The organism is Colwellia sp. C2M11, from assembly GCF_018860915.1.
Taxonomy (GTDB): domain Bacteria; phylum Pseudomonadota; class Gammaproteobacteria; order Enterobacterales; family Alteromonadaceae; genus Colwellia.
In genome coordinates this window covers 57,672-115,342 of the sequence record NZ_JAHKQD010000037.1, presented here as the reverse complement: position 1 = coordinate 115,342, position 57,671 = coordinate 57,672, and the positions used below count along the sequence as shown (strand labels likewise).

Annotated in this window: 62 protein-coding genes (2 of these 62 cut by a window edge); 32 read left to right on the top strand and 30 right to left on the bottom strand. The window is 36.9% G+C overall.

The window, feature by feature from the left end:
- Nucleotides 1–154 carry the beginning of a UDP-N-acetylmuramate:L-alanyl-gamma-D-glutamyl-meso-diaminopimelate ligase gene (gene mpl, locus KO509_RS10185; RefSeq protein ID WP_215973167.1) on the bottom strand. 1,229 nt of this gene lie to the left of the window's left edge, so the window shows 154 of its 1,383 coding nt (coding positions 1–154); its start codon is at nt 152–154; the stop codon falls past the left edge of the window.
- 97 nt (nt 155–251) lie between these two features.
- Here mpl and KO509_RS10180 point away from each other — a divergent pair, with 97 nt between their 5' ends.
- The 8 genes from KO509_RS10180 to KO509_RS10145 all read left to right on the top strand — a co-directional run bounded on the left by KO509_RS10180 (nt 252) and on the right by KO509_RS10145 (nt 9,235).
- Nucleotides 252–1,490, top strand: a complete 1,239-nt coding sequence (locus KO509_RS10180; RefSeq protein WP_215973166.1) for a YcbX family protein — start codon at nt 252–254, stop codon at nt 1,488–1,490.
- Nucleotides 1,491–1,682: 192 nt separating this feature from the next.
- Nucleotides 1,683–2,276 carry an aminodeoxychorismate/anthranilate synthase component II gene (locus KO509_RS10175; protein WP_215973165.1) on the top strand — a complete coding sequence of 198 codons (594 nt, stop codon included), beginning with the start codon at nt 1,683–1,685 and terminating at the stop codon, nt 2,274–2,276.
- 132 nt (nt 2,277–2,408) lie between these two features.
- Nucleotides 2,409–3,554, top strand: coding sequence for an HDOD domain-containing protein (locus tag KO509_RS10170; RefSeq protein WP_215973164.1), 1,146 nt, complete (start codon nt 2,409–2,411; stop codon nt 3,552–3,554).
- Nucleotides 3,555–3,888: 334 nt separating this feature from the next.
- Entirely contained in the window at nt 3,889–5,103 is a 1,215-nt protein-coding gene (locus tag KO509_RS10165) for an aspartate aminotransferase family protein (RefSeq protein ID WP_215973163.1), read from the top strand.
- Between the two features lie 76 nt (nt 5,104–5,179).
- Entirely contained in the window at nt 5,180–6,205 is a 1,026-nt protein-coding gene (astA, locus tag KO509_RS10160) for an arginine N-succinyltransferase (protein WP_215973162.1), read from the top strand.
- A gap of 26 nt (nt 6,206–6,231) precedes the next feature.
- Nucleotides 6,232–7,701: a succinylglutamate-semialdehyde dehydrogenase gene (gene astD / locus KO509_RS10155; protein ID WP_215973161.1), complete on the top strand. Its 1,470-nt coding sequence runs from the start codon at nt 6,232–6,234 to the stop codon at nt 7,699–7,701.
- A gap of 212 nt (nt 7,702–7,913) precedes the next feature.
- Nucleotides 7,914–8,711: a DUF1338 domain-containing protein gene (locus tag KO509_RS10150; RefSeq protein ID WP_215973160.1), complete on the top strand. Its 798-nt coding sequence runs from the start codon at nt 7,914–7,916 to the stop codon at nt 8,709–8,711.
- Nucleotides 8,712–8,884: 173 nt separating this feature from the next.
- On the top strand, nt 8,885–9,235 hold the full coding sequence (locus tag KO509_RS10145) for a DUF3802 family protein (protein WP_215973159.1): 351 nt from the start codon (nt 8,885–8,887) through the stop codon (nt 9,233–9,235).
- Nucleotides 9,236–9,343: 108 nt separating this feature from the next.
- On the opposite strand, the gene KO509_RS10140 is transcribed toward KO509_RS10145, so the two are convergent.
- The 18 genes from KO509_RS10140 to rplN all read right to left on the bottom strand — a co-directional run bounded on the left by KO509_RS10140 (nt 9,344) and on the right by rplN (nt 19,000).
- Entirely contained in the window at nt 9,344–10,243 is a 900-nt protein-coding gene (locus KO509_RS10140) for a phosphoribulokinase (RefSeq protein WP_215973158.1), read from the bottom strand.
- 171 nt (nt 10,244–10,414) lie between these two features.
- The gene (rplQ, locus tag KO509_RS10135; RefSeq protein ID WP_159817725.1) at nt 10,415–10,819 is read right to left on the bottom strand and encodes a 50S ribosomal protein L17; all 405 of its coding nucleotides are present in this window, start codon (nt 10,817–10,819) and stop codon (nt 10,415–10,417) included.
- 44 nt (nt 10,820–10,863) lie between these two features.
- A complete protein-coding gene (gene rpoA, locus KO509_RS10130; protein WP_159817723.1) occupies nt 10,864–11,853 on the bottom strand; it encodes a DNA-directed RNA polymerase subunit alpha in 990 nt (329 codons plus the stop codon).
- A gap of 28 nt (nt 11,854–11,881) precedes the next feature.
- A complete protein-coding gene (rpsD, locus tag KO509_RS10125) occupies nt 11,882–12,502 on the bottom strand; it encodes a 30S ribosomal protein S4 (protein ID WP_159817721.1) in 621 nt (206 codons plus the stop codon).
- A gap of 30 nt (nt 12,503–12,532) precedes the next feature.
- The gene (gene rpsK, locus KO509_RS10120) at nt 12,533–12,922 is read right to left on the bottom strand and encodes a 30S ribosomal protein S11 (protein ID WP_159817719.1); all 390 of its coding nucleotides are present in this window, start codon (nt 12,920–12,922) and stop codon (nt 12,533–12,535) included.
- Nucleotides 12,923–12,935: 13 nt separating this feature from the next.
- Complete coding sequence (gene rpsM / locus KO509_RS10115; protein WP_159817717.1) at nt 12,936–13,292, bottom strand: 30S ribosomal protein S13; 357 nt, start codon at nt 13,290–13,292, stop codon at nt 12,936–12,938.
- Nucleotides 13,293–13,485: 193 nt separating this feature from the next.
- The gene (gene rpmJ, locus KO509_RS10110; RefSeq protein ID WP_130603190.1) at nt 13,486–13,599 is read right to left on the bottom strand and encodes a 50S ribosomal protein L36; all 114 of its coding nucleotides are present in this window, start codon (nt 13,597–13,599) and stop codon (nt 13,486–13,488) included.
- A 30-nt stretch (nt 13,600–13,629) separates the two neighbouring features.
- Entirely contained in the window at nt 13,630–14,970 is a 1,341-nt protein-coding gene (gene secY, locus KO509_RS10105; protein WP_215973157.1) for a preprotein translocase subunit SecY, read from the bottom strand.
- A gap of 8 nt (nt 14,971–14,978) precedes the next feature.
- On the bottom strand, nt 14,979–15,413 hold the full coding sequence (gene rplO / locus KO509_RS10100; RefSeq protein ID WP_215973156.1) for a 50S ribosomal protein L15: 435 nt from the start codon (nt 15,411–15,413) through the stop codon (nt 14,979–14,981).
- 2 nt (nt 15,414–15,415) lie between these two features.
- On the bottom strand, nt 15,416–15,595 hold the full coding sequence (rpmD, locus tag KO509_RS10095; protein WP_215973155.1) for a 50S ribosomal protein L30: 180 nt from the start codon (nt 15,593–15,595) through the stop codon (nt 15,416–15,418).
- 6 nt (nt 15,596–15,601) lie between these two features.
- Nucleotides 15,602–16,111 (bottom strand): 30S ribosomal protein S5, encoded by a 510-nt coding sequence (rpsE, locus tag KO509_RS10090; protein ID WP_215973154.1) that lies wholly within the window; start codon nt 16,109–16,111, stop codon nt 15,602–15,604.
- A gap of 9 nt (nt 16,112–16,120) precedes the next feature.
- On the bottom strand, nt 16,121–16,474 hold the full coding sequence (rplR, locus tag KO509_RS10085; RefSeq protein WP_215973153.1) for a 50S ribosomal protein L18: 354 nt from the start codon (nt 16,472–16,474) through the stop codon (nt 16,121–16,123).
- A 9-nt stretch (nt 16,475–16,483) separates the two neighbouring features.
- Entirely contained in the window at nt 16,484–17,017 is a 534-nt protein-coding gene (gene rplF, locus KO509_RS10080; RefSeq protein ID WP_215973152.1) for a 50S ribosomal protein L6, read from the bottom strand.
- A gap of 10 nt (nt 17,018–17,027) precedes the next feature.
- A complete protein-coding gene (gene rpsH, locus KO509_RS10075; RefSeq protein WP_215973151.1) occupies nt 17,028–17,423 on the bottom strand; it encodes a 30S ribosomal protein S8 in 396 nt (131 codons plus the stop codon).
- Nucleotides 17,424–17,436: 13 nt separating this feature from the next.
- On the bottom strand, nt 17,437–17,742 hold the full coding sequence (gene rpsN / locus KO509_RS10070) for a 30S ribosomal protein S14 (RefSeq protein ID WP_215973150.1): 306 nt from the start codon (nt 17,740–17,742) through the stop codon (nt 17,437–17,439).
- 4 nt (nt 17,743–17,746) lie between these two features.
- Entirely contained in the window at nt 17,747–18,292 is a 546-nt protein-coding gene (gene rplE / locus KO509_RS10065; protein ID WP_215973149.1) for a 50S ribosomal protein L5, read from the bottom strand.
- Nucleotides 18,293–18,304: 12 nt separating this feature from the next.
- A complete protein-coding gene (rplX, locus tag KO509_RS10060) occupies nt 18,305–18,619 on the bottom strand; it encodes a 50S ribosomal protein L24 (RefSeq protein ID WP_159817697.1) in 315 nt (104 codons plus the stop codon).
- Between the two features lie 12 nt (nt 18,620–18,631).
- A complete protein-coding gene (gene rplN, locus KO509_RS10055; RefSeq protein ID WP_159817695.1) occupies nt 18,632–19,000 on the bottom strand; it encodes a 50S ribosomal protein L14 in 369 nt (122 codons plus the stop codon).
- 641 nt (nt 19,001–19,641) lie between these two features.
- Between rplN and dksA the strand changes: the two genes are divergently transcribed.
- The 7 genes from dksA (at nt 19,642) to panC (ending at nt 25,754) form a co-directional block, all read left to right on the top strand.
- Complete coding sequence (gene dksA / locus KO509_RS10050) at nt 19,642–20,088, top strand: RNA polymerase-binding protein DksA (RefSeq protein ID WP_159817693.1); 447 nt, start codon at nt 19,642–19,644, stop codon at nt 20,086–20,088.
- Between the two features lie 10 nt (nt 20,089–20,098).
- A complete protein-coding gene (gene gluQRS, locus KO509_RS10045) occupies nt 20,099–21,061 on the top strand; it encodes a tRNA glutamyl-Q(34) synthetase GluQRS (RefSeq protein WP_215973148.1) in 963 nt (320 codons plus the stop codon).
- 51 nt (nt 21,062–21,112) lie between these two features.
- Nucleotides 21,113–21,727: a flavin reductase family protein gene (locus KO509_RS10040; protein ID WP_215973147.1), complete on the top strand. Its 615-nt coding sequence runs from the start codon at nt 21,113–21,115 to the stop codon at nt 21,725–21,727.
- Nucleotides 21,728–21,825: 98 nt separating this feature from the next.
- Nucleotides 21,826–23,391: a polynucleotide adenylyltransferase PcnB gene (gene pcnB, locus KO509_RS10035; protein WP_215973146.1), complete on the top strand. Its 1,566-nt coding sequence runs from the start codon at nt 21,826–21,828 to the stop codon at nt 23,389–23,391.
- An 8-nt stretch (nt 23,392–23,399) separates the two neighbouring features.
- Nucleotides 23,400–23,900, top strand: coding sequence for a 2-amino-4-hydroxy-6-hydroxymethyldihydropteridine diphosphokinase (folK, locus tag KO509_RS10030; protein ID WP_215973145.1), 501 nt, complete (start codon nt 23,400–23,402; stop codon nt 23,898–23,900).
- Nucleotides 23,901–24,009: 109 nt separating this feature from the next.
- Entirely contained in the window at nt 24,010–24,804 is a 795-nt protein-coding gene (gene panB / locus KO509_RS10025) for a 3-methyl-2-oxobutanoate hydroxymethyltransferase (RefSeq protein WP_215973144.1), read from the top strand.
- Nucleotides 24,805–24,896: 92 nt separating this feature from the next.
- Complete coding sequence (gene panC / locus KO509_RS10020) at nt 24,897–25,754, top strand: pantoate--beta-alanine ligase (RefSeq protein ID WP_215973143.1); 858 nt, start codon at nt 24,897–24,899, stop codon at nt 25,752–25,754.
- Nucleotides 25,755–25,818: 64 nt separating this feature from the next.
- Here panC and panP read toward each other — a convergent pair whose 3' ends face one another.
- From panP to KO509_RS10000, 4 genes are all read right to left on the bottom strand, one after another.
- Nucleotides 25,819–27,459, bottom strand: a complete 1,641-nt coding sequence (panP, locus tag KO509_RS10015; RefSeq protein WP_215973142.1) for a pyridoxal-dependent aspartate 1-decarboxylase PanP — start codon at nt 27,457–27,459, stop codon at nt 25,819–25,821.
- A gap of 355 nt (nt 27,460–27,814) precedes the next feature.
- Nucleotides 27,815–28,531 (bottom strand): SAM-dependent methyltransferase, encoded by a 717-nt coding sequence (locus KO509_RS10010; RefSeq protein WP_215973141.1) that lies wholly within the window; start codon nt 28,529–28,531, stop codon nt 27,815–27,817.
- A 17-nt stretch (nt 28,532–28,548) separates the two neighbouring features.
- A complete protein-coding gene (locus KO509_RS10005; protein ID WP_215973140.1) occupies nt 28,549–29,313 on the bottom strand; it encodes an ABC transporter permease in 765 nt (254 codons plus the stop codon).
- A 1-nt stretch (nt 29,314) separates the two neighbouring features.
- Nucleotides 29,315–30,262, bottom strand: coding sequence for an ABC transporter ATP-binding protein (locus KO509_RS10000; RefSeq protein ID WP_215973139.1), 948 nt, complete (start codon nt 30,260–30,262; stop codon nt 29,315–29,317).
- A gap of 160 nt (nt 30,263–30,422) precedes the next feature.
- Between KO509_RS10000 and KO509_RS09995 the strand changes: the two genes are divergently transcribed.
- The 3 genes from KO509_RS09995 to KO509_RS09985 all read left to right on the top strand — a co-directional run bounded on the left by KO509_RS09995 (nt 30,423) and on the right by KO509_RS09985 (nt 33,241).
- Nucleotides 30,423–31,292, top strand: a complete 870-nt coding sequence (locus KO509_RS09995; RefSeq protein WP_215973138.1) for a 1-acyl-sn-glycerol-3-phosphate acyltransferase — start codon at nt 30,423–30,425, stop codon at nt 31,290–31,292.
- A 5-nt stretch (nt 31,293–31,297) separates the two neighbouring features.
- The gene (locus tag KO509_RS09990; protein ID WP_215973137.1) at nt 31,298–32,197 is read left to right on the top strand and encodes an aldo/keto reductase; all 900 of its coding nucleotides are present in this window, start codon (nt 31,298–31,300) and stop codon (nt 32,195–32,197) included.
- Between the two features lie 147 nt (nt 32,198–32,344).
- Nucleotides 32,345–33,241 carry a mechanosensitive ion channel family protein gene (locus KO509_RS09985; RefSeq protein WP_303495262.1) on the top strand — a complete coding sequence of 299 codons (897 nt, stop codon included), beginning with the start codon at nt 32,345–32,347 and terminating at the stop codon, nt 33,239–33,241.
- A gap of 96 nt (nt 33,242–33,337) precedes the next feature.
- On the opposite strand, the gene KO509_RS09980 is transcribed toward KO509_RS09985, so the two are convergent.
- A complete protein-coding gene (locus KO509_RS09980) occupies nt 33,338–33,871 on the bottom strand; it encodes a DUF2780 domain-containing protein (protein WP_215973136.1) in 534 nt (177 codons plus the stop codon).
- A 425-nt stretch (nt 33,872–34,296) separates the two neighbouring features.
- Here KO509_RS09980 and KO509_RS09975 point away from each other — a divergent pair, with 425 nt between their 5' ends.
- Nucleotides 34,297–35,283 (top strand): glucokinase, encoded by a 987-nt coding sequence (locus tag KO509_RS09975; protein WP_215973135.1) that lies wholly within the window; start codon nt 34,297–34,299, stop codon nt 35,281–35,283.
- A 156-nt stretch (nt 35,284–35,439) separates the two neighbouring features.
- Here KO509_RS09975 and efp read toward each other — a convergent pair whose 3' ends face one another.
- Nucleotides 35,440–36,012 carry an elongation factor P gene (gene efp / locus KO509_RS09970; protein WP_215973134.1) on the bottom strand — a complete coding sequence of 191 codons (573 nt, stop codon included), beginning with the start codon at nt 36,010–36,012 and terminating at the stop codon, nt 35,440–35,442.
- Nucleotides 36,013–36,100: 88 nt separating this feature from the next.
- On the opposite strand from efp, the gene epmB reads away from it, so the two are divergent.
- Together epmB and KO509_RS09960 are read left to right on the top strand one after the other, a co-directional pair.
- The gene (gene epmB / locus KO509_RS09965; RefSeq protein WP_215973133.1) at nt 36,101–37,129 is read left to right on the top strand and encodes an EF-P beta-lysylation protein EpmB; all 1,029 of its coding nucleotides are present in this window, start codon (nt 36,101–36,103) and stop codon (nt 37,127–37,129) included.
- A gap of 76 nt (nt 37,130–37,205) precedes the next feature.
- The gene (locus KO509_RS09960; RefSeq protein ID WP_215973132.1) at nt 37,206–37,517 is read left to right on the top strand and encodes a hypothetical protein; all 312 of its coding nucleotides are present in this window, start codon (nt 37,206–37,208) and stop codon (nt 37,515–37,517) included.
- A gap of 15 nt (nt 37,518–37,532) precedes the next feature.
- Here KO509_RS09960 and KO509_RS09955 read toward each other — a convergent pair whose 3' ends face one another.
- A complete protein-coding gene (locus KO509_RS09955) occupies nt 37,533–38,600 on the bottom strand; it encodes a YeiH family protein (protein WP_215973131.1) in 1,068 nt (355 codons plus the stop codon).
- A 129-nt stretch (nt 38,601–38,729) separates the two neighbouring features.
- Here KO509_RS09955 and KO509_RS09950 point away from each other — a divergent pair, with 129 nt between their 5' ends.
- Nucleotides 38,730–39,611, top strand: a complete 882-nt coding sequence (locus KO509_RS09950) for a LysR substrate-binding domain-containing protein (RefSeq protein ID WP_215973130.1) — start codon at nt 38,730–38,732, stop codon at nt 39,609–39,611.
- On the opposite strand, the gene KO509_RS09945 is transcribed toward KO509_RS09950, so the two are convergent.
- The 3 genes from KO509_RS09945 to KO509_RS09935 form a co-directional block, all read right to left on the bottom strand.
- Nucleotides 39,604–40,113 carry a DUF3016 domain-containing protein gene (locus KO509_RS09945; RefSeq protein WP_215973129.1) on the bottom strand — a complete coding sequence of 170 codons (510 nt, stop codon included), beginning with the start codon at nt 40,111–40,113 and terminating at the stop codon, nt 39,604–39,606. The two genes, KO509_RS09950 and KO509_RS09945, sit on opposite strands and share 8 nt — an antisense overlap.
- A gap of 158 nt (nt 40,114–40,271) precedes the next feature.
- Nucleotides 40,272–40,808, bottom strand: coding sequence for a redoxin domain-containing protein (locus tag KO509_RS09940; protein ID WP_215973128.1), 537 nt, complete (start codon nt 40,806–40,808; stop codon nt 40,272–40,274).
- 112 nt (nt 40,809–40,920) lie between these two features.
- Nucleotides 40,921–42,093 (bottom strand): MFS transporter, encoded by a 1,173-nt coding sequence (locus tag KO509_RS09935; RefSeq protein ID WP_215973127.1) that lies wholly within the window; start codon nt 42,091–42,093, stop codon nt 40,921–40,923.
- Between the two features lie 163 nt (nt 42,094–42,256).
- Between KO509_RS09935 and KO509_RS09930 the strand changes: the two genes are divergently transcribed.
- The 4 genes from KO509_RS09930 to KO509_RS18285 all read left to right on the top strand — a co-directional run bounded on the left by KO509_RS09930 (nt 42,257) and on the right by KO509_RS18285 (nt 48,158).
- Nucleotides 42,257–43,168, top strand: coding sequence for a LysR family transcriptional regulator (locus KO509_RS09930; protein ID WP_215973126.1), 912 nt, complete (start codon nt 42,257–42,259; stop codon nt 43,166–43,168).
- A 276-nt stretch (nt 43,169–43,444) separates the two neighbouring features.
- Complete coding sequence (gene rapA, locus KO509_RS09925; protein ID WP_215973125.1) at nt 43,445–46,363, top strand: RNA polymerase-associated protein RapA; 2,919 nt, start codon at nt 43,445–43,447, stop codon at nt 46,361–46,363.
- On the top strand, nt 46,363–47,046 hold the full coding sequence (rluA, locus tag KO509_RS09920; RefSeq protein ID WP_215973124.1) for a bifunctional tRNA pseudouridine(32) synthase/23S rRNA pseudouridine(746) synthase RluA: 684 nt from the start codon (nt 46,363–46,365) through the stop codon (nt 47,044–47,046). Before rapA ends, rluA begins: the two co-directional genes overlap by 1 nt.
- Nucleotides 47,047–47,165: 119 nt before the next feature.
- On the top strand, nt 47,166–48,158 hold the full coding sequence (locus tag KO509_RS18285) for a DUF3530 family protein (RefSeq protein WP_303495263.1): 993 nt from the start codon (nt 47,166–47,168) through the stop codon (nt 48,156–48,158).
- Nucleotides 48,159–48,288: 130 nt separating this feature from the next.
- Here the strand turns inward: KO509_RS18285 and djlA are convergent, their stop codons facing one another.
- Entirely contained in the window at nt 48,289–49,110 is an 822-nt protein-coding gene (djlA, locus tag KO509_RS09910) for a co-chaperone DjlA (protein ID WP_215973123.1), read from the bottom strand.
- A gap of 118 nt (nt 49,111–49,228) precedes the next feature.
- Here djlA and lptD point away from each other — a divergent pair, with 118 nt between their 5' ends.
- The 6 genes from lptD to KO509_RS09880 all read left to right on the top strand — a co-directional run.
- Nucleotides 49,229–51,628 (top strand): LPS assembly protein LptD, encoded by a 2,400-nt coding sequence (gene lptD, locus KO509_RS09905; protein WP_215973122.1) that lies wholly within the window; start codon nt 49,229–49,231, stop codon nt 51,626–51,628.
- Between the two features lie 46 nt (nt 51,629–51,674).
- Nucleotides 51,675–52,982: a peptidylprolyl isomerase SurA gene (gene surA / locus KO509_RS09900; RefSeq protein ID WP_215973121.1), complete on the top strand. Its 1,308-nt coding sequence runs from the start codon at nt 51,675–51,677 to the stop codon at nt 52,980–52,982.
- Nucleotides 52,983–52,984: 2 nt separating this feature from the next.
- A complete protein-coding gene (gene pdxA / locus KO509_RS09895; protein ID WP_215973120.1) occupies nt 52,985–53,977 on the top strand; it encodes a 4-hydroxythreonine-4-phosphate dehydrogenase PdxA in 993 nt (330 codons plus the stop codon).
- Nucleotides 53,978–53,998: 21 nt separating this feature from the next.
- Complete coding sequence (gene rsmA, locus KO509_RS09890; protein WP_215973119.1) at nt 53,999–54,886, top strand: 16S rRNA (adenine(1518)-N(6)/adenine(1519)-N(6))-dimethyltransferase RsmA; 888 nt, start codon at nt 53,999–54,001, stop codon at nt 54,884–54,886.
- 20 nt (nt 54,887–54,906) lie between these two features.
- Complete coding sequence (locus KO509_RS09885; protein WP_215973118.1) at nt 54,907–55,758, top strand: symmetrical bis(5'-nucleosyl)-tetraphosphatase; 852 nt, start codon at nt 54,907–54,909, stop codon at nt 55,756–55,758.
- Nucleotides 55,759–56,020: 262 nt separating this feature from the next.
- A protein-coding gene (locus KO509_RS09880; RefSeq protein ID WP_215973117.1) for a methyl-accepting chemotaxis protein crosses the window boundary here: on the top strand, nt 56,021–57,671 show its 5' portion. 368 nt of this gene lie beyond the right edge of the window; the window shows 1,651 of its 2,019 coding nt (coding positions 1–1,651); its start codon is at nt 56,021–56,023; the stop codon falls past the right edge of the window.

Below are 57,671 nucleotides of genomic sequence, written 5' to 3'. Positions count from 1 at the left end.
TGCCAAGTTCTTCTAATTGTGTGCTCATTGGTGGATAAACCTGAGCATCGCATCCTGTTACGCGAAAACCCAGCTCTTTCGCTAATGCTGCAATGCCCCCCATAAAGGTGCCGCAGATGCCAAGAATGTGTATATGTTGAATTTTATTTGTCATGAGCAAAAAAAAGTACTGAAAGTAGATGAAAGATTATGAGGGTTAATATAACGTATCCACTTATGACAAGTAAAAAAATATCGGACAATATACAGAAATGACAAAAGTTAGCAGTATTCATATTTACCCTATTAAGTCGACAGCAGGTATAAGTTTACCTAATTCAAAGGTTGAAGAGCTTGGGTTAGCCTTTGATAGACGCTTTATTGTTTGCGATCCTTCAGGACAATTTATCACAGCGAGAACAGAGCCAAAGTTATGCTTGGTACAAACAACAATGACCGAGCAAGGGGTAGCATTGTCAGCACCTAATATGGAAATGTTAACATTATCGTATCAAGAATTTACCGACCAGTATCATAAAGTGATGGTTTGGGGTGATGAGGTTAATGGACAATTTTGCTCGCAAAAAGCGAATAACTGGTTTAGTGATTACTTACAACGACCTTGTGAATTACTCTACTTCGGAAAAAATTCTCATCGAGAAAGAAAACCTAATACGGATAATGCAAGAAAAATTGCATTCGCTGATGGCTACCCTATATTACTTATTTCAAAAGCATCATTAAACGATCTTAATAAACGTTTACTCGCTAATTCATCTAATAATTCACCACAAGATATTTCAATGGCACAATTTCGACCAAATATTGTCGTCGATGACTGCCTTCCTTTTGCTGAAGATAGTTGGCAACATATTCGTATTGGTGAAGTAGAGTTCAAAGTAAGTAAGCCATGTGAACGCTGTATATTTACTACAGTTAATCCAAGCAATGGCGAGAAACACCCACAGCAACAACCACTAAAAATGTTAAAATCATTTCGGCAAGATCATAATGGTGAAGTGTTATTTGGTCAAAATTTAATAGCTCTGAATAAAGGGACCATAAGCCAAGGTGATACCTTAACCGTTTTAAATACACAAAAACCGCCAACATTCATTAGCCCTCAAGCTACACAGGAGGTAGATAATTTGCCGATAGATGATTTACCAAAGGCTGATGCCATTAACGATATTGTTGTTCCCTCTGTAAATAAAAAATTGACCATCGCTTTTGAAAAATGGAATAAAAGCATCAAAGTATCGGCTTTAGACCAAGAAACCAACGAGCAAGCAAAAACACTACTAGAACATGGTGAAGATGCTGGACTAATTTTACCTTACTCATGCCGTGCAGGTATGTGTGGCCGTTGTCGAGCAAAACTTATCAGCGGAGAAGTAAGACCAACATCAATGGATGATAACGGCGGCTTAACGGCTTTAGAACAGCAAGAAGGCTATATATTATGCTGTATATCAGTTGCCATGAGTGATGTGGTTATTGATCATACCTAACCTTCGATAGATGATATTGACACTCTAGCTTCGCTAGTTTATTTAAAAGTAACAACAATAAGGTTTTTTTAATAGCATCAAAGCCTTATTCACAAACAATAGATAAAGGTAGTGCTAGGTAACTTTCTCACTTCCAACTTTAAGTTAAAAATATTAGAATAGCCGCGGTTTCCATGGTTAGGCTCATCCATTTTGTTATTAATGATAGATAATTACGACTCATTTACTTTTAATTTAGTGCATTACTTTCAAGCACTAGGGCAAGAAGTAAAAGTTTTTCGCCATGATGAAATTAGTATCGAGGAAATTACTCGTCTCAAACCTGATTATTTAGTCATCTCCCCTGGTCCCTGTGATCCAGACAATGCTGGCATATCGTTAGCGGTAGTCGAAAACTTTGCCGGTAAAATTCCTTTACTCGGTGTTTGTTTAGGGCATCAATGCATTGCCCAACACTATGGCGCTAAAATAATAAAAGCAAAGAAGTTGATGCATGGTAAAACAAGTATTATTAGTCATAATGCAGCGGGTTTATTTAAACAGCTTACCCCCTCTTTACAAGTTACACGATATCATTCACTGATAGTTGAACAAGCATCCTTACCTAGTGAACTCGTTGTGACTGCATGGAGTCTTGATGAACAAGGAAATAAAGATGAGATTATGGCATTACAGCATAAAGAACTCGCCTTATGCAGTGTTCAATTTCATCCTGAATCAGTATTAACTCAACAAGGCCAAGCCTTGTTGAGTAACTTTTTAACTATGTACGCTACACAGTATTAATTCTAGAAATTAAAGAAACTGCCTTTTATCACATTAATACTTTGATAACACAAACTAATCACCTTAGAATCAACGCTTACGTTATACTCTTTTAAAGTAAAAGAGTAACTTGTTACACATGAACTAAACGCTATGCACTTCTTTGAAAACAATGACATAATTTATTCTATATATCAGCAAGCCATTAGCTTATCTATTAGTAAGAGCTTTGCTGAGCAACGCAGGGGGAAAGTTAATCTTGTAGATTTTCAAGGGAGTGAACAAAAAAATCGCCGTAGACAACTATTATCTGTTGAAGAAACTGCACGACAAGAAAAAATGGTTGCCGATCATGGCAAAGAACATTTTCGCCAGCAAGTCATGGCGACATTTTTTGCGCAAGTAAACAAGCAAGTAAATGCAGAATTTGATAACAAAGCTTATTTATATGCCAGTGTACTTAATATTGAAGAAGAAGCCCCTATAATTTTAGAGTTACTCTCTTTGCGAGCCACTTCTATTAATAAAATTAAACCTCTAGCCACTTCATTACCCTGGCTTGCCACAGATCTAATCAGTTTAGTTAATAAACCTCAATATCGGAAACGAGCCGATGTTCAAGTCAACGATGCTAAACTTGCACTGAGTTACATAGGCTTAGATAATTTAAAACTGGTAATGCCAACATTTATACTTAAGCATTGGCTACCTAAAAGCTCAGCTCCTTTTAACTTAATGAAACGCAAACTGTGGAATGATAGTTTATCTATTGCCTTAGCTTCGAGCTTCCTTGCTGAACAAGTTGGTGCTAATGCCTATGTTGCCTTTACAACTGGCATGTTATCGAACCTGGGACAACTTGCCGTAACTCGATGCTTTTTAAGTACTTACAACCGGATGTATAAACAAGAGTTACGAGATGCTTTTGATGCCAAAGATAAACCTTTGCATGACATCCTGGTTAAAATTGAAAATCCACCCGAGCTGTTACTCGAACAATTAACTTTACGTAGTAGCCAACTTTCAGCTGAATTAATTGAATTTATGAACTTTGATCGCTTGCCAATAACAGAGCCAATGTTTGACTTAGCTTATGCTGACGCTATTGACAAAATGTGCCCAATAGCACAAATAGTGACTAAAGCTAAAGCGTATGTTTGTTACCGTAATCTCGCCAAAGATAATTTAATCAATACGAAGGAAGCGTTAGCGCTTTTTGAGTCTGCAAAACTCAATAAAGCTGAACTTATCTTGCTTAAAAAAAGTGATATTGACCATATAAAGTTAAAATTTAACTAGTTCTCTCTCTTTTTTATTAATTTATTTTTGATTATTTATTAAAAACATTAAGAATCCTTTTTCAGTAAGTCAACTCCCTGTCTTATACAAAGCTATCTTTTAATCGTTTTATTTCATGCAATAAATATTCATTATATTTGAATAAAACACGGTAGGCCTTTGTTTTTAATGGCTTGCGGCATTCACTAGCAAGACAGCGTTAATTTTTCCTGTCATAATAACCTTCTGTTTTTGAAACACCGAACAATATTATTAGCACAAAAAATCAGTTTACTTATATACTAAAATGAGTGCTAAACAAACAAGTTATCCATCCAATTTTGAGGAGTTAAAAATGTCAGAACAGTTTTCTGTTAATCGCGAGTTATTTGATGATGTCATGGTGCCTAACTACGCACCTTCAGCTGTTATACCAGTACGCGGTCAAGGCTCTCGAGTATGGGATCAACAAGACAAAGAGTATGTTGATCTTGCAGGTGGTATCGCAGTAAATTGTTTAGGTCATTGTCACCCAGCACTTGTTGGCGCAATACAAGAACAAAGCGAGAAAATTTGGCATTTATCCAATGTAATGACTAATGAACCAGCATTACGTTTAGCAAAAAAGCTAGTCGATAATACCTTTGCGGAAAAAGTATACTTTGCCAATTCAGGTGCTGAGTCAAATGAAGCAGCTTTAAAATTAGCTCGTCGTTGGGCTATTGATGTTCACGGTAGCGATAAAACGCAAATTATAGCTTTTAACCAAGGTTTCCACGGACGGACTTTTTTTACCGTAACGGTAGGCGGGCAAGCAGCGTATTCTGATGGTTTTGGACCAAAACCTGGTGATATTGTACACGCTGAATATAATAATTTAGACAGCGTTAAAGCGCTTATTTCAGATAAAACTTGCGCTATTATGATTGAACCATTACAAGGCGAAGGTGGTATTGTTTCTCCAACTGATGAATTTATTAAAGGCGTTCGTCAACTATGTGATGAGCACAATGCTTTATTAATATTTGATGAAGTGCAAACTGGTGCTGGTCGTTTAGGCTCACTTTATGCCTATATGGATCTTGGCGTAACACCTGATATTTTAACCACAGCCAAAGGTTTAGGTGGCGGTTTCCCTATCGGCGCTATGTTAACAACAACTGACATTGCTAAGCATTTGAAAATAGGAACTCATGGTAGCACTTATGGTGGTAACCCATTAGCTTGTGCTGTAAGTGAAGCGGTTATTGATGTAATTAATACACCAGAAGTACTTAATGGTGTAAAAGCGAAAGCAAAAATTTTCGCTGATGGTTTACAAGCAATTAATACTAAATACAACGTATTTAAAGAAATACGTGGTAAAGGCTTATTAATTGGTGCGGTATTAAATGATGAATATCAAGGTAAAGCAAAAGACTTTTTAGTTGCTGCTATGAGTGAAGGTGTTATGACCTTAGTTGCCGGTGCTAGTATTGTCCGTTTTGCCCCTTCACTCATTATCCCTGATGAAGATATCACTGAAGGTTTAGCCCGTTTTGAAAAAGCTATCGCCAAAATAACGGCATAATCCACATTGCTATTCAATACGCTTGCTAGCTTATTTAACGCTAGCAAGCACTTCTTTTAATCATCGAGAATTACTTATGATTATCATCCGTCCTATTAAAATGACTGATTATGACGACTTACATCGTATAGCTATTGAGTCTGGCCATGGCTTTACCTCATTACCTGTTAACGAAGAGATACTTAAAAAGCGTATTAGTCACTCAGAAGAGTCTTTTAAAACTCAAGTGAACCAACCTGGTAATCAAGGCTACTTATTTGTGATGGAAGATCTTGAAACTGGGCAAGTTGTAGGTACGACAGGAATTGAAGCCGCTGTCGGCTTAGATAATGCTTTTTATCATTATCATTTAGGCAAAGTAGTCCATAGTTCACGTGAATTAAATATCCACAATACTGTTGAAACACTTGCACTTTGTAACGACTACTCTGGTGCAACTGAAATTTGTACTCTGTTCTTACAAGAAAGTCATAGAAAAAACAGTAATGGTCGATTCTTATCTCGCTGTCGATTCTTATTCATTGCCGAACATAAAGAGCGATTTTCCGATTGTATTATTGCCGAAATGCGAGGAGTTAGTGACGAGAATGGCCAATCGCCATTTTATAGTTGGCTTGAAGAACATTTTTTATCTATTGAGTTCACCAAAGCTGATTACTTAACAGGAATAGGTAATAAAGGTTTTATCGCTGAATTAATGCCTAAATACCCTGTGTATGTCAACTTACTCAGTAAAGAAGCGCAAAAAGTTATTAACAAAGTACACGATAATACAATACCAGCCTTACGTTTACTTGAGGCAGAGGGGTTTTCTCGTCGTGGCTATATTGACATTTTTGATGCCGGTCCAACAGTTGAAGCAGAGCGAAGTCAAATAAGAGCTATTCGAGAAAGTAATAAATACCAAGTACTAATTGATGACAATTGCGGAGAAGAAAGTAACCAAAAATACATTGTTTGCAACACTCAAGTTGAAAACTTTAGAGCGACACAAGTTAATTTGACACTGCGTGAAACCGCTAACCAAGTAGTAATCACCAATAAAGTCGCTCAAGCGTTACAAGTACAGAAAGATGACTGGGTTCGTCTTTTACCTAATTAGTACCCTAATTTAAAATAGGAATAAATATGTCAAACGTTCAATTTATTAATGGTCAATGGCAACCTGGCTTAGGTCATGATGTCACCTCACTAAACCCAGCTAGAAACGAAGTTATCTGGCAAGGTAAAACTGCATCACCGGCACAAGTTGAACAAGCAATTAGTAGTGCACGTGTTGCCTTTGAAAGCTGGTCTATACTCAGCTTTGATGAGCGTGTCGCTATCATCACTAAATTTGCTGAACTGCTAACGGAAAATAAAGAACAATTAGCTAACACCATAGCACTAGAAACAGGCAAACCTCGCTGGGAAACGCTAGGTGAAGTTGGTGCTATGGTAGGTAAAATAAATATCTCACTTAATGCATATAATGAACGCACAGGGACTGTTGAAAACCCTATGCCTGGTGCTAAAGCCTTTATTCGCCATAAACCTCATGGTGTTGTTGCTGTGTTTGGTCCTTATAATTTCCCTGGCCATCTTCCAAATGGTCATATTGTTCCTGCGCTTATTGCAGGCAATACTGTGGTATTTAAACCAAGTGAATTAACACCTAAAGTTGCTGAAGAAGTAATAAAGCTATGGCAAGCAGCAGGCCTTCCTGCTGGTGTTATTAACCTTGTGCAAGGTGAAGTGGAAACAGGTAAAGCATTAGCAAGTAATAAAATGATTGATGGCTTGTTCTTTACAGGCAGCTCCACTACAGGTCATTTATTACATGAGCAATTTGGTGGTCAACCGGGCAAAATATTAGCGTTAGAGATGGGTGGAAATAACCCGTTAATTGTTAAAGATGTTAGTGATATAACCGCCGTTGTGCACGATATAATTCAGTCTGCTTTTGTTACTACAGGTCAACGTTGTACTTGTGCTCGTCGTTTATTCATTGAACAAGGCGAACAAGGCGATGCGATTATGGCTAAGCTAATTGAAGCGACTAAAGCATTAACGATTGGTTATTATGATGATAATGAGCAACCTTTCATTGGTTCTATGATTTCTGAAAAAGCTGCGTTAGGTTTAGTTGCTGCTCAACAAAAATTAGTTGATTTAGGTGCAACCTCATTACTTGAATTGAAGCATTTAGAAGCTAATACTGGTTTTATTTCTCCAGGCATCATTGATGTAACAGATATAGTTGCTGAAGTACCAGATGAAGAATACTTTGGTCCTTTACTAAAAGTATATCGCTATACCGATTTTGATGAAGCAATCAACGAAGGCAATAATACTGGTTTTGGTTTATCTGCAGGCTTATTGAGTGATAGTGAAGCATTATACAACCACTTCTTTACTCGTATCAGAGCAGGTATTGTTAATTGGAACAAGCCAATTACTGGTGCAAGCAGTGCCGCTCCTTTTGGTGGTATTGGCGCAAGTGGTAATCATAGAGCAAGTGCTTTCTACGCTGCTGATTACTGTGCATACCCCGTTGCCTCTGTTGAAGCAGAAAAAGTAAGTTTACCGGCAACGTTAAGCCCTGGTATTAAACTATAACGACGTAACTTAACTATGCAAATTAAAGATACTTATATTTTCGCTAATAAAAGAGAAGATGGGGTACGTCCCTGCTTCTTTAAAAGTATCGATCAACTATAAATTTAGGTGGTAGCGTCAGTTATCACCTGATTTTCTTATGAAAATCTTAACTGTTACGACTACCTTTTTGTTTAATTTATATCTACTACCATGATAAAAAAGGAAAAATGATGACAGCTACAGTAACTAAACTCTTTGACAATATTTGGCAACAATATATCGCGGTAACACCTTCTGCAGATAAAATTCACCAACTGTTAGGTGATGGAAAAGATGTAATCAACGATCATGTTGCTTACCGTACTTTTGATATAGAAAAAGTGAACTTAAAAAAACTTGCTAATCATTTATTAGCTATTGGTTATACAGAATGTGGTCAATACGATTTTGCAGCAAAAAAATTAACCGCTAAACATTATGAACATAGTGATAGCACTATGCCTAAAGTATTTATCAGTGAGCTACGCGTTAAAGAATTCCCAGAGGCTATACAAGCGATCATCCACTCATTAGTTGATCAATTACCAGATGACATCAGCGAGCAAGAAAACTTTTTATATTCTGGTCGCCCATGGAAAATCAATTCAACAGACTATCAAACTTTATTAGCTGAAAGTGAGTATGCTGCTTGGTTAGCAGCATGGGGATACCGTGCTAATCACTTTACCGTTAGCATCAATCACCTCAAAGGTTATGATTGTATTATGGCTGTTAATGACACGTTAAAAGCAGCAGGATATAAATTAAACACCACTGGTGGTGAAATTAAAGGTGATCCAACAGTTATGTTAGAGCAATCATCAACATTAGCAGATAAAGCTTTAGTTAACTTTAGCGATACCACTATGGAAATCCCGAGCTGTTTCTATGAGTTTGCTAAACGCTACCCAAAAGCTGATGGCGAACTTTATACAGGCTTTGTTGCAGCCTCTGCAGATAAAATCTTTGAAAGTACTAACGCCTCTTAAGCACAGTTACTCAATTATTAGCACTAAGTTCATAATCACTTAGTGCTAACTTCCCCTAAAAGATGACTAAGCTTTAAATATAAATTAACCTTATTTTCATTAAGTTACTATTTATGTTTTAATAATAAAATTGTAGAGTTAAAGCTATCACAATAAAGGTTAATAACATTATCATGGTTACAGACAATGAAGGTTACATCCATTTAATTGAGTATTTAACAGAGCACCTAAGCTTATTTGAAAGCAGGCTTAATGAAGATAGTAATACTGAGACTATTATGGAAGTAATAGAGCTTGAATTAAGCGAACAAATAATAGCGGTATGTAGTCAAAACAGTGCGCTATCTTTCAATCAACGCAATGCTATTATTCGTGAAGTTGATGCTATTGTATATGATCTAGAAGAAGTCTTTTCTGGTGTGGTCAACAATCCAGTTACGGGACAACAAGCTCGATTTATTAAAGAGTTTGCAATGTTAATCAAAAATTTATTTGATACAGAAATTAATAAATTGCTCGCCTAAAAATAAAATAGATGCCAGTGTCATTTACTTAATTGAACGATCATTAATAATACAGCTTAGTGAAGATAGCATTACCTAGTATATTAAAATCTAGTTACTGCAACTACATTATAGATCACTCATCCAATCGAGTTGTTTATTTGCCTGTGTTTTTCTTTCCATTAAATCTCGAATTAATGGCGTTAAGATTAACTCCATCGCTAATCCCATTTTCCCCCCAGGTACTACTAATGTGCTCACTCTTGACATAAAAGATCCATCAATCATGCGTAAATAATATTGGAAGTCGACATTTTTCATTTCTCGAAAACGTATAACAACAAAGCTTTCATCTAAGCTTGGAATGCCCTTTGCACTAAATGGATTTGACGTATCAACCGTAGGAACCCGCTGAAAGTTAATATGTGTACGGGAAAATTGGGGGGTAATAAAGGATATATAATCTTCCATACTCCGCACTATACTTGCTGTAACAGCTTCTCGAGTATGCCCTCGCTTTTTCGTATCACGCACAATTTTTTGGATCCATTCCAGATTGACAATAGGTACCATGCCAATAAGTAAATCGACATGTTTTGCAACATCGTTCTCAGGAGTCACTACACCGCCATGAAGCCCTTCATAAAAGAGTAAATCTGTTCCCTCACCTATCTCTTCCCATGGAGTAAAAGTACCAGGCATTTGATTGTAAGGCACCGCCTCGTCGAATGTATGGAGATAGCGACGTGTCATTCCACGTCCAGTTTCACCATAATTACTAAATAACTTTTCTAATGCACCAAAATCATTAGCCAAATCACCAAAGTAACTGATATTAGAATGCGTTTCTTTCGCTTTACGCTTTTCTAGATCCATTTCAGGACGCGAAAAACGATGAAAGCTATCGCCTTCAACATTAACAGAGTTGATCCCTAAGGTTCTAAACATATGCTCAAAAGCAGCGGTAGTTGTGGAAGTTCCCGCACCAGATGAGCCAGTTACAGCAATAATTGGATTTCGTGATGACATTTATACTGACTCACATATTAGTACTAAATGATGCTATTAATCATTTCAATTAGTATAAGCTAAAAAGTAGGGTATTTTATACGGGGAAAAATAGCGAACGTCAAGAAACAAAAAACCGAGCCAAGGCTCGGTTTTTTAATTCTTATAAAAGAATGAAACTTAAACTAATGCTTAAGCTTCTGCTGATTCTTCAACTTCTTCAACAGCGTCTTCAACTGCTGGGCGGTCTACTAATTCAACATAAGCCATAGGAGCTTTATCACCAGTACGGAAACCACATTTTAAAATGCGAGTGTAACCACCTGGACGTTCTTGGTAACGAGCACCAAGTTCGTTAAATAAAATACCTACTACTTCTTTGTCTTGTGTACGAGCAAATGCTAAACGACGATTTGCAACACTGTCGGTTTTAGCCAATGTAATCAAAGGCTCTACAACGCGACGTAGTTCTTTAGCTTTAGCTACAGTCGTTTTGATAACGCCGTGCTTAACTAGAGAGCTTGCCATATTGCGGAACATCGCTTGGCGATGACTGCTATTACGGTTTAACTGGCGACCACTTTGACGATGACGCATGTGTTAATCCTTCTTAAAAAACTATTAAAAAAACGATGATCGAACTAGTCGTTGTCAACAATGCTTTCTGGCGGCCAGTTTTCTAGGCGCATACCTAGAGACAAACCACGAGATGCTAACACGTCTTTAATTTCAGTTAATGACTTCTTACCTAAATTAGGCGTTTTAAGAAGCTCAACTTCAGCACGTTGTACTAAATCACCAATATATTGAATTGCTTCTGCTTTTAAACAGTTAGCTGAACGAACAGTTAATTCTAAATCATCAACAGGACGAAGCAAAATTGGGTCAAACAATGGTTTTTCTTCCACTTGTTCAACTTCTTTAATATCGCGAAGTTCAACAAACGCATCAAGCTGTTCAGCAAGAATAGTTGAAGCACGACGGATAGCTTCTTCCGGATCCAATGTACCATTGGTTTCCATATCTAAAACTAATTTGTCTAAATCTGTACGTTGTTCAACACGTGCAGAATCAACATCATAAGCAATTCTAACTACAGGACTGAATGAGGCATCAACCAACAAACGACCAATAGCTCGATCTTCTTCCTCGGCATCACGGCGCGCTGAAGCAGGTACGTAACCACGACCCATTTCAATTTTGATGCGCATGCTGATAGAACCTTCACCTGTTAAATTACAGATAACATGGTCTTGATTTACAATAGTAACATCGCCATCATGTTGTATATCAGCTGCCGTTACAGGGCCTTCACCAGACTTAGTTAAAGTCAGAACGGCTTCATTTTTGCCTTCTAATAAAACAGCAAGCCCTTTAAGGTTTAACAATATTTCGATGATGTCCTCTTGAACACCTTCTTTACTACTGTACTCATGTAATACACCATCAATTTCTACTTCAGTTACAGCACAACCTGGCATTGAAGATAATAGAATGCGGCGTAACGCATTACCTAAAGTGTGACCAAAACCACGTTCTAATGGCTCTAAAGTTACCTTAGCACGACGAGGGCTAATATTTTCAATACCAACCATGCGTGGTCTAAGGAATTCGGTTACAGAACCCTGCATATATGTCCTCTCTTAAAGTGTAACTTTACTACTTAGAGTAAAGTTCAACAATCAACTGTTCATTAATTTCAGCAGATAAGTCAGCTCTATCAGGAACACGTTTGAACGTACCTTCAAGTTTTTTGTTATCAACTTCAACCCAAAGTGGTTTTTCACGTTGGTCGGCTAAATCTAAAGCGGCAATAATACGCGCTTGAGTTTTAGATTTCTCACGAACAGAAACCACATCTTCAGCTTTAACAGTGAAAGATGGAATATTTACTACTACGCCGTTTACCACGATAGCCTTATGGCTAACTAATTGACGAGCTTCAGCACGAGTGCTTGCATAGCCCATACGGTAAACTACGTTATCTAAGCGTGTTTCTAAAAGTTGTAACAAGTTTTCACCTGTATTACCTTTTAAACGTGCTGCTTCTTTGTAGTAATTACTGAATTGTTTTTCAAGTACGCCAAAAATACGACGAACCTTTTGTTTTTCACGAAGTTGAACACCGTAGTCTGACAAACGACCGCGACGGGCGCCATGTTGACCTGGTATTGTTTCGATTTTACATTTAGTGTCAATTGCTCTAACACCGCTTTTAAGGAACAAATCTGTACCTTCGCGGCGACTAAGTTTTAACTTAGGACCTAAATATCTAGCCATTTTCTTTCTCCAACTATCCTAAAAAAACGATTAAACGCGACGTTTCTTAGGAGGACGACAACCATTATGAGGAATAGGTGTAACGTCAGTAATGTTGGTGATTTTAAAACCAGCAGCATTTAAGGCACGGATAGCAGATTCACGACCTGGACCTGGACCTTTAACGAACACTTCAATATTCTTCAAGCCAAACTCTTTTGCAGTAGCGCCTGCGCGATCTGCAGCTACTTGCGCAGCAAAAGGGGTAGATTTACGTGAACCACGGAAACCTGAACCACCTGCAGTCGCCCAAGATAAAGCATTACCTTGACGATCTGTAAGAGTCACGATTGTGTTGTTGAAAGAAGCATGAATATGAGCCATGCCATCAGCAACTTGTTTTTTTACGCGTTTACGCGTACGTACGGGTGTTTTAGCCATTGTCTAGTCCCTCTTACTTCTTAATTGGCTTACGAGGACCTTTACGGGTACGCGCATTTGTTTTAGTGCGTTGACCACGTAGAGGAAGACTGCGACGGTGGCGAATGCCACGGAAACAACCTAAATCCATAAGACGTTTAATGTTCATTGAAACTTCACGGCGTAAATCACCTTCTACGGTAAATTTATCCACTTCAGCGCGTAGCAAATCAATTTTTGCTTCGTCTAATTCACTGATCTTCGTTGATTCTTCGATACCTGCTGCCGCACAAATAGCTTTTGCACGGGTAGCGCCGATACCGTAAATCGCAGTAATGGCGATTACTGCATGCTTACGATCAGGGATGTTAATGCCAGCGATACGGGCCACTAACACATCTCCTTTAAATAATTAAAATTACATTGGTTGGAAAGCCCGTTAGGATACCCAACCATTCTCGTTTTTCGCAAATCGAAGCGGCATTATACAGAATTATCTGCACAATGCCACTGCTAAAAGATTTCACTAGTTATTATTGAGAATTAGACAAAGTAAATTTGACGAATCCTGGTCAATAAACAGACTAACCTTGTCTTTGTTTGTGCTTTGGTTCAGAACAAAGAACGCGTATAACGCCTTTACGCTTAACCACTTTACAATTACGACAAATCTTTTTTACGGATGCACGTACTTTCATTTTATACTCCGTTAACTAAAATAGCCCGGCCTAACGACCGTGACCTTTCAAGTTTGCTTTTTTAAGTACATTGTCATATTGATGAGACATCATATGTGTTTGTACTTGTGCCATAAAGTCCATAATCACAACCACGATAATCAATAATGATGTACCGCCAAAATAGAACTGAACGTCCCATGCTATGATCATAAACTGTGGAACCAAACAGACAAAGGTAATATACAACGCGCCCGCTAGGGTTAAACGAGTCATTACTTTATCTATATATTTGGACGTTTGTTCACCCGGACGAATCCCTGGTATGAACGCACCTGACTTTTTCAAGTTATCTGCTGTTTCACGCGGATTGAAAACCAATGCCGTGTAAAAGAAACAGAAAAATATAATTGCTGCTGCTAACATTAATACATACAAAGGTTGCCCTGGCGACATCGCCTGAGATACACCTTGTAAGAAATCAGCTACAGGGCCTTCACCTTGTCCAAACCAGCTCGCAAGCGTGCCAGGGAACAAAATAAGGCTAGAGGCGAAAATTGGTGGGATTACACCCGCCATATTCACTTTCAATGGTAAATGCGTGCTTTGCGCCGCAAAAACCTTACGGCCCTGCTGACGTTTAGCATAGTTAACAACAATACGTCGTTGACCACGCTCTACAAACACTACTAAGAAAGTCACTGCAAATACCACAGCGCCAATAAGCAATAATACTAATAAGTGCAATTCACCTTGACGCGCCATCTCAGCTGTTTGACCAACAGCCGATGGCATGCCAGCAACAATACCTGCAAATATAATGATTGAAATACCATTACCAATACCACGTTCAGTAATTTGCTCACCTAACCACATTAAAAACATGGTACCAGTAACCAAACTAACTACTGCAGTAAAATAGAAACTAAAACCAGCATTAATTACTAGTCCTTGCATCATATCCGGTAAACTTCTTGCAATCGCTATCGACTGTACTGTTGCTAGAACTAATGTGCCGTAGCGTGTGTATTGGCTGATTTTACGACGTCCAGCTTCACCTTCTTTCTTAAGCTCTGCAAACTTTGGACTAACCACAGTTAACAGTTGCATAATAATTGAAGCCGAGATGTACGGCATAATACCTAATGCCAATACCGAGGCTCGCTCAAGTGCACCACCAGAGAACATGTTAAACATTTCTACAATGGTGCCCTTTTGTTGTTCAAAGAACTGAGCTAATACAGCGGCGTCAATACCAGGGATTGGTACAAATGATCCTAAGCGTAGCACTACTAATGCAATGAATACGAACCATAATCTTTGTTTAAGCTCAGACAAACCGCCTGCGCCTTTGCTTCCCTTTTGAGAAGCGTCCATTCCTGGTGTAGCCATAATCTGTATTATTCCTCGATGTTACCACCGGCAGCTTCAATAGCTACACGAGCACCTTTAGTTACGCCTAAACCGCGAACAGTGATCTTACGAGTAATCTCGCCAGACAGCATAATTTTTGCTGTTTCAATGTTACGGTTGATTAGACCAGCATCTTTTAACGCGTGAATATCAACAACATCACCTTTGATAAGGTTTAATTCATGTAAACGAACTTCAGCGCGAACTAAAGATTTACGTGAAGTAAAACCAAATTTAGGTAAACGTTGTTTCAATGGCATTTGTCCACCTTCGAAACCAGGACGTACACTACCGCCAGAACGTGACTTCTGACCTTTGTGACCACGACCACCAGTTTTTCCGATACCTGAACCAATACCACGACCACAGCGCTTTTTAGTTTTATTAGATCCCGGTGCAGGGGATAAAGTATTTAAATGCATTATTAATCCTCCACCTTAATCATGTAAATAACCTTGTTAATCATACCACGTACAGATGGAGTATCTTCTAACTCAACTGTATGATTGATACGACGTAGACCAAGGCCTTTTAATGTAGCTCTATGCTTCGGTAAACGACCGATAGAACTTTTTATTTGAGTTACTTTAACTGTTTTAGCCATGTTCAATTACCCCAAAATGTCTGCAACGCTTTTGCCGCGTTTAGCTGCCATGCTTTCTGGCGAATGCATATTCGTCAAAGCAGAAACAGTAGCACGAACTACGTTGATTGGGTTAGTAGAGCCGTATGCTTTTGACAATACGTTCTGAACGCCTGCAACTTCAAGTACTGCACGCATCGCGCCACCGGCGATGATACCTGTACCTTCAGAAGCTGGTTGCATGTAAACTTTAGAGCCAGAGTGCTTGCCAATAATGACATGCTGAAGAGTAGTACCCTTCAGGTCAACGTTTACTATGTTACGGTGTGCTTTTTCCATTGCTTTTTGGATTGCAGCAGGCACTTCACGTGCTTTACCGTAGCCAAAACCAACACGACCATTACCGTCACCAACTACTGTTAGTGCAGTGAAACTGAAAATACGACCACCTTTAACCACTTTAGATACGCGGTTAACTGCGATTAGCTTTTCAGCCATATCACTTTGTTGTGAGTTTTCTTGATTATGATTAGCCATTATCAACCCCTAGAACTGAAGACCAGCTTCGCGAGCTGCTTCTGCTAATGCTTTAACGCGACCATGATAAAGGAAACCAGAGCGATCAAAAGCTATCTTAGAGATACCTTTTGCTACAGCACGTTCAGCGATTGCTTTACCTACTGCAGTTGCTGCTGCAACATTACCTGTGTTTTCAACTTGTGCACTAACTTCTTTGTCTAAAGTTGACGCAGATGCGATAACCTCAGAGCCAGTTGGCGCGATCAATTGAGCGTAAATGTGACGAGGAGTACGGAATATAACTAAACGATTCGCACCCAACTCGCTAATTTTTGCGCGTGCGCGTTTAGCGCGGCGCAAACGAGATGTTTTCTTATCCATAGTATTACCCTACTTCTTCTTAGCTTCTTTACGACGAACGTGTTCATCAGAATAACGTACACCTTTACCTTTATAAGGCTCTGGCTTACGGTATGCACGAATGTTCGCTGCGGTTTGACCAACTAAATGCTTATCACAACCTTTCAGTATGATTTCAGTTTGGCTAGGAGTTTCAACAGTAATTCCATCAGGAATTGCGTGATTGATTGGGTGTGAAAAACCTAATGATAAATCTACAGATTTACCAGCGGCTTTTGCACGGTAACCAACACCCTGTAAAACCAATTTCTTTTCAAAACCTTTACTAACACCTTCAACCATATTATTGATTAAAGCGCGAGCAGTACCGGCTTGTGCCCATGCATTTCTTTCATCACATGCGATGTTAGTAATGATTTGGTTCTCTTCTTGAGAAACCGCAACAAAACTATGAATCGTACGTGATAATTCACCTACTGGACCTTTAACTGTGATATTTTGACCTGATAACGTAACGGTAACGCCAGCAGGAACATCGACAGGTGCTTTTGCAACACGAGACATATTATTCTCCTTACTCTACGAAACCAAGAACTTCACCGCCAATACCCGCAGAGCGAGCAGCACGATCCGTCATCAAACCTTTAGAAGTCGAAATTATCGCAATACCCATTCCTGCAAGAACTTTAGGAAGTTCATTACAGTTTTTGTATACACGAAGACCAGGACGTGAAACACGTTTGATCACTTCAATTACTTCTTTACCTTCAAAATACTTCAACGTTACAGCTAATTCTGGTTTAACATCACCAGTAACTGAATAATCTGAAATATAGCCTTCTTCTTTAAGTAAGTTAGCAATTGCAACTTTAACTTTTGAAGATGGCATTTTTACTGCAACTTTTGCTGCAGATTGACCGTTGCGGATGCGTGTAAACATGTCCGCGATAGGATCAGTCATCATAACCATTTACTCCCGTGAATTACCAACTAGCTTTCTTAAGACCTGGAACTTCACCACGCATCATAGTTTCGCGTAATTTAATACGGCTTAAACCAAATTTGCGTAAGTAACCATGTGGACGTCCAGTAACATTACAACGATTACGTTGACGGCTACTTGATGAATCACGAGGTAAACTTTGAAGTTTCAATACAGCATCCCAGCGTTCTTCTTCAGAAGAATTAACACCAGAGATGATTGCTTTTAACGCAGCACGCTTTTCAGCGTATTGTGCTACTAACTTAGTTCTTTTATCTTCACGAGCTTTCATTGACGATTTAGCCATAACTCTACACCTTCTTCTTGAACGGGAAGTTGAAGGCAGACAATAATGCATGTCCTTCTTCGTTATCTTTCGCGCTAGTAGTAATAGTGATATCTAATCCGCGAATTTTATCAATTTTATCATAATTGATTTCAGGGAAGATGATTTGCTCACGAACGCCCATGCTGTAATTACCACGACCATCAAATGACTTAGGGTTTAAGCCACGGAAGTCACGGATACGAGGAATAGAAATAGAGATTAAACGCTCTAAAAATTCCCACATACGCTCGCCGCGTAGAGTTACTTTTGTGCCTATAGGATAGCCTTCACGAATTTTGAAGCCCGCAACTGATTTGCGTGCTACTGTCGTGACCGGCTTTTGACCTGAGATTGCAGTAAGATCATTCGTGGCGTGTTCTAGCACTTTCTTATCAGAAATTGCCTCACCAACACCCATGTTAAGGGTGATCTTTTCAATCCGAGGGACTTGCATGACACTTTTATAACCGAACTTCGCTTGAAGGTCAGCTACAACTGTATCTTTATAAAAATCATGCAGTTTCGCCATCGTTTACTCCAATTAAATTAATTCGTTATCAGATTTAAAGAAACGTACTTTTTTGCCGTCTTCAAATCTAAAACCAACGCGGTCAGCCTTGCCCGATTTAGGGTTAAGGATAGCTACGTTAGATACTTGTAAAGGTGCTTCTTTTTCAATAATCCCACCAGGCTGCTGTAACTGAGGTACAGGCTTAGTGTGTTTTTTGATTAAGTTTACGCCTTCTACGAATACTTTGCCGCTTTCAACAAGAACTTTAGTAACTTTACCAGTTTTGCCCTTGTCTTTACCTGCAAGTATAACTACTTCATCATCACGACGAATCTTAGATGCCATTATCGTGACTCCTTATAGTACTTCTGGTGCTAATGATACGATCTTCATAAATTTTTCATTACGAAGTTCACGTGTCACTGGCCCAAAAATACGAGTACCAATTGGTTGTAAGCTTGCATTAAGCATTACAGCCGCGTTTTCATCGAAACGGATAGCAGAACCATCTGTACGACGAACACCTTTCTTAGTGCGCACCACTACCGCAGTGTGAACATCACCTTTTTTTACTTTACCGCGAGGACTTGCTTCCTTTACGGCAACTTTGATGATATCACCAATGCGTGCATAGCGACGGTGCGAGCCACCAAGAACCTTTATACATTGAACACGCTTAGCGCCACTGTTATCAGCAACATTAAGCTGTGATTGCATTTGGATCATTGATTTTTGCTCCGCTGTTATCTTTTAACCCACTTACTTCCCAATATATAGAAAAATAAATATAAATCATTAAGATAAATTAAAATTCAAGGCCAGAAATTTGACCCGTCACTGCCTAAAAAGACTTCCCAAACACATTAAAGCACTGACAGAAGTCAAACACTCAAAGTTAATGGGCGCGAGATTATACCACCGCTAATTACAAAGTGATAGTTTAATTAACTAAAAAATGAACAATATTATTATAGTTTATTTATTTGCCCTGAATTTATAGGTTATTAAATAAAAAATTATGTTTATTAAGCTGTAATAGTTATTGACGAACACCTGTAAAACTTGCTAATAATGCTTGCGCAAAAAAGAAGTACTATATATAACACATTAAGTTCGACGCTTTTCATAAAGTTAAATTCAAACTTTTTTGATAAACAACATATTGATAAATAAGGTTAATAATTTTATTTTTGCTTTTATTAATCGAAAACATTGATTTTCATCATGTGTGATACAATATAGACCTGATATTTTAAGTCTATATTAAATAAGTTACATCATTGATATTGGCAATTACAACCAAGAATAAATGTTAAATGGTGTTACAGCCAAACAACCTTGGTCTTTGTAGTATTAGGAGATTCAGCATGCCAACAGGTAAAAATAAAGCATTAGGTATTTTAGCATTAGCAGGCGTAGAGCCATACCAAGAAAAAGCTAATGAAGAATATATGGGTGAGCCCCAAAAAGTACATTTTAAAAAGATTTTAGATGCGTGGCGTGTACAATTACGTGAAGAAGTAGACCGTACCGTAACTCACATGCAAGATGAAGCCGCAAACTTCCCTGATCCGGTTGATAGAGCAGCACAAGAAGAAGAGTTTAGTCTAGAATTACGTACTCGAGATCGTGAACGTAAACTCATTAAGAAAATTGAGAAAACGTTACAGTTAATAGAAGAAGATGAGTTTGGCTTCTGTAAGTCTTGTGGTATTGATATCGGTATTCGCCGTTTAGAAGCAAGACCTACTGCTGATCTTTGCATAGAATGTAAAACTCTAGCAGAAATAAAAGAACGTCAAATGGCTGGCTAAGCCATTCGTTTTGCAAGCTTTACAGAAAAACCCTCAAGATATAAAGCGACCATCGTTATTATCGCAAGATAGTTATCGTGGTCGTTTTGCTCCTTCACCTTCTGGCTTATTACACTTTGGTTCATTGATCGCCGCATTAGCAAGTTTTTTAGATGCTAAAGCATCCGTTGACTCAAACGGTAATCCAGGTAAATGGTTAGTTCGAATAGAAGACATCGATCCTCCCCGAGAAAAAGTTGGCGCTAGTACCGCGATTTTAAAAACGCTAGAAGCATTTGGCTTACATTGGGATGAAGATATTCTCTACCAAAGCCAACAAACTGACCGATATAAGCATATTTTAAATGAACTACAGCAACAACACCTAAGTTATTATTGTCAATGCACACGAAATGAAATTAAAAAGCTTGGTGGTATATATCAAGGACATTGTCGTCCCCTAAACAATGCAAAAGAAAATAGTGCTACTCGCCTTATTAATCAATATGGTTTGTATCAATTTAAAGATATTTTTCAGGGTAATATATCTTGTGATAAAAGATTGGCTGAAGAAGACTTCATAATACACCGAAAAGATAATCTATTTGCTTACCAACTTGCAGTTGTTCACGATGATATTTACCAAAATATAAGTCATGTTATTCGAGGCTGTGATTTACTTGAGCCGACAGCGAGGCAACTAACCTTGTATGCCACACTTAATAAAAAACCGCCTCAATACGGGCATATACCACTGGCTATAACTAAGCAAGGCTTTAAACTTAGCAAGCAAAATAAAGCCACAGCTATTGATAATAATAATCCTCAACCAGCATTAATCGCTGCACTAAATTTTTTAGGACAAATTCCTGATCCGGATTTAACTCATGAACAAGTCCCTAACATTATCAATTGGGCAATTAAACACTGGAATAGAGAAAAAGTAGCTAAGGTCAAAGCAATAAACATTGACCTTAGCGACAATGACGAATAATTATCAACTGATACAACGAATATTTACCTTAATAAAAACATGGACTCATATATGAATTTTGACTTTTCAGCTTTCAGCGCAAACCAACGCTATCATTTAATGACACAAACCATCATTCCTCGCCCGATTGCGTGGGCCTTAACTGATTCAGGTAATGGTTCATTTAATCTAGCGCCATTTTCTTACTTTACTGCAGTATCTAGTGCACCTCCTATTTTAATGTTATCAGTAGGTAAAAAACCTAATGGCGATGATAAAGATACTTTAACTAACATTATTAAAAATAAAAAAGTCGTGATTCACATTGCTTCAGAACAACATGCTAGCTTAGTTACACAAACCGCACAAACATTAGCGCATGGTGAATCGGAGCTTACTGATGCAGGAATAAAAACTACTGAGTTTGCTAATTTTTCCCTACCAAGAATTGCACAATGCGACATTGCTTACGGTTGTGAGTTATATGAAATAAAACCGTTAGGTGATGTACCACAAAGCTTAATTTTTGTTGAAGTTAAGCAAGTCTATATTAATGATAACGTCGTTGATGTTGATGAAAAGCAACGAATCAAAGTACATGCCGATAAAGTTCAGCCATTAGCTCGTCTTGGTGGTGCTGAATACGCAACGATTAATAATCCTTTTGAGATTAGTAGACCCAAATAATATTAATGTAGTAATTGATATAGCGATAATAAATATCTAAGTGCTACCTTATTACCTATGCCTTTGGCATTAATATTATCACTTAAGGTAGCATTGATATGATAGTTAAAGCAGTTGTAAATAAAAAACAGCTGCTTTTTCATTCTCTTTGTTACAAGTTTGTTATATCATTACATGTATCTAACAAGATAATTTTTCATATACTTCCTACTCTTAATAAAAGGTTTGCGATTATCAAACGCGTCATTAATTTATGTAAAAAGGTTTTTACTAAAAATACCAGTAAAAAAGCTATCGTTAACAATCACGTCACAACACTCGAACAACCCATTGTACTTACACGTGATCAACATCCAGTATCTCGCCAATTAATTAGCCCAAATGCGCTTAAAGTATTATATCGGCTAAACAAAGGCGGTTTTGATGCTTATCTTGTTGGTGGTGGTGTTCGCGATATTTTATTGGGTCAAAAACCTAAAGACTTTGATATTGCAACCAATGCTACGCCTGACGAAATTAAAGGCTTATTTAGAAACTGTCGTTTAATAGGTCGCCGGTTTCGACTAGCGCATATTGTTTTTGGTCGAGAAATCATTGAGGTCGCCACCTTTCGAGGGCACCACGACAGTGAAGGTCAAAAAGGAAAGGACAGTACCAAAACCTCGAAACAAAACGATGATGGTATGTTATTACGTGACAATATTTACGGCACCATTGATGAAGATGCTGAACGTAGAGATTTCACCATCAACGCACTTTATTACTCATCTAAAGATTTTAAAGTCTTAGATTTCGCGAATGGTGTAAAAGATGTAGAAGACAAAGTTATCCGTTTAATTGGCGATCCAGAAACTCGTTACAGAGAAGATCCAGTACGCATGCTTCGTGCTATCCGTTTTGCCACTAAGCTAGATATGAAAATAGCTAAAGAAACTCAGCAACCAATTACAGAGCTGGCACCATTAATGGCAAATATTCCTGCTGCTAGAATGTTTGAAGAGTTTTTAAAAATGTTTATTTCGGGCAAAGCCGTTGCTAACTATAAACAATTACGTAAATACCAATTATTTGGTTTTTTCTTTCCTGCAGTTAATCTAGCATTAGATAATCACTCAGAAGGCAATAGCGAGCAACTAGAACGCTTCATTATTCAAGCAATGACAAATACAGATAACCGTATTAATAATGATCAACGTGTAACACCTGCATTTTTATTTGCAGCCATGCTTTGGTATTCATTACAGAACTATATTCGTCAGATAAATGCTAATCGCCAATTATCACCTCAAGATGCATTTTTTGCTGCTTTAAGCGAAATAATGCCTGAGCAGCAGCAAAGCATCGCTATTCCTAAGCGTTTTCAAAGTGTCATGAAAGACATCTGGATTTTACAAGAGAAATTAGAACGTCGAGAAGGTAAAAAAGCATTCAAAACTTTTGAACACCCTAAGTTTAGAGCAGGATACGACTTTCTCTTGTTACGTGCTGAAGTTGAAAAAGACAATGGGCACCTAACCGAGTTATCAAAATGGTGGACTGACTTTCAAAATGTTAGTCATGAAGCTCAAGAACAAATGGTTAAAGGAATCAAAAGCTCACCAGGAGCGAAAAGACGTACGCCAAGAAAACGACGTAAACCGACTAACCAAGCTACTGTTGACTAATAATACTCATGACAACGACATCAACTATTGCTTATATTGGCTTAGGTAGTAATTTATCTGAGCCAATAGAACAAGTTAAAAATGCAATTAAAGCAATTAGAAAAATAACACAAAGCAGTATTCTTTCGGTTTCTTCTTTATACCTTAGTAAACCGATGGGCCCTCAAGATCAAGATAACTATATTAATGCTGTTTTAAGCCTTGAAACGTCACTATCGCCTATTGAATTATTAGACGCTTTACAAGCTATTGAAAATGAATTTGGCAGAGTACGTAAAGAAAACCGTTGGGGTGCCCGCATTTTAGATCTAGACATCCTGTTATTTGGCAATCAAGTTATCAATTCTGAACGCTTAGTCATACCTCACTATGGTATGACCGAACGTGAATTTGTTTTAATACCATTAGCTGAAATTTCCCCTTTATTACAATTACCTAATGGCCAAAACATATCTTCTCTAAGTCAAAACATTTCTGTCAATTCAATGATAAAACTAAGCGAATACTAGCGGATCATTGCAGTTGAAAAATATTTGTGCGAAAGTAGCGCGATTGAGTCAAGGCTCAGCTTAACTAACAACCCAAACCAATTAACTCAACAGATGAATTGAGAACTATATGGCTAAAATAACCACATCTACCTTGTTAAAAATGAAACAACAAGGCGAAAAAATTTCAACTATCACCGCTTATGATGCAAGTTTTGCTCAGCTTTTCGATCAAGCAGGTATTCACGCTATCTTAATTGGCGATTCATTGGGCATGGTCCTTCAAGGACGAGATGATACTCTGCCTGTCACTATTGACCACATGGTTTACCATACTGAATGTGTTAAACGAGGTGCAGAAAATACACTTATTATTGGTGATATGCCTTTTATGACCTACGCCACCACAGAGCAAGCATTAACCAATGCAACAAAGTTAATGCAAGCTGGCGCTAGTATGGTAAAAATGGAAGGTGGCACTTGGTTAGCCAGCACTATAAAAGCTTTAGTTGAACGTGGTATTCCTGTTTGTGCTCATTTAGGCTTAACACCACAATCTGTCAATGTTTTTGGTGGCTTTAAAGTACAAGGTCGTAGTGATGAACACGCAAAGATAATGATTGAAGACGCTTTGGCGCTTGAAGCCGCGGGTGCACAATTATTAGTACTAGAATGCATCCCTGCCCCACTTGGCAAAGCCATTTCTGCAGCTGTATCAATTCCCACTATTGGTATTGGAGCAGGTAAAGATACCGATGGACAAATATTAGTTATGCATGATGCTTTAGGTATTTCTTGTAGTTATATGCCTAAATTCTCTCGAAATTTCATCAAAGAAACTGGCGATATTAAAAAAGCGATTGAGCTTTATATCAGCGAAGTATCTAATGGAAATTTTCCAGGTGAAGAACATATTTTTAAATAACTAGTCGATATAGACAGGTATCAAAGCGAAAGAATTACAATCCAAATGTTGGCGTAATTCAAAATTTCCATACTGATATTTAAGAGAATACCATGAACACTGTTGAAAATATTAAAGATTTAAGAGAACAAGTCAAAGCGTGGCGCATGCAAGGTTTAACGATAGCATTTGTACCAACAATGGGGAATTTGCATGACGGCCACCTAGCTTTAGTAAAAGCCGCTCATAAACATGCTGACAAAGTCATTGTTAGTATTTTTGTTAATCCTATGCAGTTTGGTTTAAGTGAGGATATTGATAATTATCCTAGAACTTTGGCACAAGATAAAGAAAGCTTACTCAAAGTAAACACTGACTTATTGTTCACACCTACAGCTGATGTTATTTATCCTAAAGGTTTTGGTGAAAATAGCTATGTAGAAGTCCCTAATATCTCAGATTTATATTGTGGTGCCAGCCGTCCAGGACATTTCCGTGGCGTAGCCACCGTTGTTTGTAAGCTGTTTAATTTAGTCCAACCTGATGTTGCCTGTTTTGGCTCTAAAGATTATCAACAACTGCAAGTGATTCAAACAATGGTTGAAGATTTATCTATGCCAGTTGACATTATTCCTGTGGAAATAATTCGTGAGAAGTCTGGTCTAGCAATGAGTTCACGCAATGGTTACCTAACACCAGAAGAGCTCATAATAGCACCGGTATTATACAAAACCTTATTATGGTTAAGCGAAGCATTACAAGCCGGACATCAAGCTAGAGACTATGCCGTATTGCTAATGCAAGCAAGTGAAAAACTTGATAAAGCTGGCTTAAAAACTGACTATATTAATTTATGTCATGCACAAACATTAGCACCAGCCTCACCAAACGATAAAAATATTGTTATTTTAGCTGCGGCCTATTTAGGTAAAGCAAGACTAATTGATAATTTACCGGTTAAACTATCATAAAAAAACTACAATCATTTACAGTAACAAGACAACCGATATCAGCTCATCAATATCAAGCCAGAGATTAGTTGTCTTTTACTAAATCAAATAATTTAGGTAATAATATTTCACTTTCTTGCGCCAATTTGCATTGCTCTGCAAGAATATCACGTAAATTGCTTTTTCTTGTTAATGGGTTAGCTAGGACAACACGGAAAACAATCACTTTTTCGCCGCCATAACGAGCGACTTGAATACGCGTTCTCGACACAAAGGAGTGACCATCTTCACGTTGACGTTTTTGAATAAACTGTGTCAGCTCACCTAAAATAACATTAATTTCTTTCTGCTTAGTTTCATCAACTTGAGATAGCAAAAGCTGTACTGATTTAGGTACATAACGATAAGTTAATAAACATAATTCTGGTTTTGTAATCAATTCGAAGTCATCATGCTGATGAATAATCTCAGCAAAATATTCTGCTTTTTCAATGGCCTGATTGATCAACATTTCATAGCCTGGTCGACTAATAATATGTAAGCTTGAATAAACAAGCATCGCCATTCCTGCCCGAGAGCCTTCTAAGGTGTGACTACCTAAATCTTTTGAACCTTTTCGTAAAATATACTCCGCATGATGTTCGATTTCTTCAACAGATGAAGGATCTTTAAATAACACCATCCCTACTCCCATAGGTACATACATTTGCTTATGCGCATCAATCGTAACTGAATCAGCATGTTCAATACCAGCAAGGATATGTCGATGTTTATTCGATAATAAGGTTGCGCCACCCCACGCGGCATCCACATGAAAATAGCATCCGTGTTGTTTAGCAATTGCAGCCATTTCATTTAAAGGATCTACATTACCAGTTTCAGTTGTGCCCGCAATACCAACGATGGCTAGTACTTTAATATTCAGCTTCTGTAGTTCTTCGCATTTTTCTGCTAGTTTTTGACAATTTATTTTATTATTTTCATCAGTTTCAATGGCAATAACGCTATCTTGCCCAATACCGAGTATATCGGCCGACTTTTTCAAAGAATAATGACCACGTTCTGAGACAAGAATAACTAAACCTTGATAGCCATAATGTTGTAGGCCTGCAAATAAGCCTGAACGAGTAATTCCTTTAAAACTACCCTCAGCCTTAAGTAACTTATTACGAGCGACCCAGAGTGCTGTAATATTAGCAACAGTACCACCAGAGCAAAAAGCGCCTAGCGAATGTTCTGCGCTATGCATCCAAGCTTGATAAAAGCTTTCACTTTCTTTGTACACTAAATTGTGCATCATACCGACGACTTGTCGCTCTAACGGCGTGAAGGCTTTAGATGTTTCTACTTTTACTAAGTTCTGATTAAGACCCACCATCAACTTAGATAAAGGTAAAATAAAAGAAGGTAAAGCTGAAGTCATATGACCGATAAAAGTCGGACTAGCAGTATGAACTGATTGTGACACTAACTTATCTAATAAGTGGTGCATATGATCAGAAACGAACTCTGGCTGCTCAGGAATAAGCGGGCAGACAAAATCTTGCTCAATATCCGTTAACGCATTTTTACTCGCCACTATATGGTTATTCAAAAAGCCGAGCAGGTTTTGAGATATTTCTTGCTCAATGCGCCCTAAAGTAGAATCGGGTTTCTCCGCAAGGGTAAAAATCCGATGTAAGGCTGCTGGTGTAGCTTGGGCGGTACGCTTGGGCGTCGTAGTCATACGAGTTCATTCAAAAGTATAGATATTTAAGTGGTGAACTTTAATAAAAAAATGGCTAAATGTCTTCTTTTTTCTGAATAATGCAAAGCAGCAGTAGCGATTACCAGTTAACTAATTAATGTACTCACATAAATTAATCCAACCTGTACCAACATAACTAACATCGTTATTATCATTAAGATTTTATTTTTCATCGCTTTCATCATCACTTCCTTAAAATGCCTTTATATTCATAAGAGCAATCAATTGTTATGCCATAAAAATAAGTGATTGATTTAAAAAGAATTATGGATATTATGATTATCTACTACATAAAATAATAGTGAAAAAAGCCATAAAATAGTTATTTTAATACTTAACGAGTAAAAGATAATTGCCAGCAAATTTGACCACTTGCTTGATATTTAGCTTCAAATGGAGTCAATGGTTGCTCATCTATTTCCAAAGCAGAAATATCTCCAATTAAGTCCACATGATTAGCTGCTTGTTGGAACTCTTCTAAATATAATCGCCAATTACTACGTAAAATAATTTCTTTACCAAGGCTAATCAAGGTTGGAAATACCGCACTACCATGCCAACGGCGTTGCAAATGCTTTGATTTTGGCCAAGGATTAGGATACAAAATATAATGTTTACTGATAGGCCAATTAGCCACTTTCACCAAACGATAGAAATCATTTAAATCAGCTCTTACCAACTGAAAGTTCTCTGCTTGATAGCCATTTATAGCATCAAACCCCTTAACATTACGCTCTATACGACTCGATGACTTATCGACGCCAATCACTAATGCATCAGGATTTAATGATGCAAGTAGACGCGTACTTTGTCCAACACCACAACAAGAATCAAGAATCACTTTGCCATCAGGATTACCTTCAATATAAGCTTTAACTCGTTCATTAATATCATCAAAGGCTTTTTGAGTATGAACTTGATACGGTTTTTGAAAAGGATGAGTCAAATGCCTTTGCACCACTTCATCAAGCTTTTCATGTATACCACTTTGATTAGTGGTAATCGCTTTAGAGTCACCAGCAAGCTCATCTATTTTTGTATTTTCTTTCATAATAATAACTATGCTCTTTAACTTCTTAAGCCTATACCTTTATTAATTAACGTCATTGCAATAGCAAATAAAGTAACGATAAAAAAACCGATGACCATAAAAGCGGTACCTATGCTCACATCAGTAACACCTAAAAATCCATATCTAAAAGCATTTACCATATAAACAATGGGGTTAACTTGAGAAACACCTTGCCAAAATTCAGGCAGTAAACTAATGGAATAAAACACACCGCCAAGATATGTCAACGGCGTTAAAATAAAAGTTGGAATAATCGAAATATCATCAAACGTTCTAGCAAAAATAGCATTAATTAAGCCGCCTAAAGCAAAGGTTGCCGATGTTAGCGTAACCGTTGCAACAATTACCCACACATTGTGAATTTGTATATCAACAAATAATAATGATACTAAGGTAACAATTAAGCCAACCAAAATGCCACGAGCCATGCCGCCGCCAACATATCCAGCAACAATAACCCAATTAGGTACAGGAGCGACTAACATTTCTTCAACATTACGCTGCCATTTAGCACTAAAAAAAGATGATGCTACATTCGAATATGAGTTTGTAATGACACTCATCATAATCAAGCCTGGTACAATAAATGACATATAATCAACGCCGCCCATATCACCTATACGAGATCCTATAAGCGAACCAAAAATAATAAAATAAAGGCTAATGGTGATTGCTGGTGGTACTAAAGTTTGTACCCAAATACGCATAAAGCGTTGAGTTTCTTTATTCAAAATGCTTTTTAAGGCAATAGAGTTGTTCATGTTATTTAGCCTCTTTCTTGGTGCTATTATTCGTAATTAAGTTAACAAATAAAGCTTCTAATCGATTACTCTTATTGCGCATACTTAATACTTCCACATTTTGAGCAGATAATTGCTCAAAAACTGAATTCAACGTTTGTTTTTTCTGTAAATCAATTTCTAACGTACTATCATCAATCCTGCGAGAGCTAATACCGTTAAGGGCAATCTCACTTTTAAAGGGGAGTAAATCTAACACAAAGGTTTCACCATCTAATTGTGCTAACAAGCTTTTCATACTGGTATTTTCAACAATTTTTCCACCATCAATAATCGCGATATTACGGCACAAACTTTCGGCTTCTTCCAAATAATGAGTCGTTAAAATAATCGTAATGCCTTGCTCATTAAGTTGCTGCAAGAAATCCCACATGCCTCGACGAATTTCTATATCTACACCAGCGGTTGGCTCATCTAAGATCAGCATTTGTGGCTCATGCATTAAAGCACGAACAATCATCAATCGTCGTTTCATACCGCCAGATAACTCACGCCCAGCAGAGTTACGTTTATCCCATAATTCTAATTGCTTCAAATATTTTTCAGCACGAACTAAAGCCGTTTTTTTATCAACACCATAATAACCTGCTTGGTTAACTAAAATATTAATAAGTGGCTCAAACTGGTTAAAATTAAATTCTTGCGGTACTAAGCCAATAAATGACTTTGCTTTTTCTAGGTCGGTATCTATATCATACCCATATACTTTTACTTGGCCTTGAGTTTTATTCACCAAAGAAGTGATCACACCTATGGTGGTAGATTTACCAGCACCATTAGGGCCAAGTAGTGCAAAAAAATCGCCTTGTTTAACCGTTAAATCAATCCCTTTTAACGCTTGAAAACCGCCTTTATAGGTTTTTACAAGGGAGCTTATTTGCAAAGCATTAGTTTCTACTGCATTGGTCATGGTAATACCTTAAGGATTAATGATGAAACGTAAATAGATAAAGACACTAAATATGGTGTTAATAATCGTAAATTCAACCGTGGCATAAATCTATTAGAAAATAAAAAATCAATGCTATAATAATATTCACTATTTTCATACATCCTTCTGATGTGACTCCATGACTAACAAAGCTCTATCAATTCGCAAAAAAACTATTTTTGACGGCATATTTACTAAATACTTTTTAAAATATTTATTTAAATTATGGTTTACATTAGCGGGTTGGAAAATATGTAAAGTAGCGCCAGAAGGTGCGGGGGTAGCAATAGCTGCACCGCACACGTCAAATTGGGATTTTGTTTATGCGCTTGGGGCCGCTATATTACAAGATGTAAAAATCTACTTTTCAATAAAAGACAGTTTATGTAAAACACCTATTTTAGGCACCTTATTAATGTGGTTAGGTGCGATGCCAATAAATAGAACGTCACAAGGTCAAGGGCAAGTTGATCAAATAAAAGCATTTATTGATTCTCAAAAAGGCAATAGAGTATTTTTTCTTTTCACACCAGAAGGTACTCGTGGCACGGTAACTAAATGGAAAACAGGTTTTTATCATGTTGCTCAAGGCTGTAATTTACCTATTTTTCTCGCTAAAGTAGATTATCAAACTAAAGAGACGGGTGTTTTTCATACTTTTCAATTAACCGATAATAAAGATGATGATATTCAAGCAATACAAGCATCCTATAAAAGTATCCATGGAAAGTTTATTAAAGATCAGTACCCGCCATATAGCGGGCAACTGCCGCTAATTTCTGAATCTGAAATTGCTATTATTCGAGCATTATACTCACTTAAAGGCGTAGCGACTGAAATGGAAATTAATACTAAGGCCAAATTAACTGAACTTTCAAAAACTATGTTTGCCTTATTGGTAGAAAAAGGATTATTAGAAAAACAATTGGTAAACGATGAAAGCACTTATCAACTGACTTTTGCTGGTAAGGGATATTTTTTACACTTAACACCAAACGTTCACCACTAATAAAGATGAAAATTCAACAAATATCAAAATTATCAACAACGGGCTCTTCTCGTCTTATTTACGGTTGCATGCGTATTGCCGGTGACAACTCAGCTAATGATCGTGCAAAAGGTAAATTAGCTATTCATACCGCCATTGACAATAACTACAATCACTTTGACCATGCCGATATATATGGTGATGGTGAATGCGAAAGTTTATTTGGCGAGGTATTAAAAGAATCGCCAAACTTACGTAATAATATAATAATCACTTCAAAGGCAGGTATTAGACGAAACCCTCAACGTTATGACTTCTCGTCAAACTATCTTACGAACAGTGTAGAAAACTCGTTAAAACGCCTTAATACTGACTATTTAGATCTCTTTCTACTACATCGTCCTGATTATTTGTTTAACGCTCAAGATGTAGCTGAAACGTTTATCCAATTAAAATCTAGCGGTAAAGTAAAGCATTTTGGTGTTAGTAACTTCTCGCCTTCGCAAGTAGCTTTATTACAATCAGCGTTAGATGACCCTTTATTAGTGAATCAAATAGAAATCAATATTCATAATATTAGCAGTTTTTCAGATGGCACCTTAGATCAATGCCAACAATTAGGTATAACACCTATTGCATGGTGCCCTCTTGGAGGTGTTGCTTATCCTGCATGGGGAAATACATTTTCAACTGCTGACGAGCAACGAATCAAAGCTGAATTATCACAACAAGCTTTAAAATATAACTGCCAACCATGGCAACTTATTTTAGCTTGGCTATTAAAACATCCTGCTAGTATTTATCCTATTATAGGCTCCACCACAGCTGAACGTATCATTGTTGCACAAAAATCACAGGAATTAGATTACAGTCATATAGACTGGTATCGTTTACTCGAGGCGAGAAATGGTCAAGCACTTCCCTAACAAAATAATGACTTAAGTTACGCTTATTTAATTACTCCAAATAATTAATTTTATGTTCTTTTCTTTTAGCTTAATATAAAAATACGTTATTATTCTGTTTATACTATGCAGATAAATTGCTGCTCTATCATATATTAAGGAATATTTGTGTTTACCACTCAACTTGCCGACACGACAGAAAAAGTCACTACCGCGCTTAACCCCACTAATTTATTAAAAGATGAAATAAATCAAGTCGCGAATATATACAACATTATTATTGAGTTCTTTACCAATTACAGTTTTCAACTTATTGGCGCACTAATTGTTTTTATTATTGGTTATATCCTTGCGGGTAAAATATCTAAATGGGTATTAAAACTCTGTCTTAAAAATAAATTAGATATAACCCTAAGCCAATTTTTATCTAATACCTCAAAAATGATAATTGTGGTAATGATAACCATTGTAGCCTTAAGTAAACTTGGTATTAGTGTGACGCCATTTGTAGCTGCTATTGGTGCTGTTTCTTTAGGTGCTGGCTTAGCTTTACAAGGTTTACTAGCTAACTACGCGGCTGGCTTTAATATTATTATTATTAGACCTTTTGTGGTCGGTGATACCATAACCGTGCACGGTGTTACAGGGGTCGTTGAAGAAGTACTCTTAGCTTATACTGTATTAAAAAATGAAGATGATGTGATCATTACCGTACCGAATAAACATATTGTTGGCGAAATACTACATAACTCCAAAAATGACTCATTACTTGAATTAAAAGTTGGAATTTCATATGAGCATAACCCGTTAGAAGTTGCAGAATTACTGAAAAAAACCATGATGTCACTTGATATCATTGGCGATAGCAACAAACTACAAGTAGGTATTGATGAATTTTCTGACAGCGCGATTACATTAGGTATTCGTTTATGGACACCAACCATCAACCTTTACGAGTCAAAATATAAAGCTTATGCGAGTATATATTCCGCATTAGATGACGCGAATATCAACATTCCATTCCCGCAACGTGATGTACATATTCATCAAGTTGAATCAAAGTAGCTAACTAGCAACACGAAAATATAAAAAAACCGATATTCTTTAACAAAAATATCGGTTTTTTATTTTAAAATAGTAGACTAAAAAGATTAACAAGGCTTATAAAAAGTTTAACCCTTGTTTCAATATTCCTGCAGCATTACCATAACCGTTACTATCTAAATAACTAGTAACTGTACTGATCATAAGCGGAAGGCTTTCTTTTGGAATACCTAAACTTTCAAAAGCTGAATCTAAATAGCTCGCACTTTGTGCTGTTTTAGACGCTTTACTATCACCTAATAACGAAGTAATCGCTGAGGTTGAAAATGATGGTGCTTGGTCGATATAGCTACTTATATCCGGTATCGCTGTACTTAACTCTGAAAAGTTTTCTGTTGTTAAGTTATCTTGTGCAACTTTAAAAATAGACGCTAAACCACCACTAACCATTGCTTCAGACATACCAAGCTCAGTTGCGGCATAAGTTGTTAACGCATTTTTTGCCATATCTGTAGCAGCATTCTTAGCGATATCAGTTGCTGAATTACTTTCCGATAACTTACTTGTTAACGAATCAGGTAATTTAATAGCTGAAGCAGGCATGGCTAAGCTACTTAGTGCTACAGATAATAAAATGATACTTGCTTTCATAATTAAAAATTCCTTGGATAAACTTGATAATATAGTTAACTTAGATTAACACACTGTTAACCTAAGTTAACAGTAATAATACATTCGTTGCAACAATTATAAAATAGTATAATTTACTTCAACAACTATATGGATATATCAACGAAAACTTCCAAGCATGAGTACATTTTTTATCAGGAACATTACACGCTAATACCAGCAAAAATAGGCATGGTCACGCAAACAATAACATAGTATTCTCATTTGTTAGACACGTTAAAGTTAGCAAAATGTCTTATAATTTCCTGTACTAAACTCAGTAATAAAACTTTTATAGGAAATAAATTTATTAAAATGGGTATTATTCGATAAACATTGAAAAACACTAATGGTAATTAATATATCAACCGTTAACGTTAATCATAGATAATTAGGCAAAAGTAGACATGAATAATAATGATAAAAAAATAGTTAATTTAATTGCCGATATTGGCGGCACTAATATTCGTTTAGCACAAGCTAATGCACAAAGTGAATCTCAATATACAGATATAGAAACGTATCAATGCGCTAAATTTGCGAGTTTAATCGATGTTATTGCACTATATATTAAAAACAAAAATATTGCTGGCACCTGTATAAATGCTTGTTTAGCAATTGCTTGTCCCACAGATAAAGACATTATTTCAATGACAAATTTACCGTGGGAATTTTCACAAAAAGAGCTAATAGCAGCGCTTAACCTAAATAGTTTAACCATGATAAATGACTATACAGCTATTGCCATGGCAATTCCGCTATTAAATGATAATCAAAAAGTTAAAATTGGCGGTGGTGCAACAGTAGCTCAAATGCCTATTGCGGTATGCGGACCTGGTACAGGTTTAGGTGTTGCGCACATAGTACCAATATCCTCAAATGGAAAGAGTCAATGGCATTGTTTCAGCGGTGAAGGTGGTCATGTAGATTTTGCCGCCGTTGATGAACTTGAGATACAAATTTTACAACATTTAAAAAAGAACTTAGCACGAGTTTCTTATGAACAGTTATTGTCTGGTTACGGCTTAGAGCAAATTCATCAAGCAATTATTGCAATTAACGGTCAAGATAAGGTGCACCTTTCCGCTGCTGAAATTAGCCAACAAGCAGTATCTGGTAAATGTTCGGTGTGTGAACAAGCATTAACGCAGTTTTGTAAAGTCTTAGGCAGCTTCGCGGGTAACTTAGCCTTAACATTAAATTGCCAAGGAGGAGTATATATTGCAGGGGGGATTGCACCACGTTTTATTGACTTCATTAAAAACAGTGATTTTAGAACTCGTTTTGAAGCAAAAGGACGTTTATCGAATATACCGAAGCAAACACCTACCTATATTATTACTGAACCACAGCCAGGTTTACTTGGTGCTGCAGCATTATTACTTCAAAGATAAAACGTTAATCCTGCCAATCACTACCGAGTATTAGTAAAAATTCTAAGCAAAAAAGTCCAAATAATATTATTTGGACTTTTTCATATTTATATTGTGCTCGTTACTTAAATAACGCAGCTGCAAGCCGAAGCCGATAACTCATTTATATTAGTTAAATTATTTAGCTGTTGCTCGTGATACATATTCTCCTGAACGTGTATCTATTCTTACTTTTTCACCAATTTGTACAAATAAAGGAACACGAACTACTGCACCTGTTGATAACGTTGCTGGTTTTCCGCCAGTGCCTGCAGTATCGCCCTTTAAGCCAGGATCAGTTTCAGTAATGTCTATTTCAACAAAGTTTTGAGGTGTTACTGAAATAGGTGAATTATTCCATAGTGTAATAGTACAAATATCACCTTCAACTAACCATTTAGTTGTATCAGATACAGCTTTTTCATCCGCCGCAATTTGTTCGAATGTCTCGTTATTCATAAAGTGCCAAAATTCACCATCAGCATATAAATAAGCAAGTTCAACATCCATTACATCAGCGCCTTCAACCGACTCACCTGATTTAAATGTTTTCTCTAATACTTTATCTGATACTAGTTTGCGAATTTTTACACGATTGAATGCTTGACCTTTACCCGGCTTAACCAATTCGTTTTCAAGAATATTACATGGTTCGCCATCAAGCATGATTTTAAGTCCAGCTTTAAACTGGTTAGTACTGAAATTAGCCATAAGTGTGCTCTTTAATTAATTGTCCATTACCTTCATACCCAATATACTACACAGCATCTAAGGTAAAGATCATAAGTTGAAATAAGAATTGTCGCAGATAATAACCCAAATTGACCCTAAATTGCATCTTTGTGATGAAAATTCATGGCAAAAAGACCTTCGCCAAGTCATTACTGACCCTGAAAAGCTCTTAACATTGCTTGATATAAATAGTGCTGAGTATTTACAACATTTCAACGCCAAACAATTATTTCCTGTTCGAGTACCTTTGCCTTTTATCAGTCGTATGAAAAAAAGCGATTTTAATGACCCTTTACTCAAGCAAGTTATGCCGTTATCTAATGAGTTTATTATGTCTGATGGCTTTAGCACAGATCCTTTAGAAGAACACGATACGGTTGCTGAAGGCTTACTACATAAGTATAAAAATCGGGTATTGATGATTGTTAGAGCAGGTTGCGCCATTAACTGCCGTTATTGCTTTCGCCGTCATTTTCCCTATCAAGAAAATAGTCCTAACAAACAACGATGGCAGCAAGCATTAATCTATATTGCCGAACACTCAGAAATTTCAGAAGTCATTTTTAGTGGTGGCGATCCTTTAATGGCCAACGATTCTCACTTAACTTGGCTAGTTGAGCAAATTGAAGCCATAACGCATGTAAAACGTCTGCGTATTCATACAAGATTACCTGTCGTTATCCCTAGCCGTATTACTAAGGGTTTAGTCGATTTATTAATCCGTACCCGCTTAAAAGCAACTATGGTTTTACATATAAACCATGCTAATGAAATAGATGATAATTTTGCACAAGCACTAGAGCCATTGCGTGAAGCTCGCATTCCCTTATTTAATCAAAGTGTATTACTCAATGGTGTCAATGATAAAAGCGATACGCTAATCGCATTAAGTGAAAAAATGTTCGATATTGGTATCATACCTTATTATCTTCACCTTTTTGATCCTGTACAAGGCGCTGCCCACTTCGATGTAACAGAGAAAAAGGCGGTTAAAATAGTTAACGAAATGCTTGCGAGTTTACCCGGCTTTTTAATGCCTAAATTGGTACGTGAAATTGCAGGTCAAACTAACAAAACACCAATAAATCTGACATAATTACTATTAATAACGACTGCTAATAGCAACTTTTGATATTAGCAGTTACTCTCGACTAGACAAATAAAGAAAAAATATGACTACTAAAGCGATTGAACAACAATTAATTGAAAATATTTCGTTGATTCTAAAAAGATCATTAACCGCTGATGCAACATTGGCAGACTTGCGTGAACATAAAAAAGCAGGGTTTGAAGCTATTTTTAAAAAAGATGCTGGTTTCACATGCTCAGCTGATACTTTTCAACCTTATGTCGAAGAGATAGCTGATGATTTATTACAATGGCAAGCAAACAAAGAGAATTCGAAATTACTCATTCCTTTAGTTAAAAAAATTGAACAATTATTCACTGTATTGGCTGGCTTTGAAAAAACTCATAGCGCTTAATAAGCCGTATTTCGGCTAACGAATAAGGTAATAAGATAAGGCATATCCAGACGTCATTAGGTATAAAAATAAAACACTCGCAAGATAAATAGGCTTAAAACCTACACCTTTAAATTTATTTAAGCGTGTCTCTATACCTAATGCTGTCATGGCCATTGTTAGGGCAAAATTATCCAGCTGATTGATATTATCCACCCAAGTTATTGGTAAAATATTCAGTGAATTAAAGCCAACCATGGCAATAAAGCCTACAGCAAACCAAGGGATCGTAACTCCCCCTTTCTGCTGCCAGTTATCGTTAATAACATATTGTGCTTTATTACCTTGCTTAGCTAAACTTGCCAGCCAAACACCTAATACTAGTAAGAATGGGGCTAGCAGCATAACGCGTAACATTTTTACAATAACAGCTGTGTTAGCAATATCATCACTCATTGAAGCACCGGCACCAACCACATGAGCTACTTCATGTAATGTAGCTCCAACGTAAGCTCCCATCGCTTGTTCTGTTAACCTTAAACTTAGCCCTAAAAAGTCCTGTTGATACAAGATCGGATAAATAAACATAGCAATAGTGCCAAAAATCACTACCGTTACCACTGCAATACTGGTTTTATAAGCCTCTGCTTTAATTACTGGCTCAGTTGCCAATACAGCTGCGGCACCACAGATTGAACTACCAGCACTAATTAAAATACTGGTATCGCGATCTAACTTTAATATTTTTGTGCCAAACCAATAGCCAAAAATAAAAGTACTTATTACAATAAAAATACTCAATAAAACGCCTGCAAAACCAACTTGTACAATATCTTGAAAAACTAAACGAAAACCATAAAAAACAATACCGGCACGTAATAAGGTTTTAGTCGAAAAGACAAGTCCTCCGTGCCAAGTATTAGGAAACTTGTCACGTAAGCTATTACCGTAAAATATACCAACCACAATGCCTATAATTAACGGGCTAATAGCTAACTCTTTAAAAAAGGAGAGTTCGGCTAAATAAGTCGCTGCTATTGCTAATAGCGCGACAAACAAAATTCCATTAAGTGTATTTACTCGATTATCTTTGGAAAACGGCATTGCATTCTCTCTCATCATTCATGTTAAGCATAATATATAGGGAGAACTTAAATAAAAAAAACAGATGTTTTTAATGTATTATATTAAAAATATTAATATATGATGACCTAGTAAATTGTGAAATAGCAGATGAATATAACATTAAAACAATTAACCGTATTTACCACCACCGCAAGGCTGAGTGGTATAACAAAAGCTGCGCAAGAGTTATCTATGACACAGTCTGCTGCTAGCCAATCATTAAAAGAATTAGAAAATATATTAGGCTACCCGTTATTTACTCGCCATGGCCGTAAGCTAGTGATTAACGCACATGGGCAAATGCTATTAAGTAAAGCAACACAGATGTTAGTATTGCAAGAACAAATTCAGCAACCCACTACAACCGAGTTACAAGGAGAATTAAAAGTAGCTGCCAGTGTTACTATTGGTTCATATGTTATGCCACAACTGCTAGCCGAGTTTATAGCAATACATCCTCAAGTAGAGCCAAAACTCTTCATAAGCAATTCAGAGCAAGTCACCGAGAAATTATTAGCTGGACAAGCCCATATAGGTTTAATTGAGGCACCACTTTCACATAAATCATTAAATTTATCAGCTTGGCGTAATGATCAACTCGTTGTTTTCTGTGCCAAAGATAATGTGTTGGCCAAACAAAAAAAATTAACATTAACAGAAATGTCACAACAACGTTGGATACTACGAGAACACGGTTCAGGCACACGTGCAGTGTTTATTAATGCTATGCAACAACTAGGCGGTACAATTAACCACAGCATGGACTTAGCGAGACAAGAGGCTATTAAGCAAACCGTTAAAGCGAATTTAGGTTTAGGAGTATTATCATTATTGTCGATACAAGAAGAACTAACACTTGGAATATTTAAGAGGCTAGAAACGCCCCTTAATTTAAATCGTCAATTATCCATTATAGAATCAGAGCATTACTGCCATGACCCTCTTGTAAGCGCCTTTCATACTTTTCTTCAAACGAAGATAATTAGTTGACTTGCTTAGTAATATGGTTGTCAAAGGTTTCCAAAAACCACTCATCAAGCATGTTCTTCTCATAACCTAATGACTCATTTCTATATCTTAAACGACTTCCCATCAAAAAACTCATATCTTTGAGAATCACTTCAGCAGACTCAATTACATTACCATCGGTACTCACTAATTGATAAGAAAAATTAATTCTAGGGAAATAAATATCTTTAACAATTCTAATTTGATCTATGCCTCCAGCCATTGTATCGCCGGCTAAGTCAACATCAGTGACATCAATTTTTAAAACTTGCCCTTCTGGAAGTTTCTCAGCAAGTTTAGCAATGTGTTTTTCTAAATTATAAAAGGTACTTTCACGAAAATGTTTTCGACTACCATTACTTGGTCGAATATCACGATATTTTTCATAATTGGTCCAAGTCACCTCTGATGTCGCCGCATAAGCAAAACCAGAAGATGATAGTGTAATAAACAAACTAAATAATATTGTGGTTAATATTTTCATCACTCTATCCTATTGTTACTGGGTATAGGCTATTAAAGCATATTTGCCGCTACAACATTGTAAAAAGATGTAACAACATAACAAGCAAAACAACACTATCAATAAAATATTTGTGTGTGCTTTAAGGCTAGTAGTATACAAGTCAAATTAACGAAATATTAATAAGTCACTGTGCCACGAATTGGATATCCTTCTTGGTTACGAACAAAAGTTAAACCTCTTACCACAACATCTAATTCTGGACGTAGAAATGGTGTGTTAGAAATATTTACTGCTTGAGTTATGCCTTCATCATTAACAATAAACAGTCCGGGTTCAGCAAAGTTATGATCAGTTTCTTGCTCTGAGCGCGGAGCTGAAATATAAAGCCCTAATTGCTGCATTTGCTGCTCAGTTAAACCGTAAGCAATTGGATAAGTTATTGATAATTGCTCCATAGTGCCTGCAAGCTGAGCTTTTGAATCAGCTGAAATAGCTGATATGCTCACCCCTATGGCCTTTAATGCTTCTTGATGTTCTTCTAATAAATTTAAGTATCGAACACATAGTGGACAATGCTTACCTCTATATACAATAATCATTTGCCAATCAGCACCGCTATGTGCTTTGCTCATGTCGACAATAGTACCGTTAAGCAATGTTGCTTCAATAGTAGGGAAAATATTACCAGCTGTTATTTTTACTGAATTTGTCATAATCATCTCTTCATTTATGAATTTTACTGTTATTACTAAGTGAGGTAAGTCTAATACATGCAACATTTAGCCTATTCATGCTAACAACTAACAAAACTTAAACATCAATGCGTTATTTTTTTGCTAATGAGTTAAACGTAGCACTAATAGCAATAAATATAACACTAACTATCACAACACCAGGCCATTGATAAAGCGAAAATGCTTTAACGCCCGCAATAGAGCCAAGCGCGCCACCAAGATAATAACCTAACATATAAATACCATTAATTCGGCTTTGTGCACTTGGGTCGATACTAAATACACGCACTTGGTTGGCGACTTGAGCACTAAAAATGGCAAAATCGATTAAAACAATACCGATAATTAAAGCAATTAAATTTCCTGTAAAGACACCCGTGATAGCAAAACCTATTGCCGCAAGTATCAGCACCATCATGATTAATTTTTTAGAGCCTAAGGTATTAACCCATTTACCTGATGATTTTGCACCGATAACACCCGCTAATGCAATAACACCAAATAAGCCAGCTTCTTGTGCGTTGTAATTAAAGGGCATATCACTTACATAAATCGCTAGTGTTGCCCAAAGTACATTAAAAGCAGCGAACCAGAAAGCGCCGGATAAAGTATAAATTTGTAATAGCTTATGCTGAACAAATAAACTGACGGTGCTTTTAATAAGTGCTAAATAAGGTAAATTACTTTGCGGTTTATTGCTTGGTAAAAATAGCTGTAACAAAATACCAAATATTGCAGCTAAAACTGCTGACATAATAAAGACACTACGCCAGCCAAACTGCTCACCAACAAAGCCACTTATCGTTCTTGAAAGTAGAATGCCAAGCGTTAATCCCATCATTAGCGTGCCCAAGGTCACGCCTTTATTATTGGTTGATACCATAGAAGCTGCGAATGGTATTAACTGCTGAGTAATATTGGCACTAACACCAATAAGAAAAACTGCACTCAATAATATAGGTAAACTTGGTGCAATTACCGCAACTGCACAAGCAACAACTAAAATGCACGACAAAATACTGATTAAACGCCGACGGGCAATAGAGTCACCTAACGGGGAAATAAATAGTAACGCAAAAGCATAACCAAATTGGGTAAATGCAGGAATGCTGCCTAATTGTGAATAAGTTAATTTATACTCATCAGCAATAAGCGGTAAAATCGGCTGGCTGTAGTACAGATTTGCCGCTGTTGCAGCAATAGCAGTAGTCATCAATAATAATATAAACCGGCTCAACGACTGATTTTCTTCAGGATTCGTCATGTTTTTCTTGCGTAGGTAAATAAATAATTTATGGATAGATAATAGGCCTTATTAAGAGATAACAAAAATGATAGTATTTTATTGAATCTATATAAAAACTGTATAGACAAAGTTTTAATGCCCACGGCAGAAATATAAGGCGAAACTACAAATTGAATCAGCTATGGAATTAAAAATACTAAAAAGCTTTATTGCCGTCGCTAAGCACAAAAGCTTCTCAGACGCCGCTCGCGAGTTAAATACAGTTCAGCCCGCTATTAGTCGTCATATTTCTGCCTTAGAAGCTCAGCTTGGAGTAACTTTATTTAATCGTAACTCCCGAGATGTAGCAATTACTGTAGCCGGTGAACAGTTACTAAAGGATGCTACGGCCATTTTATCCTTAACTGATCAAGCGACAGCACAAGTAAAACTTGCACACAATGGTCAAGTAGGCTCGCTGAATATTGCCTATTTAGGCTCTGCATGTTTATCCTTCATGGCGACCTTAGTGCGGGCTTATCGCTCTCAATTTCCATATGTACATGTCACCTTATTTGAAATGACCGCAACTGAACAAATTGAGGCCTTAAAAAATGAAAAAATAGATATTGCATTTTCAAGGCCTCTACCTAGTTCAATTAATGACGAATTTATTAGCCACTGTATTTACATTGATAAATTGATTGCTATCGTTAATCAAAACCATGCCTTGGCAAATAATAAAAGTATCAATTTAGCGCAGTTAAAAGACGAACAATTTATACTTTTTAATCGTGATGAAGCACTTGGATTATTTGATGAAACAATAATACATTGTAAAGAAGCAGGGTTCTCACCTAACATAATCAGCCAACCAAGGCACATGCAAACCTTAGTAACTGAAGTAGCTGCAGGGTTAGGTGTTGCGATTGCCCCATACTGTATTCGTAAGTTATACAGTGAAGGCTGTAGTTTTATTGAGTTAAATAATGTAAATACGCAAATTCCACTGCACATTCAGTATAAAAAAATCGATAATAACGCAACAGTAAATGCTTTCATACAGATAGTGCTAGCCGCCAAAAAGGAAATAAAACACAATATGACTAGATAACCTTAGACACAAGGATATGTTTTTTAAATAAACAAGACTGTTCCCTCCAGAATATTATTTAGTATCAAGAATATATATTATTTTTCTATTAATAATATAAGTATTTACACATCGATAATGAGCATTGATTTAACAAATAACGAGAAAAAAACACTAAACTTTATTAAAGCTAACTATGATTATGAATAGCGAAAAGGTACTATAGCGCCTTTTTTTAATGCTGTTCATGCAGCATCGTAATTTTTGTTAAATTTATAGTTTTTGGAGTTCTTTTTTATGCCATTTCAGGTAGGTCAGCGTTGGATAAGTGACAGTGAGTCAGATCAAGGGTTAGGGACAGTTACAAATATAGAGCACAGGTTCGTTACAATCGTCTTTACTGCCACTGGTGAATCACGTCAATATGCCAAAGCGAATGCTCCTTTAACACGTGTTATTTTTAATCAGGGTGACATAATTCCAAGCCACGAAGGCTGGACATTAAAAGTAACATCAAGCTCTGAAGAACACGGTATTATTACTTACCACGGCATAAAACAAGGTAATGATCTAAACGAAGAAATTTCGTTAAAAGAAGTGATGATAGATCACTTTATAAAATTTAATAAACCGCACGATCGCTTACTTAACAGCCAAGTTGATAGACTCGACTGGTTTCGCTTGCGTAAAGACTGTTTACGCCATCAGTATGAGCAACAACAATCTGAATTAATGGGCCTAACTGGTGCCCGCGTTAGCCTTATTCCTCATCAACTTTATATTGCTGACGAAGTGGGTAATCGCTTTGCTCCTCGTGTTTTACTTGCCGATGAAGTAGGTTTAGGTAAAACCATCGAAGCAGGTTTGATAATACATCAACAGCTTGTTAGTGGGCGCGCAAAACGTATTTTGATCATAGTCCCTGAGTCACTAATGCATCAATGGTTAGTAGAAATGCTACGTCGCTTCAATTTAAGCTTCAGTATTTTTGATGAAGACCGTTGTGATGAAGTCGCTGGTGAAGATAATGTAAACCCATTTAGCAGTGAACAATTAGTGCTAGTTAACTTAGGTTTTGTTACTAAAAATCCTAAATGGTACGAAGAACTAATTAGTGAAGACTGGGATTTAATGGTGGTAGATGAAGCCCATCATTTAAATTATCACAAAGAAAATCCAAGTATTGAATATCAATGCATTGAACAATTAGCACGAGTAATTCCAGGTGTATTATTACTTACCGCAACCCCCGATCAATTAGGCCATGAAAGTCATTTTGCTCGCTTACGGTTACTTGATCCTGATAGGTTTTTTGATTACGACAAGTTTATAGAAGAAGAGTCTCGTTATAGCGAAATAGCAGACGCAGCCAATGCTTTAGTTGAAGGCGAAAAACTTTCGTCTGATCAAGAAAAGACCTTATCAGCATTACTAAAAGAATCAAATATTAGTCAACAGCTAACGCAGCTAAATGATAGCAATGCTGATGTCCAACAAAAAGTTCGTAAGCAATTACTATCTCAATTACTTGATAGGCACGGCACCGGTCGTATTTTATTTAGAAACTCGCGTAATACAATTAAAGGTTTCCCTGCGCGTGAAGCACACCCAGCACCGTTAATTATGCCTGAGCAATATCAAGAGTCATTGAATGAATTTATGCTAAGCGGTTGCCCTGAAACATTGGCTAACTCAAAACAAGCTAAGTTCGTTTTCACACCTGAAATGCTATACAGCTTAGATCATCAAAACGAAGTATGGACCGACTTTGATCCACGTGTTGATTATTTAATTGATTTACTACAATCATTAAAAAAAGAAAAGGTATTAGTGATTTGTGCACATGCACAAACAGCGATTGACCTAGAAGCCGCTCTTCGTATTAAAGAAGGTATTCGCTCAGCAGTATTTCATGAAGGTCTATCGATATTTGAACGCGACAAAGCTGCCGCATATTTTGCCCAAGATGAAGACAGTGCACAATTATTGCTTTGCTCAGAAATAGGCAGCGAAGGACGCAATTTTCAATTTGCGCATCACTTAGTATTATTTGATTTACCAAGTAATCCTGACTTATTAGAACAACGTATTGGTCGCCTTGACCGCATAGGGCAAACCGAAATTATTCGTTTGCATATTCCTTATTTTCAAGACTCGGCACAACACTTATTACTTGACTGGTATCAGCAAGGAATGCAAGCCTTTGAACATACCTGTATTACTGGCCGCGTAGTTTATGAAACATATGGTGAACAGTTATTGGCTTTAGCATTAAGTGACCAACAAGTTTCTAGTCAAGCCGAGCTACTCGTTAGTGATAGTTGGAAAAAGCACTGCCAGTTAAAAGCAGAATTAGAGTCTGGCCGTGATAAGTTACTCGAATTAAACTCATCAGGCCAAGGCCGTGCTTATGAGTTAGTTGAAAAAATAGAGAAGAATGACAAACAAATTCATTTACCGCAATTTATGTTTCAAGCGTTAGACGTGTTTGGTGTGCAGCAAGATGATAAAGCAGACAATTCAATCGCATTAAATCAAAGCGAACACATGCTTAATAGTAATTTTCCATGCTTACCAGAAGACGGAACGACTGTTACTTTTGATCGTAATACCGCCTTAATTAACGAAAACTACCAATTACTAACTTGGGATCATCCAATGGTTAGAGGTGTACTAGATTTAGTACTTAGCGACGAAATTGGTAATGCAAGTATAGGGCTATTAAAAAATGAAGCCTTACCTGTAGGTACTTTCTTTTTAGAATGTTTATTCACTGTCGAAGCAACGGCACCAGCGCACTTACAATTAGGCCGTTATTTACCAACCACACCGATTCGAATTTTAGTCGATAAAACAGGTAATAATCTTGCTGATAAAGTAAGTGAATCTGTTTTAGATAACCAATTAGCACCAGTTAAAAAACAAATAGCTTTACAATTAATTAAAGCGTTAAAATCTCAAATTGGACCGCTAGTCACTAAAGCTGAAAGTCATGGTAAGCAACAAATTAAAGCTATTCAAACAAAGGCATTAGAAAATATGCAAACTAAGCTTGAACAAGAGCAGCAAAGATTAACGGCATTAAAAGCGGTTAACCCAAGTGTTCGACAAGCCGAAATTGACTTTATTGCTCACCAACAAAGTCAATTAACGCATTATATTGATAAAGCCCAGCTCACTTTTGAAGCCGTACGTATGATAGTAGTGACCCATTAATGGCTGCTAATCCAGACTTTATTTATACACCACCAATGACACCTTATCTTGATATTATTTTTCAGGATGAGGACATTGTTGTACTAAATAAAAGTAGCGGACTATTAAGTGTTCCAGGGCGCTTACCTGAACATCAAGATTGCTTACAAAATAGAGTGCAACGCGTACTACCCACAGCAACTGTGGTGCACCGTTTAGATATGGCAACTTCTGGTATTATGATTATGGCGCTAAATAAACCTGCCCATGTTTCTATTAGTCGACAGTTTGAACAACGAAAAACTAAAAAAAGCTATATTGCTCGTGTCTATGGTCAGGTAAAAGATCAAGCAGGTAGTGTAGATTTACCATTAATATGTGATTGGCCAAATAGGCCAAAGCAAAAAGTGGATCATGAAAATGGCAAACAATCATTAACGCACTATCAAGTACTAAGCTACAACGACTTAAGTTCTGGTGAAGAAAGTAGTTTAGTTGAATTAACGCCTGTTACAGGGCGTTCTCATCAATTAAGAGTGCATATGCTAGCGTTAGGGCACCCTATTTTAGGTGATAGATTGTATGCGCATAAGCAAGCTTTAGCCGCGAGTTCACGGTTAACATTACATGCAAGAAACTTAAGCTTAGCGCATCCTGTAACAGGAGAATTACTCAATTTTGTTGCCCCTTGTCCATTTACTTAATACATTGAGTTAATACTTTTAACTTATAGGCCGATATATATTTATTGATCATTAGGTAAACTAACTTTTAAACTAATATTTCAATCATTATTCGATACGGCTTAAAATTAAGGAACACTGTGCGAGCATCATTAACGTTACCCAAGCTAATTATATTTTTTTTATTACTACCCTGGTTAAATATTAATGCTGTCGCACAGCAAGACGCTGCAACTGCAACAAATGATAATGCCAAACAAATGTCAGAGGATATAGCAGCGAAAGAAGCAAATGCAGATGCCACTGCAGCAAAAGATACTCAGGCGCCAGCGCCTGAAATTATTCCCATACCACCACCAATTTCTATTGCACAACAATACAAAGACGATCTAACACACTATTTACCTAACAAAAATGTAAAGCCATTATTAGCTGGTGCTGACGATTACATTACTTTAATAACTGAAAACACCACTGTAAATGATAAAGGTGTTGCAATTTTATTACCTGATTGGCAGCAAGGTGCGACTAACCCCAAAGCTATCAATTTTTTACGAAACCAATTACCTCAACATGGCTGGACTACCATTAGTATTCAGCCAATGGACAAACCCAAAAGCTATCCTTCTAGCGCGATAAGAATTGATACTCAACAAGAAGAAAATCAACGCATTATTGATGACTATAAAATAAAACTCGCCATAATGCTCAATGCTGTGCTCGACAAAGCAAAAAATTACCCTGGCATTCTCATGATTATAGCTCAAGGTAATAATGGTGCACTACTGGTAGATCTGTTGAGTCAAAAAAATGGGCAGCCCAGTATAAGCCAAGCACCTAACGCACTTATATTATTAAGTAGTTATATGTTAACAAACCAGCCATTAATTGATGAGGCTAACACTCGTTTTGCAAAAAGGTTAGCGGCTAGTGAATACCCTGTTCTAGACTTATACCTAAAAAAAGATAATCACATTGCGCTATATAAAGCTAAAGAACGTTTGTTATTGTCTAAGCAAGAGATGAAAGCCTACTATCGTCAGCGCCAATTAAACAATAGTGCCATGGGATATTACCCTGAAACAGAGCTACTTACTCAAGTGAATAGTTGGTTAAGATCCATTGGATGGTAGGGTTAACTAAAGAATACTCTCCTTCAAACGACCAACAGAGAGCACTTCTTTATTTGCTCAAGAAACAGCTGACCGCTGCATAAATAGCTTAAATCGAGTTCAGATGACTAAGCGTTCTATAAGTAATTCACTATGCCTGCTTTGAAATCAAATCGTACGCAGCTTGAATATCTTGCGTCTTCTCTTTTGCTGCCTCCATCATTGCAGGTGGCAATCCTTTAGCAATTAACTTATCTGGGTGATGTTGAGACATAAGCTTACGATAAGCTTTTTTAATATCACCTTTGGAATCGTCTTTACTTACTCCTAAAATTTTATAAGCATTATCTAACTGTCCTGCGCTAGTTGGTGCATTTTCACCATTAAATTGCTGATAACTTTGCCCTGATTGCTGATTAAAAGCGGCACTGGCGATAATCATCTCAAGTAAATTATCTAATTGACGAGCTGAGTAACCTAAAAATTTAGCGGTAGTATGTAAAACTTCACGTTCTTTGGCGTCTAAATCACCATCAGAGAAAGCGACTTGAATTTGGATCTCTAAAAACATCAAGCGTAAATCATGACGATTACCACAAATACGCTTAAACTTTCTTAGGCGATCTTCTAATGGAAACCCTGTGGTTTTCCCTTCTCGAAACGCATCTTGTGCTTGTTGACGTAACTCACTGGTTAAATTAAGTTTATCCATGTAAGCACTTGCAAAAGCTATTTCATGATTGGTTACCTTACCTTTTGCCTTCGCAACATGCCCCATAACCGAAAATGTTGTGTAAAAAAAAGCAGCTTGCCGAGCAACGTCATCTTCTTTTCCACCTGTAACACCATCAAAATCAAATCCGCGTCCACGGTCAAACATATGCCCTAGCCAGACACCTAATAACGCACCAAATAAGTTTTTACTTAACATAAAGCCAAACAAAAACCCTAAAACTTTGCCCCAAATACGCATTTTTTAATCATTCTCCTACACTTTATGTGCTATTTGCTTGCTTCTCGTAGCTAGAAACGTATATTTCCTATATCATATACGTTTCATTGCGCATATTTAAGATAACATTTACAAATAAATGCATTTTCTCCAATTATCCCTTATTTTTATTGCTTCTGTTTCTATGACATTTTCTATGTCTACGTTAGCTGAAACAACTATTGAAAAAAATAGTGAAGTAGATTCCGAAACAGATGAGTTATTTCAGCTCCAGTGTCCTATTCCAATTTATATTCCTATGGTTACCAATGGACCAAAGATAACTGACGATAGTATTAATATTACATCTAGCTATGCCAGTATTGAGAAAGATCAAATTGCCAATTTCAGCGGTGGCGTTACGCTTGTTGATAAGAATCAAATGATACAAGCAGATCAACTTAACTTTGATCGTTTATTAATGACATTTAATGCCACCGGCAACATACACTACCAAAATCAAAATATCGATATTCATGCAAGTGAACTTTATGCCAGCAAGAAAGAACAAAAAAGTACAATGCTTGATGCTGCGTATCAACTTTATGGTAATCCTGGTCATGGTAGTGCTAACGAATTACAAATAAGCTCAAAAGAAGGGCTAAGTTTAGCTGGCTCAACTTATACAACCTGTATAGGGGATAGCCCTGCTTGGCAAATAAAAGCCTCAGAAATAAAAATATCTGCTGATGGTAATGAAGGTCAAGCTTATCATGCGCAAGTAAGACTGTTTGATACACCCGTTTTATACTTACCTTATTTCACATTTCCAGTATCTGACCAGCGAAAAAGTGGCCTTTTATACCCGAGAATTGGCAGTACAACTAACTCTGGAATAGAGATTGAAACTCCATATTATTGGAATATTGCTCCTAATATGGATGCCACTATTACCCCTCGCTATATGTCAAAGCGTGGTACGCAATTAAAAACAGAGTTCCGTTATTTATCAGGGCTGCAAAGTGGCAATATTGATATAGAATATCTTCACCGAGATAACGAGCTTAAATCAGATAATTCTGCCCGCTACCTTGCCAGATTCCAACATGTGGGAACATTTTCTAATAATTTCCGTGCTTACGTAGATTATACCACTATCAGTGATGAAAATTATTTAATTGATATTGGCTCTAATCAATACAATTCAAATGATGCCTACTTATATCAAATAGGTGAATTATCTTATTTTGGTGAGCAATGGCAAACCACAATGAAATTACAAGATTTTGAAGTATTAGGTAATCACCAAGCAAGTTATAAAACGTTACCACATATTGAAATTTCAGCCCAAGACCCCTTTACTTTATTTTCTGAACAAGGCTTATCTGGCCAACTAGAGTTATACTCAGAGTTAACCAGTTTTGAAAGTGATACCAATGACCAAGTAAACGCAAACCGCTATCATGTTGAAGCCGGAGTTAGTTTTCCTTACTCGACACCTGCTTGGTTCCTAAATTCAGAATTTAAGTTAATGCATACTTATTACCAGCAAGATAATATTCAAGCGGGAAGTGAGTTAAGCGAAACAGTTAGCCGAACATTGCCGAAAATACGCTTCCACGGCGGTGTGAACTTTGATAGAACATTATCACTGTTTAACAGCAGTTATACTCAAACAATAGAGCCTCAAATCCAGTATTTGTATATTCCAGAAAAAGATCAATCAGATATTGGGTTATATGATACCTCGAATTTACAAGACGACTTTAATGGCTTGTTCCGAGATAGAAGTTATAGTGGTTTAGATCGAGTCGCTAGTGCGAACCAATATACTTGGGGTATTACTACACGAATTCTGAATGAGTCAAACTTAGAAGTCTTTCGTTTAAGTCTTGGTCGCATTCAATATTTATCAAGTAAAAACTCTGCTAACTTTATTAATTCTCTTAACTCTTTAGACTATCTGAGCTCTATTAATACGAGTGATTCTTTCGATGAGATACTCGTTAATAGCGATAATGATCCAAGTGTGCAACAATCTTCTGTTGCTGCAAATTTATTTTATCGATTAAATCATAAGTGGCAAATGAGTAGTGATATACAATACAATACGATTGATAACTTCACGAATAAGAGTCAAGCGGCTGTAAATTATCAAATTGATAAATATAATTCAGTTCAATTGAACCATAGGTACACTCGTAATGTCTCAGGTAGTAGTTTAGAGCAAATGTCATTACTGGCAAACGTTGCAATTAATCGAGATTGGGCTTTTGTCGGACGTGTTACACAAGATTTAAAAGAGCAGCGTAGTATAGAAAGCTATACAGGCATACAATATGAAAGTTGTTGCTGGGCTGTACGTATAGCGTACCATAGGCATATAAACTCAAACTTAAACGATGGATTTTCTAATGAAAATCGAGATGAATTTAATAGTGGTTTAGAGCTACAGTTCATCATAAAAGGGCTAGATGGTAAGCAAGATACCATTGGCACACAAGATATGTTTAATTCAAGTATTTTTGGCTATAAACGTCCTTACTATTTACAAAACTAAACATAATTACAATTTATAATGCACCATAACCAAGATGTAATAATTCATGAAAAATTTAGCTACTTTTTTACTTAAAACGTTAATATTAACCACTGTTCTTCATTCTAGTTTACCAATAGCACAAGCCGAAGAAAAACAACTAGACAAAGTTGCTGCTATTGTTAACAGTAGTGTTGTACTTGAATCTGAAGTACAAAGTTTATTAGAGAATATTAAACAGCAAGCAATAAAAAATAATCAAGCACTCCCATCAAACAATGCGTTACGCACACAAGTGATGGATAAGCTAATCAATGATAGCTTAACCTTACAAATTGGTGAACGTATGGGCGTACAAGTCAGTGATGCTCAATTAGATCAAACAATCACAAATATGGCGATGGAAAATAAACTTACCTTATCTCAATTTCGTCAATCGCTTATTAATGATGGTACTGACTATGAAAAATATCGTGAAAGCGTTCGTACTGAATTAATTTCTGGTGAAGTCCGTCGTAATAGTGTGCAACGTCGTATTCATATAGCTCCGCAAGAAGTTGCTAACTTATTAGAATTAATGAAAGAGCAAACCACCAATGATGTTGAATATAATCTTGGACATATATTAATAGAATTCCCTTCTGATCCAACTCAGGCAGAGTTGAATTCAAATAAAGAACGTGCCGATAAAGTAATTGAATTACTAAACAATGGCTCTGATTTCAAAAAAATTGCTATTGCTTCATCAGGTGGTGCTAATGCCCTCGCCGGTGGTGATTTAGGTTGGAAAAACATTAATGAAATGCCAACACTTTTTTCTGAATTAATCGCAGGAAAAGATAAAGGCACTGTTGTGGGCCCTATTCGTACAGGTTTAGGTTTTAGTATTGTTAAAATACTTGATATTCGTGGTCGTCAAATAGTAGAAGTTGAAGAAGTTAAAGCTAGCCATATATTAATAAAACCATCTATTATTTTAAGTGAAGAAAAAGCAGAAGCACAACTTCAAGCAATACTAGATAAAATTAAAGCGGGTGAACAAACCTTTGCTGAAGCAGCTAAAGAATTTTCTGAGGGGCCAACCTCAGTTCGTGGCGGTGATCTAGGTTGGGCTGATCCAAAAAGCTATGACCCTGCATTTAAAGAAGCACTCGCTACTATGCAACCTGGTGAATACCACAAACCATTTCGCTCTTCATTTGGTTGGCATATTATTCAATTAAATGATCGTCGTATGGTTGATGCTACTTCACAAATGAATCAAAACCGAGCCTATCAAATTCTTCATAGTCGTAAATTTGCCCTTGAAGAAGCGCGTTGGATGAAAGAAACTCGCGATGAAGCTTACATTGAAATTTTTGAACAGGATAAATAAGCATGACTAAACGCATTGCTATTACACCCGGTGAACCTGCTGGTATTGGTCCTGATTTAGTGCTTAAAATTGCTCAGCAACCTTGGCCTACACAAGTTGTTGTTATTGCGTCGAAAGCATTAATGGAACAACGTGCTAAACAGCTTAATTTACCTATTACACTGATTGATTATGATGCTAACGCAAAAGCAGCACCTCAAGCTAAAAGTACCTTAACTATTGTAGATATCCCCTTAGGAGCTCCTGCAATTGCAGGTACTCTTGATACAGAAAATGGTGCTTATGTTGTCGAGACTTTAAGGATAGCAAGCGAGAAAAACATATCAGGTGAATTTGATGCTATTGTTACCGGCCCTGTCCACAAAGGCTTGATTAATAAAGCTGGCGTACCTTTTAGTGGCCACACAGAGTACTTTGCCAACCAAGCTAATTGTACTGACGTGGTAATGATGCTGGCAACTGAGGGTCTACGTGTCGCTTTAGTAACAACACATATTCCTTTGGCCTATGTATCTAAAGCAATCACATTTGAACGTTTGCAGAAAGTAACTCGTATTCTTCATCAAGATTTAAAAAGTAAATTTGGTATCGCATCACCAAAAATCTATGCCTGTGGTATAAACCCTCATGCAGGTGAAGACGGACATTTAGGGCGTGAAGAAATTGACGTAATGGAGCCTGCTTTTGCTGAGCTTAGAGAGGAAGGTATGAATATTATTGGGCCTTTACCCGCTGATACTATTTTCCATGAAAAATACCTAAATGATGCTGATGCCATTTTAACCATGTACCATGATCAAGGCTTACCTGTATTAAAGTACAAAGGTTTTGGCTCATCGGTGAATATAACGTTAGGTTTACCTTTTATTCGTACTTCTGTTGATCACGGTACCGCACTTGAGCTTGCAGGTATAGGCGATGCTGATGCCGGTAGTATGATGGAAGCAATGAAAACGGCTATTCATTTAGTCGAAGTAGCAAGCCGTGCTGGATAGCCTGACAACTAGAGAATATTTATGAACAGTAAAACCCACTTAGGTCATCAAGCTAAAAAGCGCTTTGGTCAAAATTTTCTTCATAACGACGCCGTAATCAGCGACATAATTGATGCAATTAACCCTGAGCCGGGTGAGAATTTAATTGAAATTGGTCCAGGGCTTGGCGCACTAACAGAGCCTGTAGTTGAGCGAGCCAAAAAATTATCTGTAGTAGAATTAGATAGAGATCTTGCGCATCGATTACGCCATCATCCTTTCTTAGCACCGCATTTAACCATATATGAAACTGATGCATTAAATTTTGATTTTGCACAGTTAGCACAAAGTAAAAGTGGAATAGAAAACCCATTACGGATTTTTGGTAACCTGCCCTACAATATCTCTACGCCATTAATCTTTCATCTTTTAACCTTTAAAGATAAGGTTAAAGATATGCACTTCATGCTACAAAAAGAAGTGGTCGAGCGTATGGCGGCAGAGCCTCATAGTAAGGCGTATGGCCGTTTATCAATTATGACACAATATCAATGCCAAGTTATTCCTGTGATGGAAATAGGTCCTGAGGCTTTTAAGCCTGCACCTAAAGTGGACTCTGCTATTGTGCGTTTAATACCACACAAAACCATAAAAAATCCTGTTAAAGACATCACGGCACTTAACACTGTATGTTTAGCAGCCTTTAACCAGCGTAGAAAAACCATACGTAACGGCTTTAAAAAATTAATTAGCGTTGAACAGTTAGATAGCCTTAATATTGACGCTAATCTTCGTCCTGAGAATTTAACACTAGATGACTTTATTATGCTTGCTAACTTCATTGTGGACAATCCTCCCGAGAAAGAGATTGAAAAAACTAATAAAAAACAGTCTAGGCGTGCAATAAATAGAGAGAATCAACAAGTTTAATTATTAAAGAGAACCGTTAAATGGCAATTTACTTAGTTGGCGACATTCAAGGATGTTATAGTGAACTTAAGGCACTATTAAAGAAAGTTGCTTTTAATCAAGAAGTTGACCAACTCTATTTAGCGGGTGACCTTGTTGCTAGAGGCCCAGATTCTTTAGCAACCCTTCGTTTTGTCAAGTCACTTAAACATTCTGCAAAAGTAGTACTGGGTAACCATGATCTACACCTGCTTGCCGTATATGCTGGTATTAAGAAAGTAAAAGAACAAGATAAACTTACTTCATTACTCGCTGCTGATGATGTTGATGATTTAATGAACTGGCTAGCCCAACAACCACTGCTACAACAAATTGGTAATGATAATGCTTATATGAGCCACGCTGGGATTTCTCCTCAGTGGAGCTTACAGCAAGCAATAACACAAGCAAATTTCGCTCAAATGAAACTTAGTGCTGTCACAAGAAATTACTGGCTGTCTGCTATGTATGGTGAGCAGCCTGATGATTGGCAACAGGCAAAAACAGCAGAAGAAAAATTTCGCTATACTATAAATTCATTTACCCGAATGCGGTACTGCTATCCCGATAAGCGATTAGAATTTTATAATAAATCGGCACCCGCAACACTCACTTCAAAACTTGACTCGACTGAAAAAAAACAAGAAACTTTATTACCTTGGTACGAAATATCACCAACAATAAAAAAAAGCACTTGGGTTTTTGGCCATTGGGCTGCACTTATGGGCAACTGCTCAGTACCTAATGTTTATGCATTAGATACGGGTTGTGTTTGGGGAAAACATTTAACAATGCTACGTTGGCACGATAAAAAAACCTTTATAGAGCAATCTCACCTAAAATCAGCTAAATAAAACTCATTTTAGGGGTGAAAAAGTTTAATACCTTGATATACTGAATTAATTGATGATGCTTATTATCAATATGCCTTTTAAAAATGAGCAAGAATTACGGTCTCTATAAACAAAATGCTCTGCTTAAAAGTTTATGCCGAAGCCGTACTAATTTAACATTAACTCAAAATAATGAAGTGAAATAATACAACATAATCATTGTTAGATAGAGAGCTTCCTAATCTTTAACTAATGATTTTATTCAAACTAATTGGTGGTATATATGAATTTAACTGTAGCAATGAAAATAATTGGTGGTTTTACCATCATTTCAATTCTACTGATTTTAACCAGCGTAATTTCCTTACTTAACTTGAATACGATTAGCGACTCTACTCAACAACAAAACCAATTAGCTATTCCTACCTTAAAAGGAAGTAATAAACTTGCTTTAGCATTAGAAAAAATGGAAAGCTCTACACTAAGAGGTTTTTATCAAACAGATCTTGATTTATTAGCAGAGAACTTAAATCGCTATAGAGCGATAAATGCGCAATTCATGCCAGAATTTAAACAATTAGAAGCATTAGTGCAAAATGAAAATGAGTTAATGGGAAATTTAAATCAAGTATCCCAGGTATTTAGCAGTCTTGAAAAAAATGCTCTTTCAGTTTTCAGCAATCGTAAAATTTCTATTGAACAAAGCATGTTATTAAAAGAAAAAGTCAGTGACTTAGAAGACAAAGCTGATGATGCTGTCACATTATTACTTGACTTAGCTGACCATCGGTTAGCTGAAACTAAATTACAACGCGCTATTAGTTTAAGCGAACAATTAGAAAATCAATTCAATGCTATTGTATCTTCATCTTTAGAGTATCGAGATATTAATTCAGACAGTACTGCTGACCTAATAGAAAGTGAAATTTCGTTTAGTTTAGAAGGGGCTCAATCTTCAGTAAACGAAATTATAGCTGAGTTAACAATGAACAATATGGAGAGTATTGCAGAAGAGTTATCAGATGCTTTTAGTGAGCTAGAAGAATTACTCTCCTCCGATGCAGGCACTATATTTCATAAAAAATCTCAGTTAACTGCAAATCACGAAGCCAAAGCCATGTTAGCAGCTTTAGAGCAAGACACGATTCACGCAAATAAGATTTTAGATACGCAAGTAGAACTAGCAAATCAAGCAACCCTAGCCTCAGGGAAATTAGTTAAAAGCTCGGTAGAGAGTGGTAATAAACAAACTATTATTATTGCAATAGTGTCAATAATCATTGCTTTTGTTATCGCACGTTTTACCTTACTAAGTATTACTCGCCCACTAAGTCGTGTAAATGACATGCTAAATATAGTATCTTCTGGTGATCTTTCACGAAAACTAGATGAAACAGGTAAAGACGAATTTGCGCTCTTAGCAAAAAACTGTAATGTACTTATTGATAGTTTACGTAGTCTTATCGAAGGTATTGTAAACCGCTCAGCACAACTTGCTGCCGCAGCTGAAGAAACATCAACAGTAACAGCAGAAAGTACCGTTGCAATAGAAGAGCAACGTAACCAAGTAGAACAAGCCGCAACAGCAACCACAGAAATGAGCAGCACCGCTAAAAGTGTTTTATCTAGCGCTAATGATGCCCTTAACGAAATTAAGCATGCCGATGATGAAGCAGAGCGAGTCAAAACAATTTCTGGTCGTAATCGTGAAACCATTGAACAACTGGCGACAGAAGTTGACTCTGCTGCGCATGTAATTAACCAATTACAACAAGATAGCGCTTCTATTGGCGGTATATTAGATGTAATTCGTGCCATTGCCGACCAAACTAACTTACTTGCTTTAAATGCGGCTATTGAAGCTGCACGTGCCGGTGAGCATGGTCGAGGCTTTGCTGTTGTTGCTGATGAAGTTAGAACGCTTGCGAGTAGAA

Excerpts from the sequence above, each read along its gene's own strand:
- lptD (WP_215973122.1), top strand. The coding sequence starts at position 49,229 with ATGCATTTTCTCCAATTATCCCTTATTTTTATTGCTTCTGTTTCTATG.
- rpsH (WP_215973151.1), bottom strand. The coding sequence starts at position 17,423 with ATGGTTATGATGACTGATCCTATCGCGGACATGTTTACACGCATCCGC.
- KO509_RS09995 (WP_215973138.1), top strand. The coding sequence starts at position 30,423 with ATGACTAACAAAGCTCTATCAATTCGCAAAAAAACTATTTTTGACGGC.
- rpmD (WP_215973155.1), bottom strand. The coding sequence starts at position 15,595 with ATGGCTAAAACAGTTAAAGTAACTCAAATAAAAAGTTCTATCGGTCGT.
- rpsN (WP_215973150.1), bottom strand. The coding sequence starts at position 17,742 with ATGGCTAAATCGTCAATGAAAGCTCGTGAAGATAAAAGAACTAAGTTA.
- rplE (WP_215973149.1), bottom strand. The coding sequence starts at position 18,292 with ATGGCGAAACTGCATGATTTTTATAAAGATACAGTTGTAGCTGACCTT.
- KO509_RS10005 (WP_215973140.1), bottom strand. The coding sequence starts at position 29,313 with ATGAACAACTCTATTGCCTTAAAAAGCATTTTGAATAAAGAAACTCAA.
- secY (WP_215973157.1), bottom strand. The coding sequence starts at position 14,970 with ATGGCTACACCAGGAATGGACGCTTCTCAAAAGGGAAGCAAAGGCGCA.
- folK (WP_215973145.1), top strand. The coding sequence starts at position 23,400 with ATGACAACGACATCAACTATTGCTTATATTGGCTTAGGTAGTAATTTA.
- KO509_RS09980 (WP_215973136.1), bottom strand. The coding sequence starts at position 33,871 with ATGAAAGCAAGTATCATTTTATTATCTGTAGCACTAAGTAGCTTAGCC.
- KO509_RS09885 (WP_215973118.1), top strand. The coding sequence starts at position 54,907 with ATGGCAATTTACTTAGTTGGCGACATTCAAGGATGTTATAGTGAACTT.
- efp (WP_215973134.1), bottom strand. The coding sequence starts at position 36,012 with ATGGCTAATTTCAGTACTAACCAGTTTAAAGCTGGACTTAAAATCATG.
- rpoA (WP_159817723.1), bottom strand. The coding sequence starts at position 11,853 with ATGCAGGGTTCTGTAACCGAATTCCTTAGACCACGCATGGTTGGTATT.
- pdxA (WP_215973120.1), top strand. The coding sequence starts at position 52,985 with ATGACTAAACGCATTGCTATTACACCCGGTGAACCTGCTGGTATTGGT.
- astD (WP_215973161.1), top strand. The coding sequence starts at position 6,232 with ATGTCAAACGTTCAATTTATTAATGGTCAATGGCAACCTGGCTTAGGT.
- rplR (WP_215973153.1), bottom strand. The coding sequence starts at position 16,474 with ATGGATAAGAAAACATCTCGTTTGCGCCGCGCTAAACGCGCACGCGCA.
- KO509_RS09990 (WP_215973137.1), top strand. The coding sequence starts at position 31,298 with ATGAAAATTCAACAAATATCAAAATTATCAACAACGGGCTCTTCTCGT.
- astA (WP_215973162.1), top strand. The coding sequence starts at position 5,180 with ATGATTATCATCCGTCCTATTAAAATGACTGATTATGACGACTTACAT.
- KO509_RS10165 (WP_215973163.1), top strand. The coding sequence starts at position 3,889 with ATGTCAGAACAGTTTTCTGTTAATCGCGAGTTATTTGATGATGTCATG.
- panB (WP_215973144.1), top strand. The coding sequence starts at position 24,010 with ATGGCTAAAATAACCACATCTACCTTGTTAAAAATGAAACAACAAGGC.
- KO509_RS10040 (WP_215973147.1), top strand. The coding sequence starts at position 21,113 with ATGAATTTTGACTTTTCAGCTTTCAGCGCAAACCAACGCTATCATTTA.
- pcnB (WP_215973146.1), top strand. The coding sequence starts at position 21,826 with ATGATAGTTAAAGCAGTTGTAAATAAAAAACAGCTGCTTTTTCATTCT.
- KO509_RS10010 (WP_215973141.1), bottom strand. The coding sequence starts at position 28,531 with ATGAAAGAAAATACAAAAATAGATGAGCTTGCTGGTGACTCTAAAGCG.
- rpsK (WP_159817719.1), bottom strand. The coding sequence starts at position 12,922 with ATGGCTAAAACACCCGTACGTACGCGTAAACGCGTAAAAAAACAAGTT.
- rpsE (WP_215973154.1), bottom strand. The coding sequence starts at position 16,111 with ATGGCTAATCATAATCAAGAAAACTCACAACAAAGTGATATGGCTGAA.
- rpsD (WP_159817721.1), bottom strand. The coding sequence starts at position 12,502 with ATGGCTAGATATTTAGGTCCTAAGTTAAAACTTAGTCGCCGCGAAGGT.
- panC (WP_215973143.1), top strand. The coding sequence starts at position 24,897 with ATGAACACTGTTGAAAATATTAAAGATTTAAGAGAACAAGTCAAAGCG.
- rluA (WP_215973124.1), top strand. The coding sequence starts at position 46,363 with ATGGCTGCTAATCCAGACTTTATTTATACACCACCAATGACACCTTAT.
- KO509_RS10150 (WP_215973160.1), top strand. The coding sequence starts at position 7,914 with ATGACAGCTACAGTAACTAAACTCTTTGACAATATTTGGCAACAATAT.
- dksA (WP_159817693.1), top strand. The coding sequence starts at position 19,642 with ATGCCAACAGGTAAAAATAAAGCATTAGGTATTTTAGCATTAGCAGGC.
- KO509_RS09930 (WP_215973126.1), top strand. The coding sequence starts at position 42,257 with ATGGAATTAAAAATACTAAAAAGCTTTATTGCCGTCGCTAAGCACAAA.
- rplX (WP_159817697.1), bottom strand. The coding sequence starts at position 18,619 with ATGGCATCTAAGATTCGTCGTGATGATGAAGTAGTTATACTTGCAGGT.
- KO509_RS09955 (WP_215973131.1), bottom strand. The coding sequence starts at position 38,600 with ATGCCGTTTTCCAAAGATAATCGAGTAAATACACTTAATGGAATTTTG.
- KO509_RS10170 (WP_215973164.1), top strand. The coding sequence starts at position 2,409 with ATGCACTTCTTTGAAAACAATGACATAATTTATTCTATATATCAGCAA.
- rpmJ (WP_130603190.1), bottom strand. The coding sequence starts at position 13,599 with ATGAAAGTACGTGCATCCGTAAAAAAGATTTGTCGTAATTGTAAAGTG.
- KO509_RS10000 (WP_215973139.1), bottom strand. The coding sequence starts at position 30,262 with ATGACCAATGCAGTAGAAACTAATGCTTTGCAAATAAGCTCCCTTGTA.
- djlA (WP_215973123.1), bottom strand. The coding sequence starts at position 49,110 with ATGCGTATTTGGGGCAAAGTTTTAGGGTTTTTGTTTGGCTTTATGTTA.
- KO509_RS09945 (WP_215973129.1), bottom strand. The coding sequence starts at position 40,113 with ATGAAAATATTAACCACAATATTATTTAGTTTGTTTATTACACTATCA.
- panP (WP_215973142.1), bottom strand. The coding sequence starts at position 27,459 with ATGACTACGACGCCCAAGCGTACCGCCCAAGCTACACCAGCAGCCTTA.
- KO509_RS09940 (WP_215973128.1), bottom strand. The coding sequence starts at position 40,808 with ATGACAAATTCAGTAAAAATAACAGCTGGTAATATTTTCCCTACTATT.
- rsmA (WP_215973119.1), top strand. The coding sequence starts at position 53,999 with ATGAACAGTAAAACCCACTTAGGTCATCAAGCTAAAAAGCGCTTTGGT.
- rplF (WP_215973152.1), bottom strand. The coding sequence starts at position 17,017 with ATGTCTCGTGTTGCAAAAGCACCTGTCGATGTTCCTGCTGGCGTTACC.
- rplO (WP_215973156.1), bottom strand. The coding sequence starts at position 15,413 with ATGCATTTAAATACTTTATCCCCTGCACCGGGATCTAATAAAACTAAA.
- KO509_RS10145 (WP_215973159.1), top strand. The coding sequence starts at position 8,885 with ATGGTTACAGACAATGAAGGTTACATCCATTTAATTGAGTATTTAACA.
- rapA (WP_215973125.1), top strand. The coding sequence starts at position 43,445 with ATGCCATTTCAGGTAGGTCAGCGTTGGATAAGTGACAGTGAGTCAGAT.
- KO509_RS09960 (WP_215973132.1), top strand. The coding sequence starts at position 37,206 with ATGACTACTAAAGCGATTGAACAACAATTAATTGAAAATATTTCGTTG.
- surA (WP_215973121.1), top strand. The coding sequence starts at position 51,675 with ATGAAAAATTTAGCTACTTTTTTACTTAAAACGTTAATATTAACCACT.
- rplN (WP_159817695.1), bottom strand. The coding sequence starts at position 19,000 with ATGATCCAAATGCAATCACAGCTTAATGTTGCTGATAACAGTGGCGCT.
- KO509_RS09975 (WP_215973135.1), top strand. The coding sequence starts at position 34,297 with ATGAATAATAATGATAAAAAAATAGTTAATTTAATTGCCGATATTGGC.
- KO509_RS09950 (WP_215973130.1), top strand. The coding sequence starts at position 38,730 with ATGAATATAACATTAAAACAATTAACCGTATTTACCACCACCGCAAGG.
- KO509_RS09935 (WP_215973127.1), bottom strand. The coding sequence starts at position 42,093 with ATGACGAATCCTGAAGAAAATCAGTCGTTGAGCCGGTTTATATTATTA.
- rplQ (WP_159817725.1), bottom strand. The coding sequence starts at position 10,819 with ATGCGTCATCGTCAAAGTGGTCGCCAGTTAAACCGTAATAGCAGTCAT.
- KO509_RS10140 (WP_215973158.1), bottom strand. The coding sequence starts at position 10,243 with ATGTCATCACGAAATCCAATTATTGCTGTAACTGGCTCATCTGGTGCG.
- KO509_RS10180 (WP_215973166.1), top strand. The coding sequence starts at position 252 with ATGACAAAAGTTAGCAGTATTCATATTTACCCTATTAAGTCGACAGCA.